The organism is Roseateles aquatilis, assembly GCF_002205645.1.
Lineage (GTDB): Bacteria > Pseudomonadota > Gammaproteobacteria > Burkholderiales > Burkholderiaceae_C > Roseateles > Roseateles aquatilis.
This window is the reverse complement of record NZ_NIOF01000016.1, coordinates 56194-112583: the sequence shown is the minus strand read 5'-3', so window position 1 is coordinate 112583 and position 56390 is coordinate 56194. Positions and strand designations below refer to the sequence as shown.

Here is a 56390-nt window from a genome sequence, read left to right as displayed (position 1 = left end):
GGCCTGGCTGCTTTCGGCGCGGCCTCCACGATGCCGCCGCGATCCCGGTCTCGACTTGCGGTCGCCGCGGCGCTGGCCGCCGCGCTGGCGCTGTCGGCCTGCGTCAGCGGACCTGAGGTCGGCTCGCGTGGCGGCGAGCCCGGGCCTGTCGGCAAGGGGCCGCAGTCCGCCTTCGAGGCCGCCCAGCTCCAGCGCGCCCAGGACCAGGCCAAGGACGGCGACCTGGCCGAGGCGGCGATGTCATGGGAAGTGCTGACCGTGCTTCGCCCCGACAACACCGGCTATCGCGACAGCCTGGCCGCGACGCGGCAACTGATCGACGGCGGCGTGGCCGAGCGCCTGCAGAAGGGCCAGCAGGCGCAAAAGCGCGGCGACCTGGACGGCGCCACCGCGCAGTACCTGCAGGCGCTCGCGCTGCAACCGGACAACGGCCCGGCCGCCGACGCCCTGCGATCGATCGAGAAGGATCGCAACCGCAAGAGCTACCTGGGCACGCCATCGCGGATCACCCTGCGCAAGGCGACGCCGGCAACGGTGCCGACGCCGAAGGCCGCGGCCGCCGCGAAGGCCCAGCCGGCGCCGGACCGCAACGAGCTCGAACACATCGCGATGCTCGCCGCGCAAGGCGAGGTCGATGAGCCGATCCGACTGCTGGAGAAACGCACGCCGCAGGATCGCGCCGATCCGTCCGCCAGGCGCCTGCTGGCCGACCTGTATGTCCGCAAGGCCGAGAAGGTCGCGGCGTCGGACAAGGCCGGCGCGATGGGCTGGCTGCAGAAGTGCCTCAAGGTCGATCCCAAACACGCGCGGGCGACGGCGTTGATGAGGCAGTGGATCGATGAGGCGGCGGGGAAGGGCGGTGGGGCAGGTACGGCGGCGCGTGACAAGCGCTGACGCGGTGACCAATCGACGTACCGCCGATTCGCGCCATGTCCAAGCGAGCCATGTCGGAACGGGCCGTGCCGATATGAGCCAATCGATCGGGCCCCGGGGACGATTCGGCGTCGGCCAAGACAGGCAGCGCAAACGGGGCATCCGTGCCGTCACCTCCCGCAGGAGATGAGGCGCCGACCCATCCCGTAGCATCACTCGGCGCCAAACAGGCGTGCTTCAGGGAGTGATGCATGACGATCGAGAAGACAGTTCAACGCTTCGCGCGCGCGGTCGCGTTGATGCCGCTGCTGGCGGCGACTGGTTCGGCGTGGGCCGATTGGGTGCCCCAGGTGCAGAACCGCTTTTACACGGCGACGGTCAGGGTGAACGGCGGTGCCGCCTCGTTCAACGAGCCGAGGTCCGCGTACGGCCCGTTGAGCACCATCAGCGGATATGCCCTCGGCGTCCCGGTGTATATCCAGTCGGGGATCAACGACGCCATCCGGCCGGAGCTGCAGAAGAACGGCGTGGAGTTGTTGAGCGGCACCGTCAGCGGCGATCTGCAAGTGGTGCTGACCCCGGTCTCGTCCGGCGTCGGGCGCGTCGAGATCGGCGGGCTCGACTACCGGGCGGTCAGTTCCTTTCGGGGGTCCTTCGGCGGCATCGTCCGTTACGACTGCCAGAACGTGCTGACGATGACCAACACCCGCATCGTGGGCCAGATCGGGAGCGTCGGGAGCGGGGTGACGCCGGGCTCCGTGGGCATGACCACGACGTCCAACTCCTCCACCTGGTGCGACAGCAACCTGTCCTGGCTGCTGCCGGTGGTGGGTGACCTGATCGCCGACAAGATCACCGGCAAGATCGACGCGAAGATCGAAGCCGGTATCGCCACCTCGGTGAGCAAGCTCGATTCCGCGCTGTTCGTGGTCGCCAGCGGCAACAACTTCCGATCGGGGCTGCACCAGCTGGTGCCTCGCGAATCGGTCGTGCGACTGCCCAACGGGCAGGATTTCCGCATCGGCGACTACGTCTGGAACAACTTCGACTACATCGTGGCCAACAGCCAGATGACCCTCAAGCTGGGCCAGGCCGCGCCGGTCGACGTCGTGCGCGGCATGCAATTGCCCTACGGCAATGTGGTGACCGGGATACCGCTGCGGATGGATGTCAACGTTCCGGGCTTGTCCTTCTCGATCGAGTTGAAGGACGAGGCCTGGGTCGATTGGCGGTGGGTGTGCAACGTGACGCGCCCGGGCGAGGGCTGCGAAGAGCCTTGAGAACGCGCGCGGCGGTCATGTCGCGAGGCATGGCCGTCTGCCGGTGATCGGAGAGGGGCCGCTGGGCCCCTCTCACCCCGTGGATCCGCTTGCCCTGGGCGGACTCGCCTCACCGACCGGAACGGAACCCTCGACGCGCCAGCCGCGCGAGGGCGGCCACGAGCACGAGCGCCACGCCGTCGAGGACCCACAGGAACACGCCCGAGTACGCCCGCCTGCCGGCATCGGCCGCCTGGCCGAAGTGCGTGGGTCCGATGCCGTGGGCGTCGACCAGGCTCATGGCCGTGATCCAGGTCGCGGTCGCGGCGATCGCGATGGCGAGCACCGTCGCGATGTTGGCCTTCAAGTAACTCTGCTTTGGATGGGGCGCGGTCAGCCCGGCGTTCTCGTCGACAGCCGCTTCAGGAGTCGTCTGCATGTTCAATCCTCCGCTTGCTCGATGCGGGGTTGTATGCGGACCTGCGGGCTGCACGTCGAGACGTGTCGTGAACTGCGGATCGGGCCGTTGAACGGGCCCCTGTCATGGGTGGACGGCGGGTGTGAAGCGGGCGCGATCGAGCCCCGCGCCGCCTCACTTCACAGCTGATCCGCCTTCTGTTTCAAGCTCACCGCCTTTTGCCGTTCCAGCTTGGCCAGCTCGTTGTTCGGATCGAGCTTCAGCACGTTGTCCCAGCCGCGGATCGCACCGGCCAGATCCTGCTTGGCGAACGCGGTGCGTGCCGCCAGCGTGAAGCGGTCGATCTGCTTCTTGCGCACGCCTTCGATCCTGGCGGTCGCGCCGCCCTGCTCGGCGGCCTCGGCCCGGCGGTACTCCTCCATCGCCTTGTCCAGACGGCCGGCGCGCTCGTGCGCCTCGCCGGCGCGCATCGCTTTCTCGCCGGGCGTCAGCTCGGGCGGCGGCGGCGGCGCGGTCGGCACCACCGGCGCGGGCGTCGCGGTCGCGGTCGCGGGCGTGGGGGGCGTGGCGGGAACCGCGGCTGGCGTCGTGCCCTTCGGATCGGGCTTGCCGCGCGCGGCCGGTGGGTACAGCGGACCCGCCGGCGGCTTGCCGGGGATGCGCAGTTGCTGGCCGCCGGACACCTGCTTGGGCACCTTGATGTCGTTATAGCGCGCCAGGATGTAGAAGGAATAGATGTCGCCCATGAAACGGCCGGCGATGCGCGACAGCGTGTCGTTGGACTGCACGGTGTAGGCGAAGGACTCCCGACCCAGCATCGCCACCGGATCGCCGGTGATCTGGCGCATCAGGTTGTTGGCCAGCTTGTTGGCGGGGTCCAGCGTCAGCGCTCGTTGCAGCTCGGCGCGGGCCTGGTCTTCCTGGCCGGCCTCGAGCAGGTCGATCGCCTGCACCGCGGTCTTCTGGGACAGCGCCTGCTCGGCCGCCGTGGGTGGGGGCGGCGGGGGCGGAGGAGGGGGCGGCGCCTCCGGGGCCGAGGCGGCGGGGGCGACCGGCTCGGGCGCGGGGCTCTTGGGCTGGTTGGCGCAGGCGGCGAGCACCAGGCTCAGCAGCAGCGCGGAGCCCACGGACACGCCCCGCCGGGGCAGGGCGGCCGGGGCCGGCGGGCATGGCGGGGGCGGTGTGATCGGCATGTCGGCGCGTTGAAGTTTTTTCGGCATCGGCATCGGCATCGCGTCAGGAATCGAGCGGGATGCAGTATGAAACAGGGACTTGCCAGCCACAGGTGACTTTCGTTCATTGAAGGGCGGCGGCAGACGCGGAAACATCCTGTGCCACTCTCTCGAGGTCCAAAGGCCGCCCCATGACCCTCACCCTGCGCGCGGTGTCGCTCAACGACCTGCCCTTGACGCAGCCCATCACGGCGCGTTTCGACGCCGAGGGCGGCACCATCGGGCGCGCGGATCACAACACCATGGCGCTGCCGGACCCGGAGCGCCACATCTCCCGCCAGCAGGCGGAAATCCGCGTCGAGGCGGCCGGCTTCGTGATCTGCAACGTCGGCAGCGCCAACCCCATCACCGTCGCCGGCCAGCCTGTCGGCCAGGGGCAGGCGGTGCCGCTGCGCCACCTCGACCAGGTCCGCATCGGCGGCTACCTGCTCGAAGTCCAGAACGAGCGCGACGAGGCCGACAGCGCGATGACCGTCGTGCGGCGCGCGCCGGACCTGCCGCGCGCCGCGCCCGGCGTGGGCGGACCGTCCGTGTCGGCCGGCGCGACCGCCGCCGCGCGCGGCTTCCCGGGTCAGCAGGCCGCGCCGCTGTCCAGCTCCAACCCCTTCGCCGACCTGCTGGGCACGCCCGCGCAGGCGCCGATGGGCTTCGATGCGCCGGCGCCCGCCGCTGCCAGCCCGTTCGCGACGGTGCCCGCGTCCATGCCGACTCCCGCGCCGCCGACGAGCCCGGCGCTGCTGCCCGACGACTTCGATCCGTTCGCCCCGCCGGCGCCCCGTCCCGCGCCGCCGCCCGCCATGTCGCAGGCATCGCAGGCATCGCAGGCCGCCTCCCCGTTCGACCCCTTCGGCGGCTTCGATACGCGGCTGCCCCCGGAGCCGCCATCCTCGGCGCCGGTCAACGATGTCGGCTTCGGCGGCGCCTTCGCCGACCTCGTGCCGGGCGAAGGCAATCGCTCCCTCGACGACCTCTTCGGCCTGCAGCCTTCCGGCAGCGACCCGCTCGCCGGATTCATGGCCGGGGCGACGCAGGGGGCCGGCGGTGGCGCCCGCGACACGATGCCGTCCGATCCACTGGCGCTGTTCGGATCGGCGCAGGCCGCGAGCGTGCCCGACGCCGAGCCGCACACGCCCGCCTTGCCGGATCACACCCCGGCATTGCATTCCTCGTTCCGCCCACCGGAGGTGCGGACGCCGCCTCCGCCCATTCCCGAGGCCGTGTCCACGCCGGTGGCCGCCTTCGCCAGTCCTGCGGTGACGGCCCCGGCGATCCCCACTCCCATCGCGCCGCAGATTCCCGCGCCGGTCATGCCGAGCGCTCCCCACGCGGCCCTGCCTGCGCAGTCGTCCCCCTTGCAGCTGCAGCCGCATGGTCAGCCGCAGTTCCCGGCTCCCCCCCATGCAGCGCCGATGCCGGCCATGCCCCATGCGCAGCCGATGGCCGCGATGCCCTCGGGCGTCGGCGCGGCGAGTGGCGCCAGCGATGCCGCCGCCCACGCCGCCGCCCTGTGGGCCGCGTTCTGCGAGGGCGCCGGCGTGCGCATGGCCGCGCCGCCCCAAGGCTTGAACGCCGACCTGATGCGCGTCATCGGCCAGTTGCTCCACGCGTCGGTCGACGGCGCGCTGCAGATGATGGCCGTGCGCGCCGCCACCAAGCACGAGCTGCGGGCGCAGGTCACCGTGATCCGCTCGCGCGAGAACAACCCGCTGAAGTTCTCCCCCGATCCGCAATCCGCGCTGGAGCAACTGCTGCAGCCGCCGGTGCGCGGTTTCCTGCCCGGCCCGGCGGCGATGCAGGACGCGATGCGCGACCTGGTCGGCCACACGATCGGCACGATGGCCGGGACGCGCGCGGCGTTGGAGGGCGTGCTGACGCGCTTCCAGCCGTCGGCGCTGGAGGCCAAGCTGACCGGCCGGTCGATGCTGGACAGCGTGCTTGCGATGAATCGCAAGGCCAAGCTGTGGGAGCTGTACCTGCAGCACTTCGAGTCCATCCGCGACGAGGCGCAGGAGGACTTCCACACGCTCTTCGGCAAGGCCTTCCTGGAGGCCTACGAGGATCAGCTCGAACGCCTGAACCAACGTCCGGGCGTCGCGCCGACCTCGACCGCGGCCTGACCGGTGCCCATGTCCTTCGCTTCCAATACCATGCTCAAGATCCGGGTCGCCGCCTGCAGTGAACAAGGCGCGCGCGCCAACAACGAGGACGCCGTCGCGGCCCATGAGAACGGCCCCGGCTGGTACGCCGTACTGGCCGACGGCGCCGGCGGTCACCGCAACGGCGCGGAGGCGGCGCGCCGCGCCGTGCACCGCATGCAGGTCAGCCTGGGCGACGCCACGCTGCCGTGGCGGCCCGAGTTGCTGACCGGTGCCGTGCTGGCCGCCCACGACGACGTGCGCCGCGGCGTCGAGGGCAGCGGCCGCGACCGCATGCACACGACGGTCGTCGCGCTGTGCGTCGACGCGCAGCGCGGCTTCGCGATGTGGACGCACGTCGGCGACTCGCGCCTGTACCGCATCCGCGGCGGCAACATCGACACCATCACGCAGGACGACAGCGTCGTGCAGATGCTGATCGAGGCCGGCCTGCTCACGCGCGAGCAGGCCGAGGATCACCCGCACAAGAACCACCTCGTCGCCGCGCTCGGCATCGAGGACGAGCTCAACCCGCACACCACCTCGCCGCAGCCGCTGCGCGAGGGCGATGTCTTCCTGCTGTGCAGCGACGGCTGGTGGGGCACGGCCGGCGATGCGCTGATCCCGCGCACGCTGAGCGCCTCGACGTCCCCCGAGGACTGGCTGGGCGCGATGCGCGTCGCCATCGAGGAACGCGGCCTGCCCGACCAGGACAACTTCAGCGCGATCGCGGTGTGGATCGGCGATCCCGCGCCGGACGCGTCGATGGCGCCCGCGCAGGCATCGACGGAGGAGCCGGGCACGGCGCCGGAGGCGGTCGAGGCCCTGGAAGCGGCCGACGAGGACGAGACGACACGACGCATGCCGCTTTAGCGCCCGGACGGGCGCACGGACGCGGGCGCCTCAGCATTCTGGAAGCCGTCTTTCGGATGCGCGCTGATACCGTCGCACGACGTCGCGCCCGATCATCGCCGTCATGGGAGAGCGATCGGCGGCCATCGAGCGGACCGCGCCGGACCGGGAGGCCGCGGCGCAGCGATCCGTGGCGCACGAGCGCCCGTCGGGCGGGGAGCCGACGCTTCAGGCCTGGGTCGACGGCAGCGCGCGCGTCGTCGCGCAGCGGCAGCACATCGCGGCGATGCGAGGGCCGGTCGTGCAGCGGGCGACGATCAAGGTCAAGGGGATGCAGCGGAAGATGCTGGCGTTCAAGGGGGGCCGGGCCGAGAGCTTTCAGACCTTTCTCCTCCACAAGGGCTACACGGTCGACGTCGGCGAAGTCGAGACCACGGTGGAGACCGGTGAAACGGGCGCGGCCACCCTCATCGCCTTTCTCCAGGAGTTCAACACCTTCGAGCGGGAGCAAGCCCAGATCGCCCGGGAGGTGGACCCGCACGACGCCATCGTGCCGGCCGCCCGCAAGGAGATCGAGCGCCTGCATGCCGGCAGCGACATCCGTCTGCTGGACAACGAAGGCAAGAACAACTGCGGCATCTACCTCGTGACGCCCGAGGCGGGGCGGCCGCTCATCATCAAGGTGCTGTCCAAGGGGCTGGGCGAGGCCCAGGCCACGCTCGAACGCGTGCCCGGCCTGCGCGATCGATACGGGCACCTGCCCGGCCAGGACAAGATCGCCATCGGCGCGCCGCTCGGCGTGCAGGCGCTGAACGCCAGCGGTTTTCCCTATGCGCTGATGACCTTCGCGGCCCACGGCGTGATGACGCTGGACCGTGCCTTGCGCGGGCAGACGCTCTCCGTGGAGGACCTGGCCGCGGCGGCGCAGGGGCTGGGGGCGCGCATCGCCGCCTTCCATGTCTCGCCCATGGAGAGGGGGGACGTGGAGGAAGGCGACGACCCCAGTTTCCTGGTCCATCTGGACTTGAACACGTCCAACATCATGCTGGCGGAGGACGGCGTCGCCGGGCTGGTCGACGTGGACGGCGTGAAGATCGGCACGCTGGAGATGGTGCGCTGGGATCTGAGTTCCCTGCTGGGCAGCCTGGGCATGGCGCTCGAACTCCGCTATCCGAAAGGGGAGCACGGGGAACTCGCGGCCAAGGTCTTCCAGGCGATGAAGGCCGGCTTCGCGCGCGGCTACCGCGACCGCATGGCGCGCGTGAAAGGGGGCGAGGCGATTCTGGAGAAGCTGGCCGATCGGCTGGATTGATGGGCGGCCGATCCGGACCCGGCCAGGCCAGGACCACGATCAGCGCCGGCTCCGGCTTCGGCTCCGGCTCCGGCTCCGCATCCGGATCCGGATCCGTCAGCCCGGCGCCGGCCTGGTCTGCTCCGCCTTCAGCATCGCCGCGAACCCGTCCACGGCCGGGAGCCCCGGCCCCCAGCGCAAGTTCACCTGCGCGGACGGTTCCGGATTCGGCGACCAGACGGTGCATCCCGCCAGGCGCTCCATCAGCTCCCCGGCCGCCAGCATCGGCACCGCCGCGGTGAGCAGGCTGGCCGGCGCGGTGTAGCGCGTCCAGCCGCCGGCGTCCTCGGGGGCCGGCAGCGTGGCCGCATGGCTGGCGGGCCAGGGCGGCGCGGCGGCCAGTGTCTGTTCCAGCGTGTCGACCGTGGCGGCGTCGTCCAGCGTCCGCATCGCCGCGTTGGCCAGCACCGTGTACCAGCGATCCAGGTGATCCAGGCCGGCCCGGTCCACCGGCGGCTGCGCGCGGGACTGCGCGATCACCAGCGGGAAATAGCGACCGACGTTGTCGCAGCTGGGCATCAGCACGCCGAACCACCATCGCATGTCGACCACGCCCGGCGCCCACGCGAAGCGCAGCACCGGGGCGGTCAGGTAGGTGTCCAGCCAGCGCGGCCCCAGCGCGGCCGGGAGCTCGTTCATCAGGCCCGACAGCCACGCATCGCAGTGCCGCACCCAGTGCGGCGGCACGCGGCGCTGCGCGAAGTCGCCCAGCGCGGCCACCTTGCCGTACCAGCCGGGCGTGGCGTCCGTCTGGGGATTGAGGGCGTCGGGCAGGGCGTTCATCGTCGGACGCTCCTCACAGGCCGGTGGGGCAGTGGAACTGGTTCAGCTCGGGCAACCGGAAGGGGTTGCGCACGCTGCTGGTGGTCACCTCGAAGACCGCCTTGCGGCCGTCGATGTCGAAGATGACGCGGAAGCGCTCCGGCGCGTTGGTCGGCTCGATCTTGAAGCGCTCGAAGAGGCGGAACAGCGCCCATGGCCCATCGTTGACCATGCCCGACGACCCGCTGGCGCTCGCCGGGCTGAACTGCACCCGCACCTGCGAGCTGCCGCGTGGCCCCGGCCACTGGATCGACATCGGGATCTGCGGCCCGTGGCTGTAGCGCACGATCTGTCCGTCGACGTCGAGGATGAACTGCTGGATCGTCGTGTCCATCTCCACCGGCTTGAAGTCCAGCCGCAGCGACGGCGTGCTGGTGCCGGGGAAGAAGGTCTCCTTGATCGCCGCGGCGCGCTGGAACTGCGGCAGCGTGCCGGCGTCGCCGCCCAGCGGCGTGCCCTCGACGGCGCGGAATTTCCACGGCCGCGTGGTGGTGTCCACATACGGCGCCAGCTTCTGCTGGAAGAGCTGGTCGATCTTGCCGCCCGGGCCGAACAGCATGGCGAAGTCCGCCTGCGTCGCGTCGCGCGTCGAGTTGCGGTCCAGCGGATAGCGGCCGGCGACGGCCTGCTGGCAGAACTCGCCCACCTGCGATCGCACCTCCATGCCCAGGTTCTGCCGCATCGCGCCCTGCGAGACGCGGGCGCTGCTGGTGCCCAGCTCGTCGAGCATCGCGCGCAGCGGCTGCGGCATGCGCGCGGCCTCGGCCTTGAGGCGGTTGGGCACCGGCGACGGCGGCGGCGCGCTGCCGCCCTTGAGGGCCGAGTCGGCGGCGGTCAGCATCAGGTTGGCCTCGGCGATCAGGCCGATGGTGTCGTCCAGCGGCGCCTTGCCGCCGCCGGGCGGCGCGGTCACCATCAGCCGCAGGCTGGCGAAGCGGTCGTCGACGATGTTTTCGATGCGCGGCGCGTTCGGGTCGGTCCCCGACAGGCCGGGCTGACCCGGCTGGCCGGGCTTGCCCGAAAACATGCCGGCGATCTTCTCGCGTGATTGCTGCACCAGGTCGGCGGCGCGGCGCTCGGCGTTCTCGATCGCGTTGCCGGGCTGGGTCAGCGTCGTTTCCCTGGACGCCGCACGCAGGAAAGGCACCAGCGGGTTGTCCGGGGCGGACAGCAGCCGCGAGCGTTCCACCGACTGCGGCACCGTCGCCATCGGTAGCAGGCGCACGTCGGCCAGGAAGGTCTCCCAGCTGGAGGCGTAGTCGTTCAGGTAGAGCCGCCGCACCTCGTCCACCAGCGGCGCGTTGGCGCGCACCATCGCGGCGGCGTCCTTGGGCGCGTCCGGCACGCCCAGCACCCAGGGCTGCTCGGCGGCCAGTTCGTCCGCCACCTGGCCGACCCGGGGCTGGAAGCCGCGCAGGTAGGCGTCGCGGGTGTAGAGCCCGGGCACGCCCTGCGTCAGCGGCGCGCCGTTCACGCGGGTGAAGACCAGCGCGGCGTTGTGGCCGGCGGCGCGCGCGACGGTGAAGTCGGGGAACTCGCGCCCCAGGCCCTGCGCCCGCAGCCGGTTGTAGACCCGCTGCGGCAGCGCCAGCGTGGCCAGCTGCGTGCGCGTGGCCTTCAGCAGCGAGGTGTCTTCCGGCAGCGGCGACGCGATGCCGCCCTGCGACAGCAGCGCGTCCAGGTGCGCGCCGAGCTGGGCGCGCTGGTCCGGCGTCAGCTCGCGGCGCGTCGTCAACCAGTCGGTCTCGATGTGCTGCTTCAGCGCCTGCGCGTCGAAGTGGGCCGTGTCGTGCAGCATCACGTAGGCCTTGAGCGCCTCGTACAGCGTCTCCGGCGTCGCGGCGCCCTGGCGCAACTGCTCCTCGATGCGCAGCGTCAGCCGCGGCAGCACCGCGTCGCCGAGCATGCGCTGGTACGCGGCGCGCGCGGCGCTGTCGAGCTTGTTGCCCTGGAACAGCCCCATCCGCCTGGACCACGGCACGTTGTCGTCCACCGCCGCCAGCGCGCGGGTGGCCTCCAGCGCCGGCAGGATGGGCAGCAGATCGGCGGTGGCGCGGTTGGGCGTGGCCTGCAGCAACTGGCGCACCTGGTCGGCGCGGGCCGAGACCTCGTCGACGTAGCGCCGGTTGTTGAGGTAGCTGATCGTCCACGCGCTGATCAGGCCGACGCCCGCGAGCGCCACCACCGCGTAACCTGTCAGCGCCATCGCGTTGCGACGCCGCTCCCAGCCGCGGTGCGTGCCGCCCAGGCCGGCCTCGGCGAAGACGACCTCGCCCAGCAGCCGGTTGAGGAAGTAGCTGCGTCCGCTGGCCTGGTTGGGCGCCTGCACCGCGTTCTCCAGCTGATAGCTGCGCGCGACCGAGCCCAGCACGCGGTCGATCGGCGTGCCCTCCTGTGTGCCGCTGACGAAGTAGACGCCGCGCAGCGGCGGTTGCGCCTCGTAGGGAGAGGGCGCGAAGACGCCCTCGGCGAACTCCGCCAGCAGGCCGCGCAGGCTGGCGAATTGCGCCGGGAAGCCGTAGATGCGGGCACGCCGCTGCGGGTCGCGCTCGGCTTGCAGCCGGTCGATCAGGCCGTCCTGCAGGCGCTGCTCCAGCGCGTCGAACTCCGCGCCGAAGCCCGCCAGCGGCGAGGCGCTCTGACGCGGGAAGGTGAAGCCCCACGGCGCCGCGCGCTGGTCCTTGTCCAGCGTCGCGAAGTAGTCCATGAAGCCGGCCAGCAGGTCGGCCTTGGTGACCAGCAGATAGATCGGGAAGCTGATGTCCAGGTCCTTCTGCAGCTCCTGCACGCGGGCGCGCACGGTGGCGGCGTGCTGCGCGCGCTCCGCCGGGCTGCGCGCCAGCAGGTCGGTGACCGACACCGTCACCAGCGCGCCGTTGATCGGCTGGCGCGGGCGCGAGCGGCGCAGCATCTGCAGGAAGCCGCTCCAGGTGGCCTTGTCGTTGTCCGGATCGCTGTCCTGCGTGGTGAACCGGCCGGCGGTGTCGATCAGCACGGCGCGATCGGTGAACCACCAGTCGCAATGACGCGTGCCGCCGACGCCGCGGATGGCGTGCTCGCCCATCTGCTCCGCGAGCGGGAAGTTCAGGCCGCTGTGCCGCAGCGCCGTCGTCTTGCCGGAGCCGGGCGCGCCGATGATCAGGTACCAGGGCAGCTCGTAGAGATAGCGCCCGCCGAAGCGCGAGCGCAGCCGCGCGCCGAAACCCGAGGAGCCCTCGGCGCCGAAGCGAGAGCGCTGCAGCGTCTGCAGCGCCTGCCGGAAGCGCTCGCGCACGGCGAGCATGTCGGGGCTGTCGCGCTCGGGCACGTCGGCCGCGGGCTGCTGGAGCAGCTGATTGACGACGGCGGTGTTGCCGCGTTTGGCGCGCCAGCGATTCCACGCGATCACGCCCGCCACCAGCAGGACGATGAGGCCGATCGTGAGCCAGCGCGAGCCTTCGCTCTCCAGCGGACGCAGCTCGCCGATCGCCACCAGCGGCCCGATGATCCAGATCACCAGCGCCACCGCCAGCAGCAGCACCGCCAGCAACACCCAGCGGTTGAAGATCCAGCCCAGGAAGCGTTTCATCGGGAAGCTCCGCGCGCCGGCGCCTCGGGGACGCGGCCGTTGATCATCAGACTGATTTCGACGCGCCGGTTCAGCGCGCGGTTGGCCGGCGAGTCGTTGGGCACCAGCGGCTCGGCGTCGGCGCGGCCCTCGGCGCGAATGCGCTCGGGCGCGACGCGATGCGCCACCAGCAGCTCGCGCACGGTGTTGGCGCGCTCCTCCGACAGGTGCCAGTTGGACGGGAATCGTGGCGTGCGCATCGGCGTGTTGTCGCTGTGGCCGGTCACCAGGATCGTGCCCTGGACCTGCGCCAGCGCGTCGGCGATGCGGGTCATCAGCGCCTCGCGCTCCGGCATCAGCGTGGCGCTGCCCAGCGGGAAGACGCCGTCGCCGCGGATCGTGACGACGCTGCGGTCGACCTCGTCACGCACCGCGACCAGGCCGCCCTTGATGTCGGACTGCAGGAACTGCGCCAGCCGCGGCTTGGCCGGCGGGGGCGGCGGCGCCACCACCGGCGGCGACAGCCGCAGCGACTGGATCTGGCCGAAGACCGGATCGGAGCGCTCCGCCAGCGACAGCGTGAAGAACAGGTAGGCGGCCACCAGCAGCAACGTCGTCAGCGCGGCGGCGGCGGCCAGCGGCAACCAGCCGATGTGGCGGCGCTGCGGCGTCGCCTCGACCTGCCAGTGCTGCGCCAGCGCGGCCGGATAGTCGCCGCGCTGCTGCTTGAGGATCTGCGCGAGGCGGTCGCGCACCGCCTCCAGCTGTGCGTGGCCGTTGTCGATGACGCGGTAGCGCCCGGCGAAACCCAGCGTCAGCGCGGCGTAGATCAACTCCAGCAGGTCGCGGTTGGCGTCCGGCTTCTCGGCCAGCCGGGCCATCAACTGGAAGACCTTCTCGCCGCCCCAGGTCTCGTTGTGGAACATCGACAGCAGGCTGTGCCGGGCCCACACGCCGGAGCCGCCCCAGGGCGTGTCGGCGGCGGCCTCGTCGATCATGGTGCAGAGCACGTAGCGCGTGGCCATCACGCGCTCGGGCGGAATGCCGGCGGCGGCCGCGCGCGCGGCGAAGTCGCGCACGCCCTGCGCCAGGTTGTTGCGCAGCGCGGCCACGTCGTCGACGCGGCGCGTGGCGCGCAGCTGCGGCACCAGCAGCAGCAGCGGATTGGCCAGCGACAGCAGCGGGTTCAGGCCGGGCGCGGGCTGGCCGGCCTCCGGCGGCAACGAGTCCGGCGACGGGGAGGCGCCGCGCGGCGCGGGTGCGCCGCCGGGACGGGGCTTGATGAAGGTGCGCTGATCGTCGAAGCCTGCGAACGGATCGTTGAGCGCCGAGGGGTCCATGCCGGCTCCCGGAGGTTACTGTCGTGAATCGAGGAAGGAAGCGGGGACGACACCGCGACGGCCGTGGGCGGCTATTGCCGGATCGCCCACAGTTCCAGCTCCAGTCCGGGGAAGTCGCCGGCCACGTGCAGCGCCAGGCTGCCGTTGCGCTCCAGTTGTTTCCAGAGCTCGCCGCCCCGGTCCAGCTCGAAGTAATGGAAGCCCGCGTGGAAGGGCAACTGGCGCGGCGCCACCGGCAGCGGGCGCAGGCTGATGCCGGGCAGCTGCAGGTTCACCAGGTCGCGGATGCGGTCCACCGGGCCGAGCTTGGACTGCGCCGGGAAGCGCTGCCGCAACTGGTCCGCCGCGACCTGCGCGTTGACCGCGATGACGAAGCTCGCGCTGCGCAGCAGGTCGCCGTCCGGCACGACGGCCGTGCGCACGCCGTGGCTGCGCTCGATCAGGTCGATCTGCAGCGCGTTGCGCTCCAGCACCACGGACAGCATGCGGCGCAGGTCGTCCAGCAAGGGCGCGAAGCTGCCGCGCAGGTCGTCGTGGCGATACAGCGGGTACTCGGTGGCCAGGCGGGTGTCGCTGACGAAGGTCGCCAGGTCGCCGGCCAGTTGCAGGCAGTCGCGGTGCAGCAGCTCCGGATGGATGTGCGGGGACGCGGCATGCTGGCGGAACAGCGGATCGGCGCGGTTCAGCGCCTGCAGCATCAGGAAGTCGGCCAGTTCGGACACGCCGTTGCCCAGTTGCCCCATGCGCGACGACAGCAGCTGCGCGCGTTGGCGCACCAGGCCGTGCAGCAGCGCGGCCATCGCGGACAGATGGCCGCTGGCGTCGATGCGGCTTTGCGGCGGGATGTAGCCGCGGTCCAGCACGACTTGCTGGTCGGCGCGGCGCTCGGCGACGCGCGCCACGCCCAGCGACGCGTAGGCATCGTTGAGCTCGCGCGCCGGCAGCAGGCGCAGCGTCAGGGCGCCGGTCTGCACGGGCTCGGGCTCGTCGCCGGCGCTGGTGAGGTCGCGCAGGTCCTGGTCGACGACGTGATAGCGGTGCAGCTCGCCGGCATCGTGGCCGTTGAACGCGACCTGGTCGGTGCCGGGGCGCGCGATCGGCGCGGCCAGCACGATCAGGTCGCCCTTGAGGTCGGCCGGCACTTCCAGCGGCGCGAGCGCGGCGTCGGCCTGCGGGATCTGGAAGGGCGTGCCGTCGGGCAGGATGCCGCTCGCGCGCACGATGCCGACGCGGCCGACGCTCAGCAGCGCCTCGTCCAGCACCAGCTCGGTGAAGCCCCAGCCGTGCGGCGCCAGCGCGCGGGCGCGGCTGTCGACGAGGTGCTCCAGGTAACGCGTCTCCTGCTGGAAATGGTGCGGCAGCAGGAACATGCCCTGCGTCCAGACGACCTTGCTGTGCCAGCTCACGGCTGCTTGACCGTCGCGCTGACCGAGAGCTCGTCGGCCTGGATGACGATCTCCTGCTTCTTGCCGACGTTGACCGGCACCACGGTGCGCCAGCGGGCGTTCTCCAGATCGCGGTAGGCGGCGAAGACGGCGATGAAGCGCGTCTCCGGCGCGAGCGTGCGACGCAGCGGGCGGGACTCGCCGGGCTGCAGCGTCATCTCCTCGCGGGCGACCATCTCGGCGCCGAGCTCGGCTTGGTCCTTCTGGTACAGGCTGATGAAGTCGGCCGAGTTGAAGGCGTTGGCCGACTTCAGCTCATAGACGCGCACCAGCAGCGGGGAGGGCCGCCTGGTGACGCTGGGGTTCACCTGCGCGGACGCGGTGACACTGCCGTTGACGACCGTCGGCTTGGGCGAGCTGGAGAACGGGTTGAGGCTGGAGACCGAGGAGCAGGCGCCCAGGGCCAGCAAGGCGGCGGCGCCGAGCACCGCCGCGGCGGCCCTCCTCGATGATCGAATGAATCCGGAACGCGGCGTGGGCATCTGGCTATCCTTCTTGACCGGAAGAAAGGATAGCCAGCGGGCGCCCCGGGACCTCGTGACTTAGGTAATCGAGGTCGGCCGGGGAGGGGCCCGTTCAGGCCCCGCGCAGGCGGAACTGGCTCACCAGTTGCGCCAGCTGCTGGGCCTGGCCGTTGAGGCTTTCGGCCGCGGCGGCGCTTTCCTCGACCAGCGCCGCGTTCTGCTGCGTCACCTGGTCGAGCTGCGTGACCGCGCTGCCGACCTGCTGGATGCCGCCGTTCTGCTCTTGCGTGGCGGCGGAGATCTCGCGGATCAGCGCGTCGACATGGCCGACCTGCTCGACCACGCGGCGCATCACCTCGCCGGCGCCCTGCGCCTGCTTGGCCCCGGTGTCCACGCGTTGCGCGCTGGCCTGGATCAGGCCCTTGATCTCCTTGGCCGCGCCGGCCGAGCGCTGCGCCAGCGCCCGCACCTCGGAGGCCACCACCGCGAAGCCGCGGCCCTGCTCGCCGGCCCGGGCCGCCTCGACGGCGGCGTTGAGCGCCAGGATGTTGGTCTGGAAGGCAATCGCGTCGATGACGCCGATGATGTCCTCGATGCGGCGCGAGGATTCGCTGATGCCGTGCATGGTCTGCACCAGCTCGCCGACGGCCTGGCCGCCTTCGCTGGCGGCGCCGGAGGCGTCCGCCGCCATGCGGCTGGCCTGGCCCGCCGAGGCGGCGTTCTGCGCCACCGAGCTGGTCAGTTGTTCCATCGACGCGGCCGTTTCCTGCAGGCTGCTGGCCTGGCTTTCCGTGCGCTGGCTGAGGTCGGCGTTGCCTTGGGCGATTTCCTTGGAGCCGGTGGCGATGCTCTCGCTGCTGTCGCGCACCTGACCGACCAGCGTGCCAAGCTGCGCGACCATGTGCGCCATCGAGCGCAGCAGCTCGGCCGGCTCGTCGCGGCCCTCGGCGCGGATGTCCAGCGTCAGATTCCCGCCGGCGACTTCCTCGCTGGCCGAGACGGCCTGCGCGATCGGCTCGGTGATGGAGCGCGTGACCTGCCAGGCCAGCACGATGCCGATGGCCAGGGCGATCGCGACGGCGGCCAGGCTGACGCGCAGGCCGTAGTTGTAGGCGTTGGCGGCGTCGTGCGCGGCCTGGTCGCCGCCGTCGCGGTTGAACTTGACGTCCTTGTCGATGGCGGCGGACATCGTGGTGAAGAGGTCGGAGGAGCGGCCCGTGGCCAGCTTGCGCGCGGCCTCGTGCTGCGCGTCGCCACCGCTGATGGCGCGCTGGAGCTCCGCGTCGGCGTCCGAGAAGTTCTTCCACGCGGACTGGATCGCGACGTAGAGACCGCGCTCGGTGTCGCTGGTGATGCTGGGCTCGTACTCCTTGGCGGCGCGGTCGAAGTCGCGCATCGCGGCGTCGTGCTGGGACGCCATGTTGGCGCGACCCGCGTCGTCGGCTTCGAGCGCGCCACGCAGCGAGGTGCGCCGCACGGTGTTGGCGGCGCTCTGCATCTCGGCCAGCTTGGCCACGCTGGGCAGCCAATTGCCGTTGAGATCCTGGACGTTGTCGTTGATCCGGGCCAACTGCACCACGCCGAACCAGGCGGTGAAGCAGAGCAGGGCGAGGACGGTGGCGAAGGCGAGCGCGAGACGCTTGCCGATACGGAAGTTGCGAAGCATGGACATGGCGCGGACCGTAGGGCTGGGGAGGTGCCCGCAGGATGCGCGTCCGGGCCTTCAGAAACCTTGCTTTTTTCACCCTGTCACAGCGCGAATGGCGAGGACGCGAAATGCGTCACGGTAGCGGTGTCATGCAGGTGACGCCCCAGGGCAGGAGTGCCCGGGATCTGTCGCCGGAATGTCGCTGATGTGTTGCTGATGTGTTGCTGAATGTGGCGCGGAAAGTGGGACGGAAAGTGGCGCGGCGCGGGACCTCGGGCGGCCTCTCATGCTCGCTTGTCCCGAGACGACAAGCGCGCCGCGATGCCCTATGCTCGCGGCCGTCGCGCCGGGCATTCCGTGCGCGGCCGGTTCCGCGCCGCGCCGTCGATCCTCTCGATCGATGGTCGGCACCGACAAGCGGGACGAGGCATCGGTTCTTCCACGTCACGCTCGGCGTGATTTAACGATAAATATGCGGCCCGCCAGGAGCCTTCCGATGAATGCTGATCTTTCAGGGACCGTCGTCGCCGACGGTCGGACGCCCGCGCGGTCGAAACGCCATCCGCTGACCTGGGTGCCGTCGCTGTACCTCGCGATGGGCCTGCCCAACGTGCTGATCGGGGCGGTGGCCGCGATCCTCTACAAGAACCTGGGCGTGTCCAACGGGGACATCGCGCTCTACACCTCGCAGATGTACCTGCCGTGGGTGCTCAAGCCGCTGTGGTCGCCGCTGCTGGAGCCCTACAAGACCAAGCGCTGGTGGGTCATCACGATGCAGTTCCTGATGATGGCGTCGCTGGGCGCGGTGGCCTTCTGCCTGCCGCTGGAGGGCTTCTTCCGCGCGTCGCTGGCGTTCTTCTGGATCACCGGCTTCGCGTCGGCGACGCAGGACATCGTGGCCGACGGCGTCTACATGACGACGGTGACGCCCACGGATCAAGCGCGCTACGCCGGCGTGCAGGGCATGTGCTGGAACCTCGGCGCGGTGATCGCGTCCGGGCTGCTGGTGTCGCTGACGGGGTGGATGCACGCCACGCTGCAGTGGGACTGGGTGCGCTGCTGGATGGCGGTAATGCTCGGCGCGGGGCTCATGATGGGCGCCTTCGGGCTGTGGCACCTGCGCGTGCTGCCGACCGGCGCGCCGTCGTCGGTGCGCGGGCGCGACCTGGGCAGCTCGATGGTGGCGCTGCGCGCGTCGTGGGTGACGCTGTTCCAGAAGCCGCGCATCTGGACGATGCTGGCCGTCGTCTTCTTCTATCGCTTCGGCGAGGGCTTCATCGAGAAGTTCGGGCCCTTGTTCCTGCTCGACCCGCGCAGCGCGGGCGGCCTCGGCCTGGACAACGCGGCGCTGGGGCACATCTACGGCACGGCTGGCACGATCGCGTTCATCGCCGGGGCCTTCCTCGGCGGCTTCCTGGTGGCGCGGATGACGCTGACGCGCTCGTTCCTGCTGCTGGCCGTCGCGCTCAACCTGCCGCACCTGACCTACTACTACCTGAGCCACGCGTTGCCGGACAACCTGCTGCTGATCGGCGCGGTGGTCGCGGTGGAGAAATTCGGCTTCGGCATGGGCTCCGTCGGCCACATGCTGTACATGATGCAGCAGGTCGCGCCGGGGCCCTTCAAGATGACGCACTACGCGATGGCCACCGGTGTGATGGCGCTGACCAAGTGGGCCACGGGCAGCGTCAGCGGCTGGCTCTATGCGGGTGTCGGCCAGCATTACGCGAGCTTCTTCGGCTGGGTGCTGGTGTTCTCGATCCCGCCGATCGTGCTGGCGTGGCGGGCGCCGTTTCCGGTGAAGGTCGACGCGGCGGAACCCGGCGGCGCGCACGCCGGGCATTGAACGCCGACGCGGCGAAGCGGCCGTCCCCGACGCGGCGCCAGATGACCGGAATGTCATCCCGCCGCGGGCGTGCCGTCGAGGCTCGATTCCTAAAGTCCGTTCCGTGATGTGCATCGAAGCAGCCCCGCCGGGGCGCCGGGCACGTCCGCAAGACTGCAGGAGATCCTCATGACCCGTTCCTTCGCCGCCCCCTCCGTCATCGCCGCGCTGCTGCTGTCCGTCGGCGCCGTGTCGGCCCAGGCCGCGCCGACCGCCGAGCCGCGCCTGGCCAACGGCAAGTCGGTGCACGGCGCGCCGGCTGAATCCGCGCGGCCCGACCGCGTGATCGACCTCGCCCAGGTGAAGGGCGGAGAGCTCAACATCGTCTGCGGCGAGACCGTCCAGTTCCGCAGCGGCGACAAGGCCTTCAACTGGCGCTTCGACTCGGTGGGCCATCGCGCCGTCGACGTGAAGGACATCGCGCCGGCCGGCTTCACCGACCGCTCGACCTGGGTCTTCGTCGAGCGCAACGACGGCGAGCGCAACTGAACAAGCGGCGCGGAGCTTCCTAAAATCCGCGGGTCGGCGCCGCCGGAAGGCGCGCGCCGCGGGCATGATCCCGATACGAATCGACAAGGGCGCCGCACGCGTCCATGCCCGGTGGGCATGGCGAAGCGGCGCCGACGCGCTGGAGGGCGCCGAACGACATGAGAGTGCTGGTCGTGGAAGACGAGCTCAAGCTCGCGGCCTATCTGCGCAAGGGGCTGGGCGAGGAAGGCCATGTGGTGGACCTGGCGCATGACGGCGTCGACGGCCTGCACCTGGCGTCGACGGGCGAGTACGACCTGGTCGTGCTCGACGCGATGCTGCCCGGCATCGACGGCTTCGCGGTGCTGGCCGCGCTGCGGCAATCGAGCGCGGTGCCCGTCATCATGCTGACCGCGCGCGGCCAGGTGGAGGACCGCGTGCGCGGCCTGCAGGGCGGCGCCGACGACTACATGGTCAAGCCGTTCGCGTTTTCCGAGCTGGTGGCGCGCATGCAGGTGCTGCAGCGCCGTCACGGCGCGCGCACCGTGGCCGAGGCGACGCGGTTCCAGGTCGCGGACCTGGAGCTGGACCTGCTGCGCCGCAAGGCCTTGCGCGCCGGGCAGCGGCTGGAGCTGACCGCCAAGGAGTTCAGCCTGCTCAGCCTGCTGGTGCGACGCCAGGGCGAGGTGCTGTCCCGCACGGAGATCGCCGCGCAGGTCTGGGACATGAACTTCGACAGCGAGACCAACGTCGTCGAAGTCGCCGTGCGGCGGCTGCGCGGCAAGCTCGACGCGCCGTTCGATCGGCCGCTGCTGCACACGGTGCGCGGCATGGGCTATGTGCTGGAGGCCCGCGATGGGCCGGCTGCGCACGCGGACGAGGGCGGCGCCGGCGGAGCACCCGACCGATGAGCGCGAGCCTGCGCGGGCGCCTGTCGCGGTGGCTCGCGCTGCAGACGATGCTGGGCCTGGGGCTGGTCTGCACCGTCGTCTACCTGGTGATCGCGCTGACCCTGTCGCAGCGGCAGGACGAGATCCTGGCGCAGAAGCGCATGGCCGTTCAGGGCCTGCTGACCGAGGCCCGCGGCGCGCACGAAGAGGCCGACGTGCAGCACCTGCTCAACGACTTCCTGGCCGGGCACGACGATCTGTCGCTGATCGTCTCCACGCAGCAAGGGCGCATCGTCTATCAGACGACGCGGCCGCTGCCGCCGTCGGCGCGCGCCAGGCGCGTCGACTTCGATCTGCGCTTGCCCGATGCGCTGGGGTCGGCGGGCTCGGCGGTGCTCGCCTTCGATCGCGGCAGCGATCAGGCGCTGCTGCGCCGGCTGGCCTGGACGCTGCTGCTGACGGCCGTCGGCGGCGCGCTGGCGGTCTCCGCCGGCGCCTGGGTGCTGGTGCGGATCGGACTGGCGCCGCTACGGGACCTGGTCGACCAGACGGCGCGCGTGAACGCGCTGCGGCTCGATCGGCGCCTGGACGGCCAGGCGCAGGCCCACGAGCTGCAGCCGCTGATCGGCCAGTTCAACGCGCTGCTGGACCGGCTGGCGGTCTCCTACGGCCAGATGGAAGCGTTCAACGCCGATGTCGCGCATGAGCTCAACACCCCGCTGTCCACGCTGATCGGCAGTTGCGAAATCGCGCTGCGCCGATCCCGCCCGGTCGAGGAATTGCGCGAGGTGCTGGCCTCCAACCTGGAGGATCTGCGGCGCATGGCCGGCATTGTGGCGGACATGCTGTTCCTGTCCAACGCCGAGCGCGGCCACGCGGCGCGCCGGGCAGGGCCGGTGCCGTTGGCGACGCTGGCGGAGGACGTGATCGACTTCCACGAGGCCGCCTTGCAGGAGGCCGGCCTGCGCGCCGAGGTCCGCGGCGACGCGTTCGCCGCCGTCGACGCGGGGCTGGTGCGGCGCGCGCTGTCCAATCTGCTCGGCAACGCGACGCGGTATGCGCGGCCGGCATCGACCGTGCTGATCCACATCGAGGAGCTGGGCGACGGGCAGGTGCGCTTGTCGGTGCGCAACGAGGGGGCGACGATTCCCGCCGAGCATCTGCCGCGGCTGTTCGACCGCTTCTACCGGGTCGATCCGGCGCGCTCGGCGGCCGAGCGCAACCACGGCCTGGGGCTGTCCATCGTCGCCGCCGTGGCGCGCATGCATGGCGGCGTGGCCTCGGCCGAATCGGCCGGCGGCGTGACGCGCATCGGGCTGACCGTCAGCGACCGTTGAAGCCGGCCTCGCTGGCGGCGTCACCCTTGCCGCCGCCCAGCGGCGTGGCTGCCGGCGACGCCCTGGTCGCCGGGGTTCTCGCGGTCGACGTTCTTGTCGCCGTCAGTTGTCGCTGTCAGCTGTCGCTGGAATCGCCACCGCCGCCTCGCCCGCCGAGCACGTTCAGCGGAATCTTCAGGTAGCTGACCCCGTCGTCCTCCGGCGGCGGCAGGCGGCCCGCGCGGATGTTGACCTGGATCGACGGCAGGATCAGCGTCGGCATGTCGAGCTTCGCGTCGCGGCCGTCGCGCAGGGCGACGAACTGGGCCTCGGTGACGCCGTCGTGGACGTGGATGTTGCGCTGGCGCTGGGCGGCGACGCTCGTCTCCCAGGCCGGGGCGCGGCCGTCGGGCGGGTAGTCGTGGCAGACGAAGAGCCGCGTCGCGGGCGGCAGCGCCAGCAGGCGGTGGATGGAGCGATACAGCGTCGCCGCGTCGCCACCGGGGAAATCGGCGCGGGCCGTGCCGACGTCGGGCATGAACATCGTGTCGCCGACGAAGACCGCGTCCCCGATCAGGTAGGCCAGGCACGCGGGCGTGTGGCCGGGCACGAGCAGCGCGCGCGCCTCGATGGCACCGATGTGGAAGACCTCGTCGTCGCGGAACAGGTGATCGAACTGGCGGCCGTCGGGCAGGAACTCGCGCTCCAGGTTGTAGAGCTTGCGGAAGACCGCCTGTACCTCGCGGATGTGCTCGCCGATGGCGATGCGGCCGCCGACGCGCTCCTGCAGGTATCGCGCGGCGGACAGGTGGTCCGCGTGGGCGTGCGTCTCCAGGATCCACTGCACGGTCAGGCCGGCCTCGGCCAGGTGGGCCAGCACGCGGTCGGCCTGCGCGGTCGAGGTCCGGCCCGACTTGAAGTCGAAGTTCAGCACCGGATCGACGATCGCGGCCTGGCGCGTCGTGGGATCGGCCAGCACGTAGGTGACGGTGCCGGTCCGGTCGTCGAAGAACGCCCGGACGGCGAGGGGAGAAACGGGGGCGCTCATGGCATCGGCCCGGGGAAGCTGTCGGTGCCGGGCACTATATCGAGGGAATCCGGGGAAGGAGGGCGTCCCGGATCAAGGCCGCGTCGGCGCGGGCGCGCCATGCAGCCCCCTGCCGGCAGCCAGCGCGCCCCCACGTCAGACCAGTTCGAGCCCCACATCGATGTTGCCGCGCGTGGCCTTCGAGTAGGGGCAGGTCTCGTGCGCGCGCTTGATCAGCGTGTAGGCCGTGTGGCGCGGCAGGCCGGGCAGGCTGACCTTCAGCCGCGCGCCGAGGAAGTAGGCGTCGCCGTCCTTGCCGAGCTCGACTTGCGCGTCGACGGCGGCGTCCGCCGGCAGCGTCACGCCCAGCGCTTGCGCCGCCAGGCCCATCGCGCCGATGAAGCAGGCGGACCAGCCGACCGCGAACAGCTGCTCGGGGTTGGTGCCGGCGCGCGGCGACCCGGGCGGGCTCAGCGGGACGTCCAGCCGGCCGTCATCGGACTGGCCGCGGCCGTCGCGTCCGCCGGTGGTGCGGGTCCGGGCGGTGTACAGGATCCGCGGCAGGGCCAAGGGGGGGCTCGGCATGGCGGTCGAGGCCGAGGTCGTGGCGGAGGACGAAATCATGGCGGCGGACGAGGTCATGGTGGGCTCCGGTGAAGCAGCGTGGGGCTGCGTGGGCCGCATTTCATGGCGACGATGTATCGCCGATGTGTGAGCTCGACGGTCGATTCGCCGCCGCGCGTGTCGACGTGGGCGCCAGACACACTGCCATACAAATGCGCTGGCCGATGGTCGATGGCGACGGGGCTCGGCAGTCAGTTGCCGGCTGCGGGTTCGCCGCGGATCGGTCACTCGATCCGCAGCGACGCCGCGCGGGGTGGAGACAGCGTGGCGCCGTCCACCAGTTCCGTCGGCAGCACCAGCGTCGTGACATTCGGCGCCGGGCCCTCGCCGAGCTTGGCGTCGACGCACGCCACCAGCAGCCGCGCGGCGCGCTGGCCCAGTTCCCGCAGCGGCTGACGCACCGTGGTCAGCCGCGCGGAGCGCGCCAGCACCGTGTCGTCGAAGCCCACCACCGAGACCTGCTGCGGCACGCCGATGCCGCGCGCCGTCAGCACGTCCAGGCAGCCCATCGCGATCGCGTCGTTGCCGGCGAAGATCGCCTGCGGCATCTCCTGGCCGCGATGCGTCTCCAGCCACCGGCTCAGCAGCCGCCGACCGGACTCCGCGCTGAAGTCGCCCGCGACGACGCCGTCCGCCGGCGGCGTCAGGCCGGCCTCGCGGTAGGCGCGGTGGTAGCCGTCCACGCGCCGTCGCGCGCCCAGCACGTGCGGCGGTCCGGCCACGTGCAGGATGTGCCGGTGGCCGAGCGCCAGCAGCCGGGCCACCATCGCGTGCGCCCCGGCTTCCTCCTCGGCCTCCAGGTTGATGACGCCGGGCAGCTCGCAATTGCCGTGGATGCTGACCAGGGGCGTGTGGTCGGGCAACCGGTGGGCGTCGTCCGCGGCGAGTTGCGGCGCCAGCAGGATCAGGCCGTCGATGCGGCCGTCGCAGAAGGCCGGGATGCGGCGCGCGCCGTCGCTCCAGTCGGCCAGGGCGAAGACAGTCGTGTTCTGGCCCAGCTCGGCGGCGGCCTCGATCACGCCGTTGAAGACTTCCAGGAAGTACTGGTTCAGCTCTGTGCGCGACAGCGTCGTGGCGAAGCCGATCGTGTTCATGCGTCCCGCGGCCAGCGCCCGGGCCGTCGCGTTGGGGCGGTAGTTCAGGCGCCGCGCCGCTTCCAGGATCCGGTCGCGCGTCTCGTCGGCGATGCGCGACGACGTCTTGGCGCCGTTCAGTACCGCCGAGGCCGCCATCGCCGACACGCCGGCCTCGCGGCCGACGTCGGCCAGCGTCGCGGCATGGCGGGTGCTTCGGGGTTTGACGGGGGCGGTCACGAGGCTGGAACGGAGGGGCGAGGGGTGGGCAGGGGCCGGTGTCCGGGCGAGGCGGATCGGGAATCGCCGCGAGGCGTGGCGGCGTAGTGTCCCGTATTCGCCGGGGGGCGGGTCCGGCGTCCTGGCAGGACAGCGTCGTGGGGCGATCGAGGACGGCCGCGCCGGCCCGATGTGAAGCGTCGGTACAGGCGACGTTTCCGCCGGGTAATTGATCGTGCGATCAGCGCCAGGTCGTGCGCATCGACACCGCCGCGGGCCGCTGCTTAAGCTGCGGTTAACTTGGCGGTGCCACCTTACGTCCAGGGCAACACGTTGTTTGACGGCATCGTCGAACGTCATCGACCACCGAGGTTCCCGCAGCCCACGGCGACGCGATCAGGCGCCACCGGTGCGGGTCCGGACGGGTCGAAGGAGATGTGAATGAGCAAGTCCACCCCGATCTTCGCCATCGTTGCCGCGTTCGCCGCGGCGTCCGCGCAGGCCGCGACCGATCCCGACGAGTCGGCGCGCCGCACGGAGCGCCGGGCGATGGTCAACGAGCAGTTGCGGGCCGTGCAGGTCGAGCTCTATTGCGACCACCAGGACAACGCGATCCACCTGATCCGCGATGCCCGTCGCATGCTGATGGCCCATCGCGACGCCGACAGCGTCCGCGATCTGCGCCAGCTCGACAAGGTCAGCTGGCAGGTGCGCCACGGCGACACCGTCCAGGCCATCGCGACGCTGGAGTCGACGCGCCGCGAGGCGTGATCCCTCGGGCCGGCGGCTGGCCGCCGGCCTTGGCGCGGCGACGGGCCGCGTCGGTCCACCAGCGATCGCCGCCGGCGGACCGTGCCCGCGGCCAGGGACCGTGCCGGTCCAGGCGCACGGACCACGCCTGGAGGACGCGCCGCGAGGCTGGCGCCGCGGCGATCACGCCGCGTGGGTCAGTCGATAGAGTCCGACATCGACCCGGCCGCTGAGGAAGCCCGCCTCGCAATAGCAGAGGTAGTACTCCCACAGGCGCTTGAACGGCAGGTCGAATCCCAGCGCCTCGATCGCGGGCCATTCGGCGATGAAACGTCGGCGCCACTCGACCAGCGTGCGCGCATAGCTGCCGCCGAAACGGTCGGACACGGTCAGCGCCAGCCCCGCGCGCGCGGCCTGCTCGGCCAGCCGCTCCGGCGTCGGCAGCATGCCGCCGGGGAAGATGCAGCGCTGGATGAAGTCCGGGCAGGCGCGGTAGCGCTCGAAGAAGGGCTCGGCGATCGTGATCGCCTGCAGCAGCGCGGTGCCGCCCGGCGCGAGCCGGTCTCGCAGCGTCGCGAAGTAGGTCGGCCAATAGGCCTCGCCGACGGCCTCGATCATCTCGATCGACACGATGCGGTCGTAGCGACCCTCGCGATCGTCGAGATCGCGGTAGTCCTGCAGCCGCAGGTCGACCCGATCCGCGACACCCCAGGCCGCCGCGCGCTCGCGCGCGAACGCGAGCTGCTCGGTGGACAGCGTCACGCCGGTGACCTGCGCCTCGAAGCGGCGCGCCAGCGTCGCCGCCAGCGTGCCCCAGCCGCAGCCGATCTCCAGCACCCGCGCGCCGGGCCGCATGTCCATCAGGTCGAGGATGCGGTCCAGCCGGCGCGCCTGCGCCGATTCGAGCGTCTCGCCGTTGGCATGCCAGCGCGCGCGCGATTCGGCATCGGTGTCGCCGCGGCTTCTGTCACTGGGCGCCGCCGCTGCGCCCGCGCCGGCGTGGATGTCGGCGCCGGCCTGCGTGCCTGCCTGGAAGCCGGCATCCGCCGCGTCGCTCCCGGCGTACAACGCGCTCGAATAGAGCATGCTGTCGTCCAGCCAACGCGCGTAGAACGCGTTGCCCAGGTCGTAGTGGAAGGAGATATTGTCTCGGCTGCCGCGCCGCGTGTTGGCGCGCGCCCGGTGCAGCAACTTCGCCAGCCAGCGCGCCGGACCACGAGCCTCGGCCACGCCGCCCAGCGCCGACTCGTTGGCCAGGCCGAAGGACAGCAGCGCGGTCAGGTCGGAGGTGCTCCAGTCCCCGTCGCGGTAGGAGAACGCCAGGCCCAGGTCGCCCTGCAGCAGCAGCCGCAGCGCGGGGCGCCAGCGATGCAGCCGCAGGTCCGCCCGGGGGCCGGGCAGCGCGCCGGTGGCATCGACGCGGGTGCCGTCGGGCAAGGTCAGCGACAGGTGCCCGTGCCGGATGCGGGACAGCAGCCGGCGCACCGGCGCGCGGCGCGCGGAATGCACGTCGCCGGCGAGCGTCGCGGCGAAGGACAGGGGATCGGTCGTGGAGTTCATGGTCGTGGGCATGTCGGATCGCTCGGTCGGACGACGGTGAGCGGCGCGCTCGGGGCGGCCGGGCGGCGGTTCAGCCGCGCGCCCTTGAGCCACAGCCGCAGGGCTTCCCAATGGATGCCGCCGACGACCTTCAGCGTCAGCAGCGGATGGGTGATGAAGACGCGCAGCAGCGCGGCATCGGTGATCGGCGACCGGGCGGCCTCCAGGCGCGCGTGGAGCACCGGGCCTTCGCCGCACCCGTCGTCGCCGCGCCCGTCTGCGCCGTGGCCGACGCCGCAGCCGGGATGCACGCTGATGCCGATGGACAGGCGATCCTGGGGCGGCTCGATACGGAAGCGGTAATGCAGGTCCATGCCGAGGAACGGCGAGACGAACAGCTGCTTGTCGCAACGTTGCTCGACGAGGCGGGTGCGGCCGCGATCCTCGCGCGGCTCGTCGACCGGGATCAGATAGCTGTGCCGGTCGCCGAAGGTGTTGTTGACCTCGTAGACGATCGCCTGCAGGCGGCCGTCGCCGCCCGGCGCGTCGCAGAACCACACGCTCAACGGATTGAAGGCGTAGCCGAGGATCCGCGGCATCGCGAGCAAGCGGATCGTGCCGCCGCCCGGCAGCCCGGCCTCGCGCAGTCGAGCTTCCAGTTGCGACCGCAGGCCGGCGCCGTCGGACGCGCTGCCGTCGCCATGGTCGCCGGGGCGGAAGCTGAAGAGGTTGAACTGCCCCACCGAGAACCACCGCAAGCGCCGGTCCAGCGCCGCCAGCTCGTCGACGTCGAGCAACATCGAGAACACGCGGTAGGCGAGGCGATGCCGCATCGGCCGCAAACGCTGATGCATCACGCGGCCGACGTAGAGCGCCGAGCGCGCGATCGGTGGCGGCCGGTCCGGGCTCACGTCGCCACCGCCATGGGCAGGTGGATGCGGCCGGACTCGTCGGCGACCGACCAGGGGCGGCGCACGCCGCCCAGGGCTTCCGCCACCGCAAGACCCGCCTGCAGGCCGTCCTCGTGGAAGCCGGCGCCGAAGTAGGCGCCGCAGAACCAGGTCCGCTGCCGGCCCTGCAGCGACCACAGCTCGCGCTGCGCGGCGATCGCGGCGGCATCGAAGCGGGGATGGTCGTAGACCTCGGTGCGGATCAGGTGCTCGGGGCGCGGCGGCGTCGGCGGATTGAGCGTCACGAACAGCGGCGGCGCGCCGCGGCCTTGCGGCAGGTGCGGCTGCAGCCGGTTCATCCAGTAGGTCACCGTCGGCGGCGCGTCGGCCTGCCGATCGGCGAGGTAGTTCCAGCTGCACCACACCGCGCGTCGCCGCGGCATCAGCGCCGGGTCGCTGTGCAGCACGGCGAGGTTGCGGCTGTAGCTGAAGGTGCCGAGCAGGTGCGCTTCGGTGTCGCTGGGCGACGGCAGCAGGCGCAGCGCCTCGTCCGCATGGGTCGCCAGCACGACATGATCGAAGCGCTCCGTCCACGCGCCGCGCCGGGTGCGCAGTTGCACGCCCGCGGCGTCGCGCCTCAGGGCGATGACCGGCTCGTCGCGGTGGAGGCGGTCCGAGAAGCCGCGGGTGAGGCGACGCACGTACTCGCGGCTGCCGCCGTCGACGGTGCGCCAGACCGGCCGGTCGCTGACCTGCAGCAGCCCGTGGTTCTCGCAGAAGCGGACGAAGGCGGCGAACGGGTAGTCCCCGATCCGCGCCGCCGTGGACGACCAGATCGCGGCGCCCATCGGATAGAGGTGATCGTCGCGGAAGGCGCGGCCGTAGCCGCGGCTGTCCAGGTAGCCATCCAGCGTGAGGTCGCCGCAGGTCGCCACGTCGCGCGGCGCCTCGCGGTAGAAGCGCAGCAGCTCGGTGAGCATGGACCAGAAGCGCGGTCGCAGCAGGTTGGAGCGCTGCGCGAAAAGGCCGTTCAGGTCGGTGCCGGCGTACTCCAGGCTGCCGCGGTTCAGGCTGACGGCGAAGGACATGTCCGAGGCCCGCGTCGGCACGTCCAGGTGGCGGAACAGGGCTGTCAGGTTGGGGTAGGCCGGCTCGTTGTAGACGATGAAGCCGGTGTCCACCGGCACGTCGGTCGCGCCGCACGGGGCGTCGACGGTGTGGCTGTGGCCGCCGACGCGCGCGTCGGCCTCGAAGACTTCCACATGATGCCGACCGGACAGCAGCCAGGCGCAGGACAGGCCCGAGATGCCGGCGCCGACGACGGCGATGCGCAGGCGCGGCTGGTCCGAGGCCGTCGGCATGGCGGGCGTGGGGGGCTCTGGCTGGGGATCGCGGGCGGCGGACTCGGGCATCGGGGCGCTCCTCGGGGTTTTGGGTTCTTGTGAGGCTCTTGGCGCTTTCTACGCAGGCTCGTGCCATTTGGATTCATCGGCGGCGGAGCGGCCGCCGGATCGCCGGGCGCCTATCGCCCCTGGCGCGGGCTGAGCGATGATCCGGATCGCCGTCCAGCGCGTAGAAGCGACATGGGCACTCCGCGACGCGACGATCCGGCGACCGCCCCGGCCAACGGTCCGGGCGGTGCCACGCCGCCCGCCAGCCTCGGAAAACGCCACTTGACGATCGTTCCCTTCGACCCCGACCGCAGCGCCGCGCCGCCCCCCGAGGATTGGTCGGCGGCGCTGTGCCTGGTGGCGGAGCGGAGCGACCGCGAGGCATTCGGGCGTCTGTTCTCGCATTTCGCGCCGCGGGTGAAGAGCTACCTGATGCGCACCGGCAGCAGCGATGCCCTGGCCGAGGAGCTGGCGCAGGAAGCGCTGGTGACGGTGTGGCGCAAGGCGGCGCTGTTCGATCCGGCGCAGGCGGCCGTGTCGACCTGGATCTTCACCATCGCCCGGCACCTGCGTGTCGACGCGGCGCGCCGCCATCGGCTGGACGGCGCCGGCGACGAGTGCTTCGAATTCGACGACCTGGCGGCCGACCAACCCGACGCGGCGCAGCGGATCGACGCGACCCGGCTGGCCCAGCGGGTGCGCGAGGCGCTGCGCCGCCTGCCGCCGGAGCAGGCGCAGGTGCTGCGGCTGTCCTTCTACGACGACGAGCCGCATGCGCGCATCGCCGCCGAGCTCGACCTGCCGCTGGGCACGGTCAAGTCGCGGATCCGGCTCGCGATGGCGCATCTGCGCCGTCTGCTGGATCCTTGACCGCCGGCCGACGTCCGGCACCGACACAGACCGACATCGACACCGCCTTGCCCTCATTCCTTCGACCACGAGCCGACCGCACGCCCCGACCGATCATGTTGCCCCTGGACATCCGCCATCACCCCGCCGACGAGCAATGGCTGTCGCTCGTCGCGGGCTCGCTGCCGACCGGCCTGCGCCTGGTGCTGGAGACCCATCTCGAGCTGTGCCCCGCCTGCCGCGAGCAGGTCGCCGCGCTGCGCGCGCTGGGCGGTGTCGTGCTGGAAGAGCAGGCGCCGGCGCCGATGCGCGACGACGCGCTGGCGCGTGCCCTGGACCGCGTCGATGCGCTGGAGAACGACCGCTCGGCCGCGACCCCGTCGCCGGCCGCGCCGCGCAAGGTGCCCGCGCCGCCCCCCTTGCCGGACGGTGCCGTCTGGCCGCGCGCGCTGGCCGACTGCGCCGCGACGCGCTGGCGCTGGATCGGCCCCGGCATGCGCTGGAGCCGCGTCAGCGTGCCGGGCGCGCCCGAGGCCAACGTCTTCCTGCTGCGCATCGGCGCCGGCAAGTACCTGCCGCAGCACACCCACCGCGGCACCGAGCTGACGCAGGTGCTCTATGGCCGCTTCCATGACGGGCGCGCGCTGTTCGGGCCGGGGGACTTCGATCTCGCCGACGGCGAGGTGCATCACCAGCCGGTGGTGCAGGACGGCAGCGAGTGCATCTGCCTGGCCGCCGTCGAGGGACGGCTGCACTTCGACGGGCTCATCGCCCGCTGGTTCGGCGCGGCGGTCGGGATGTAGCCAGGGCGAGGGCGGCGGCGACACCGCTGGACACGCCGCTGACGACGGCGCCCCAGGCCAGGTCGATGATCGTCAGAGGCCAGGGCCAGTCGCGCAGCGTGGCCTGGTTGGTGAAGTCGTAGGCACCGTAGGCCAGCAGGCCGATGAAGGCACCGCGCGCCAGCGCGAGCACCGGCCGCCGCGCGGCCAGCGCCGGGCTCACCGCGAAGTACACCAGGCCGGCGAAGTACAGCGCGTAGAACAGTCCCGCCGCGGTCCAGTCCACGGTTGGCGACATCAGGTGACCGATCGCCGGGCGGTAGAGCCGCTCGTTGGTCGACGTCAGCCAGACGGCGTCCATCGCCAGGAAGACCAGCGCCGTCAGCGCGTAGGCGACCACGCCCTGTCGCGCGCGCGAGGCCACGTCGGCAGGGGCGACGGTGGCATGGCCGGCGATCTGGCCGGATGCAGGAGGCGCCGGGTCTGTGGGGCCGGACGTGTGGGCAGGGTCGGAAAGCGGGCGCATGGGTGCTCCTGAGGGGGGGCGTGCCGGCCCCGGTCACGGCGTGGCGGGTGCGGCGGGCAGGCGATAGGTGAGTTGCCGATCGCCCTTCACAAGGGCGTCGAGGGCAATCCACGAGCCGTCGGCGCGGTCGTACCAGACGGTGAGGTCCTGCTTGGCCGTCGACAGGCGCCAACGGATGGCGGCGCGCTCGCGGCCGTTCACCGGCACCGAGGCGTCGGGCAGGCGCTCGAAGCGCACGTCCTCGACCTGGCCGGTCTGCGGGTTGAGCAGACGGGTCTGCTCATGCAGCCTCGGGTGCCAGTAGGCGAAGCTCATCACGCAGGGCGCGGTAGCGCCGGAAGGACTCGACGAGCCCGACGAGCTTGATGCGCCTGATGCGCCTGATGCGCCTGATGCGCCGCCTGGCGCCTCACTGGCGCCACCGCCACCGACCGGCAGCCGCTGGTCCACCTGGACCGGCTTGCCGTCGTCGTCGGTGCGGGCGTGCAGCTCGCGCAGGCAGTCGCCCTGCCAGCGCTCGCGCGCCTCGTGGCGATAGCGGTAGACGGGGATGCCGAGCAGGGTGACGTCGAAGCGGGCGCGGCTGTCCACCTCGCGGGCCGAGGCCGGGCCGCTGACGACGAATCGATGCGTGCCGATGGGACGGCCGTCGAGGCGCGCCTCGAAGTTCCATTCCTGCGCGTGGGAGGCGGTGCAGACGACCGCGGCCAGCATCGCCGCCGTCGGCGGTGCCCACCGCCGCCCCGATGGACGGGCGGGCCGCGAGGCGGGCGCGGCCGGCTTGGCGCGCGGCGCCACGGATGGGCGAGCGGGCGGGCATGTCATCGGGGCGTGTCCCGCTTCGGCGGCCACGGGATGAAGGCGCTGGTGCGGGCGATGTAGTCGCGGTAGGCCGGCCGGCGCCCGCCGATGTCCTTTTCCAGCAGCGTGACGCCGGACACGCGCAGCAGCAGGATCGTCATCAGCACCGGCGATGCCAGGCACCAGGCCCGCGCCCAGCCGCCGCCCGCCAGGCCCATCACGGCGATGCCCCACCACAGGCAGGTTTCGCCGAAGTAGTTGGGGTGGCGGGAATAGCGCCACAGGCCGCGATCCATCACGCGGTCGCCGCTGGACGGCGAGCGGCGGAAGCGCGCCAATTGCGCGTCGGCCAGGGTCTCGACGGCGAGCCCACCCGCGGCGATCGACGCGCCGAGGGTGTCCCAACCCGTCCACGCGCCGCCGCCCGATGCGGCCAGCACCGGCAGGCTGACGATCCAGGCCAGCACCGCCTGCAACAGGAAGACCAGCCACAGGCTCTTCAGCGCGAAACCCGGCTGGCTGCGGTCGCGGATCGCGCGGTAGCGCCGGTCCTCGCCGTGGCCCCAGTTGCGCGCGGTGACGTAGACGCCGAGCCTCAGCGCCCAGGCCCCGATCAACGCCGTCATGACGACCAGCCGGGGATCCGCGCCCAGACGCCAGGCATAGAAGCAGGCCGGCACGGCGATGAAGGCGGACCAGACACGATCCGCCAGGCTGGCGTCGCGCAGCGGCACGCTGGCCGCCCAGGTGGGCAGCGCGATCGCCACGGCGATCAGCAGGCCGAGGCCGGCGGTGGTCGCGAGAGGGGGCATGGCCGTCGATCCTTCGTTTCCTGGCGGATTGGCTTCCGGGCCTACTGGCCCGGCTGATCGCCGCGCGGCGAGAAAAGGTAGTGGCTGACCCACCATTGCTGCCCACGGTCGTAGCCGAACAGCTCCTCGACCGACAGCAGGAACAGCCGCCAGCGCTGCCACCACATCGATGCGTCCCGCGCGCCGTAGACCGACACGAACATCGGCATCAGCGCCTGCCGCCGCGCGTCCAGCCGCTGCAGCCACGCCGCGGCGGTGCGCTGGTAGTGGCGGCCGTCCCAGCGCCAGCGCTGCTCCAGCGCGAGCTCGTCCTGGCACAGCAGCGCCAGGTCGTCGCTGGGCATCATCCCGCCGGAGAAGAAATGGCGGCTCATCCAGTCGCTGGCGTCGCGGGCCTCGAAGGCGTAGGGCGCCTCCCGGTGCGCGAAGACATGCAGGAAGAAACGGCCGCCGGGGCGCAGCCAGCCGGCCACTTGCGCGAAGGCGCGCGGCCAGTTGCGCAGGTGCTCGAACATCTCGACCGAGACGACGCGATCGAAGCGCCGATCGGTCTGGAAGGCGTTGAAGTCGCAGGTCACGACCTCCAGGTTGCGCAGCCCGCGGGCGGCGGCCTCGCCCTCGATGAAGCATCGCTGCGGCGCGGAGTTGGACACGGCCAGGATGCGCGACCGCGGATGACGCGCCGCCATCCACAGGCTCAGCGAACCCCAGCCGCAGCCGAGCTCCAGCACGTCCTGACCGTCCTCCAGGCCGGCACGGGCGGCGGTCTCGGCCAGCGCGGCTTCCTCGGCCGCCTCCAGCGTGTCGACGCCATCGGGCCACCAGCAGCAGCTGTACTTGCGCTGCGGACCCAGCATCGCGCCGAAGAGCTCGGGCGGCAGCTCGTAATGCTGCTCGTTGGCCTTGTCCGGCAGCAACGCCAGCGGCGCGTCGCGCAGTCCGGCCAGGAATCGCTGCGTCAGCGCGGCGCCCGACTCGATGTCGCCGTGGCGCAGCTCGTGCAGCCGCTGCCGCAGCAGGTGACGGATGCCGAGGCGCACGGCGCCGTCGGGCACCAGGCCGCGCTCGACCCAGCGGATGGTGGTGGAACTCTCGTCTCGTGACATGGGCGTCCTGCGCGGTTGGCCTTGACCGGGACCTGTACGCAGGATCCGCCGCCGTGGATCACTCCGGCCGCCGGTCCGATCGGTCCGATCGGTCAGCCCGTCAGCCCGTCGGCCCAGCAGCCCAGCGAGCCGGGCGGTCCGTCCTACATCAGGCAGCAGTCCACCGGCTCCAGCGGCGGCGGCACGTCGGTCTCGCCGAGCGACTGCAGCAGGTCGATCTCCAGCGTGCGGCAGATCGCGTCCAGCGGCAGGTCGTTGGCGCGCAGGCCGAAGGGCTCCTCGATCTCGTCGCCGACGGCGTCCAGCCCGAAGAAGGTGTAGGCCACGATGGCCACGACCACCGGCGTCAGCGCGCCCATCGAGTCGACCAGCCCGAACGGCAGCAGGAAGCAATACAGGTGGGCCGTGCGGTGCAGCAGCAGCGTGTAGGGGAAGGGCAGCGGCGAATTCTTGATGCGCTCGCAGGAGGCGGCCGCGGCGGTCAGGCCGGACAGCGTCGCGTCGATGGACGCCGCGAGCATGCTGTCCACGCGGCCCTGGCGCCGGCAGGACGCCAGGTCCTGCGCCATGCGCAGCATCAGGCCGGCCGGCTTGTTGGAGACCGACGCCAACGCATCGCCCTCGCCGCGGTCCAGCCAGCGCGCGACCTGGCCGTCGACGTCGGGCGTGCCGCGCAACTGGTGCTTGAGCGCGTGCGCGAAGGCGGCCATGCGCCGCACCATGCGGCGGCGCTCGTCGAGGGCGGCCTCGGCGGTGGCGTCGGTGGGCGCGTCGATCAGCGTCAGCACCTGGCGCGCGAGGCTGCGGCCGCGCAGCAGGATGTCGCCCCACAGCTTGCGGGCTTCCCAATAGCGGTCGTAGCAGGCGTTGTTGCGGAAGCCCAGGAAGATGGCCAGCGGCAGGCCGATCAGCGAGAACGGCAGCGCGGAGACCTGCAGCTTGTACTCGAACAGGCGCCCGTGGCTGAGCGTCACCAGCAGCGCCAACGCGACGTTGGCGGCCAGCGTCCATTTGATCTGGCCGAGGATGGATCCTCGCATCGCGAAGAAGAGGCGGATGCCGGACGGGCGCTCGCGGACGATCATGGCGGGGGGCTGTGGGCGCGGAGGCCGGCAGCTTAGCCCAGCCGCCGCGCCGGGGCGAGCCGGGAGTGCGCTGGCCGTTTGCCTCGATCGATCGCCAGGCGCCGAGGGGCCCGCCGCGCCGGTGGCGGGCGCGGGCGCGGGTGCTGGTGCTGGTGCGACGGCATCGGGGCGGCGCCGCGACGCCGTCGTTCCTGCGCCGATGCGGGGAAGCCCGCATGTGGAAAGGCACTACGGGACACCGTACGCCCCTGCGCTAGCATCGCGCGCCATGCGCATCCTGCTTGTCGAAGACGAAAAGCCGCTGGCCGACTGGCTGGTGAAGGCGCTCGGCCAGAACGACTTCGTCGTGGACTGGGTGGACGACGGCCGGCTGGTGCTGCGCCAGCTCGACGCCACGCGCTACGACGCGATGATCCTGGATCTGGGCCTGCCCGGCCTCGGCGGCCACGAGGTGCTGGCGCGGCTGCGCGAGGCCGACTCGCGCGTGCCGGTGCTGGTGCTGACCGCGCGTGATTCGCTGATGGAGCGGGTCAGCACGCTGCACGAGGGGGCCGACGACTTCCTGGCCAAACCCTTCGAGCTGCAGGAGCTGGAGGCCCGCCTGATCGCGCTGATCCGCCGCTCGCGTGGGCGCGACCAGCCGCGTTTCTCCTGCGGCCCGCTGGTCTACGACGCCGCCGCCAAGCAGTTCAGCCTGGAGCGCGAGCCGCTGGCGTTGTCCCCGCGCGAGCACGCGGTGCTGCGCACCTTGATCCAGCACAGCGGCGAGCCCATGTCCAAGCAGGAGATCCTGGAGCGCCTGTTCTCCGACGAGCAGGACGTGCGCCCCGAGGCGGTCGAGGTGCTGGTGCACCGGCTGCGGCGCCGGCTGGAGTCCGGCAAGGTCCGCATCACGACGCTGCGCGGCCTGGGCTACGTGCTGGAAGCGGTGTGAGCCGCCTGGGTTGGCCGGGCCTGCCGGCCGGCTGGCACCGGCTGAGCGTGCGGCGGATGCTGCTGACGCTGGTGCTGCCGGTGATGCTGGGGGCCGTCGGCATCGAGCTGGCGCTGACCTGGGGCAATGCGCTGCAGGCAGCCAACTCCGCCTACGACCGCTCGTTGCTGGGCGCCATCAAGGCCATCGACGGCAACGTGTCGACGGAGACCGGCGGCCTGTCGGTCGAGCTGCCGTACCGGATGCTGGAGTTCTTCGAGCTGACCGCCAGCGGGCAGGTGTTCTTCCGCGTCAGCACCGAGGACGGCCTGGTCGAGGTCGGCAACGCCGGCCTGCCGCTGCCGACGCAGCCGCTGCCCACCGGCGTGCCGCGTTTCATCGACGCCACCTACTTCGGCGCGCCGGTGCGCGTCGGCGCCTGGGCGCGCGAGGTCGATCCGGAGCGGCCCGGCCGCCGGATGATCATCCAGGTGGCGGAGAGCACCACGTCCCGCAACGCGTTCTCGCGCGCGCTGCTGATGCAGGCGGTCTGGCGCGACCTGCTGACGGTGGTGATCGTCACCGGGACGCTGGCGCTGGTGATCGGCTGGGCGCTGCGTCCGCTGGACCGGCTGCGGCGCGAGGTCGAGGCGCGCGCCGACGACGACCTCTCGCCCGTCGACGAGACGCAGGTGCCCGCCGACGCGGCGCCGCTGGTGCGCGCGATCAACCACCACCTGGCGCGGCAGCGCGAGCTGATCGATGGGCGGCGGCGCTTCGTCGACGACGCGTCCCATCAACTGCGCACGCCGCTGGCGACGCTCGCGACGCTGGTCGGCTATGCGCGGCGCGAGCGCGATCCGGCGCGGGTGTCGGAGGCGCTGACCGCGCTCAAGCGCGAGATCGACGACACGGTGCGCCGCACCAACCAGATGCTGGCGCTGGCCCGCGCCGACCTGGCCGAGCTGTCGCTGGCGCCCATCGACCTCAACCGGCTCGCCGATCGCTGCGCCCGCGAATGCTGGCCCCAGGCCCGCGAGCACGGCGTCGATCTGGGCTTCGAGCGCGCCCCGGACGAGGTGATGGTGCTGGGCCATGAAGGGCAATTGCGCGAGGCGCTGCTCAACCTGCTGCACAACGCGCTGCGCTACACGCCGCCGGGCGGGCAGGTGACGGTGCAGGTCGGAAGCGACACGGGCGACGCGGGCGGCACGAGCGGCACGGGCAACGTGAGCGGCGCGAGCAGCGGACAGGGCGCCAGCCTGCGCGTGGTCGACGACGGGCCCGGCATCCCCGCCGACGAGCGCCCCCGCGCGGGCGAGCGCTTCTTCCGCGGCAGCAACGTGGATCTGCCGGGCTCCGGGCTGGGGCTGGCGATCGTGCGGGCCATCGTGCGCCGCCACCAGGGCGACATGGAGGTGGCCCCGGCACGCATCGACGGCGACGGGCGCGAGCGCGGCACCGCGGTCACCTTGCGCCTGCCGCCACATGGGTCATCGTTCTCCGCGCCGACGCCGACGCCGACGCCGCGAGCCATGTCGGCCGGATCGACGACAGCGGCGATACCGGCGACATCCACGACAGCGGCGACATCGCCCACATCGCCTGAATCAACGCCTTCGACCGCATCCGGCGCGCCGGTCGAAGACGGTGAAGCAGGTCCATCGTCCGCGGCCCACGGGCCGGCCTGATGCAAGCTGCGGTTTTCCCGTCGGTGCTGAAAGGCGGCTGAAAGCCCTCGATTCCTAGAGTCCGGCGCAAGCAGGTGGCGAGCGACCGCCCGGCGACGTCGATCTTCGACGGCGACCGGACGGCGAGACAGATCACCGCGAGGAGACAAGATGAGAACGATCCCGACATGGCCGGCGATCCGACGCCGCGTGGCCGCGCCGCTGTTGGCGACGGTGCCCGCGATGGCGTTGGCCGCGATGCTGGCCGCGCCGATCCCGGCCTGGGCGCAGCCCGGCCGGGTGGCGCCCGCCGTGTCCGCCGCGGGCGCGACGCCGTTGCCCGTCGGCGACGCGGCGCCCGAGTGCATCGCCCCGGCCAAGCCCGGCGGCGGCTTCGACCAGACCTGCAAGCTGACGCAGGCCGCCTTCCAGCAGGCCGGCCTGACGCGCCAGCCGATGCGCATCACCTACATGCCGGGCGGCGTCGGCGCCATCGCCTTCGACCAGATCGTGACGCGGCGCCCCGCGGAACCGCAGACGCTGGTGGCGTTCTCCAGCGGCTCGCTGCTGAACCTGTCGCACGGCCGTTTCGGCAAGCGCAGCGTCGACGACGTGCGCTGGGTCGCCGCCATCGGCATGGACTACGGCGTCGTGCTGGTGGGCCGTCAGTCGCCATGGCGGACGCTGCCCGACCTGCTCGCGGCGCTGAAGGCCGATCCCGGCAAGATCAGCTTCGCCGCGGGCGGCACCATCGGCAGCCAGGACTGGGTCAAGTCGGCGCTGGTCGCCGCGGCGGCCGGCGTCGACCACAAGTCGATGCGGTTCGTCGCCTTCGAGGGCGGCGGCGAGGCCATCTCGGCGCTCAAGGGCGGCCATGTGCAGGTCTACACCGGCGACGCGTCCGAGGTCTTCGACAAGCTGCAGCCGGGCGGACCGTTTCGCGTCCTGGCCGTGCTCGCCGAGCAGCGCCTGCCGGGACCGCTGGCCGGTGTGCAGACCGCGCGCGAGCAGGGCGTGGACATCGTCTGGCCCGCGATCCGCGGCTTCTACGTCGGGCCCAAGGTGTCCGACGCCGTGTTCGACGCCTGGGGCGCGAGCTTCCGGCACCTGATGGCCACGCCCGCGTTCGACACCCTGCGCGCGAGCCACGGCCTGTTCCCCCTCGCGCTGACCGGCGCGCCGCTGCGTCAGCTCATCGACGCGCAAAACCGCCAGTACGTCGAGCTGGCCACCCGCTTCGGGTTGCGACGCTGACGCGGGCGATCCCCGCTGAGCCGAGCCTTCCCGCCCCACGCTCCAAGGAGCGACCACCGACCTTCGCATGCGCGCCACGGCGTGCAGGGGCCCGCGCGCCCCTGACCGGGCACCTCGCCCGTTTCACCGTTCCCGTTTCACCCGTTCCGTTTCATTCACGACAACACCAGGAGACTCTCCGATGAAGACCTTCCGCCTCCCCATGACCCGCCTGGCCGCCGCCGCCGGCGCGCTGGCGCTGTGCGCCGCGCCGTCCGCCTTCGCGCAGAGCAGCGTCACCGTCTACGGCATCGCCGACGTGCTGATGGAGTACCGCAACAAGCTGAACGCGGCCGGCGACAGCCGCCTGTCCGTGACCTCCGGCGGCATGAACACGTCGCGCTGGGGCCTGCGCGGCGCCGAGGACCTGGGCGGCGGCCTGAAGGCGGTGTTCCAGCTCGAGGCCGAGGTCGGCTTCGACACCGGCGCCGCCGGCTCGTCGTTCTGGGGCCGTCAGGCCAACGTCGGCCTGGAGGGCGACTTCGGCCGCGTGATCGCGGGCCGCTCGTACTCGACGACCTACGACTTCATGCTGCCCTTCGATCCGATGGGTTATGCGCCGTTCTATTCCTGGGCCACGTCCGGCGGCCAGATCGCGACGCAGCCGCGCAAGGACGGCATGGTCACGGGCGTGTCCAACCTGATCAAGTACCAGGGCACCTTCGGCCCGGTGAAGGTCGGCGCGACCTACGCGCTGGGCGAGGTCCTGGGCTCCGACGCCGCCGGCCGCTTCCTGTCGGTGGCCGGCGCCTACACGGCCGGCCCGTTCTCGGTGGCATTGGTGGTCGATCAGCGCAACGGCACCACCATCACCAGCGGCAGCTACGACAAGGAGAAGGCGCTGCACCTGGGCGTGTCCTATGACTGGAAGCCGGTCAAGCTGTTCGCGGCGCAGCGTCGCTACACGAAGTCGTTCGCCGTCGGCGGCACCGACCTGAAGAGCACGATGAGCTGGATCGGCGCGACCTGGTCCGCCACCGGCGCGCTGAGCATCACGCCGGTCGTCTACTTCCAGAACATCGACAGCGGCGCTTCCGGCACCAACGACCCGCGCCTCTTCGCGCTGCGCGCCAAGTACGAGCTGTCCAAGCGCACCAGCCTCTACGCCGTCGCCTCCAACGCCAAGTCCAAGAACGGCGGCGTGGTCAGCGTCTCGCGCGACGACAACGGCTTCGCCGACACGCAGTCCAGCTTTGGCCTGGGCATCCAGCACCGCTTCTGATCCTCCCTCCGCGGGGGCGGGCCAGGGCCGCTGCGCGGGAGCGCAGCGGCCCTTTTTCATTTCTCCAATCGCACACGGATCGGCGGGCGAATCGCCATCGCCGCGAAATCCTCACCGGCACGGTGAGCGACTTCAAGGAAGAGCTGTCGCAGTGGATGCGCCCGGCAGGCCATGCTTCCCTCAGCCGATCGGCGCGACCTGGCCGGGCAGCAGGTACTCCTGACGCAGCCGGGTCAGCACGTCGAAGAGCAGGTCGCTCTTGACGCCGTAGGCGGCGCGCGGCGAGTTGACGAAGCCGGTGGCGTTGATCACCAGGTTGGCGCCGTCGACCCCGTCCACCTGGACGTTGGGCCCCGGCGCGGTCAGCACGCCCGGATGGGCGGCGAACGCCGCGAGCACCAGCCCCTTGACGCGGTCGATGTCCGTGGCGATCGGCAGCGGCAGCTTGAACTGCACCATGCCGAGCGACTCGCCGTAGGTGACGTTGCGGACGATCTTGGTGATGAACTCCGAGTTCGGGACGATCACCGTGGACCGGTCGCCCATCTGGATCTCGGTGGCGCGCACGTTGATGCGGCGGATGTCGCCCTCGACGCCGGACAGCGAGACCCAGTCGCCGACCTTCACCGGCCGCTCGGCCAGCAGGATCAGGCCCGACACGAAGTTCTGCACCACCGCCTGCAGGCCGAAGCCGATGCCCACCGACAGCGCGCTCGCCACCCACGCGACCCGCTCCAGTCCGACGCCGACGGCGGACATCGTCGCCGCCACCACCGCCACCATGCCGACGTAGCCGAACAGCGTCGTGGCCGAGGTGCGCATGCCCGCGTCCATCCGGGTCGTGGGCATGTAGCGCTTGGCGAGCCAGGCCTTGAGCAGCCGCACCGCGGCGAAACCCAGCAGCATGACCATCAGGCCCTGCAGCAGCATCACGGGCCGCAGGCTGAGCTCGCCGATGGACAGGCCCTCCTGGAAGCGGCCGGCGCGGCGGAACAGGTCCAGCGGTCCTTCGCCGTAGGGCGCCAGCAGCAGCATCAGCGCGAGAAAGCCGATCAGCACGCGGCACAGGCCGGACAGCAGCACGGCGGCCTGCTCGCGGGCGCTGGCCACGCCGCTGGCGGCGGCATCCGCCGCGCGGTCGGACGCCTTCTGCTCCGCCCCCTGCGCCGCCGGCGCCGGGGCCAGCAGCGACATGAAGAGGTCGTCCACCAGCAGGGTCAGCAGGTAGGCGGCGCTGAGCAGGATCAGGCCCCAGACCACCTGGTTCATGGCGAACATCGCCAGCGGGATGAAGCCCACCAGCATCGCCAGGCCCGCGCCGCCCAGCGTCAGCCAGCCGGCCGCGCGAACGATGGACAGCCACACCGGGCGCACCGCCGTCGTGTCCGTGTCGCCGACTGCACCGGTTGCGCTGGCATGGCCGCTGGCGTCGGCGACGTGCGCAGCGCCCGGGGCCTTGGCGTCGGCGGGCGGGCGGCGTCCTCGCAGCCGCGACAGGGCCGTGCCGAGCACCGCCATGAAGGTCAGCGTCGCCAGCACGTCGATCAGCCAGATCGAAGGCGTGCTCGCGTCCAGCGCCGCGGCGGACCGCGACGATATCCAGCCCAGCACCACGACCGCCGCCAGGGTGCGCGGCAGCCAGGCCAGCCGCGTGGCCGTCGCGTCCGGCACCGGCGGCAGCCGCCATGACGGCTTGGACGGCATCAGCAGCGCGGCCCCGAGGCCGGCCACGAAACCGCCGAACCAGACGATCGCCTCCACCGTGTCCAGCCAGGCGGCGAGCGGCGGGGCGGGCGTGGCGCCCGAGGTCAGCGTCAGCAGCAGCGCGTGCGCGGCCAGGCCGGGTCGAAGCGTGCGGACGGAGAGCTCGCCCATCGCGTACAGCGATCGCCGCAGGCGGCCGGCGGGCACACGCGTGACGCTGACATGCGCCAGCGCGCGCCGCAGCCCGGCGCAGACCAGCAGCAGCGCGGCGATCGCCACCGCCAGCGTGACCCAGGCGCCGGGCGACACGGCCAGCCACAAGGCGCGCAGGCCGTCGCCGAACTCGCCCGCGCGCTGCAGGTCGTGCGTGCTGGCGGCGGCCAGCGCCTGCCAGAACGACGGTTGCAGGACGGAGGGCGCGCGCTCGCCCAAGCGGGCGCCGAGTTGCTGGCGACGGTTCTCCGACGCGGTGGTGATGGCCTGCTCGGCCTCCACGGCCAGCAGCCGCGCAAGCTTGATCTGCGAGTCGAGCGTCGACACCGAGCGCATCAACTGGGCGCGCTGCGCCGCCACGTCCGGCGATTCCTTGACGCCGGCCGCGGGCTGGCCGAGCTGGGCCAGCCGCGCCTGCACGTCGGTCAGCTCCGGCGTGAGCGCGGACGCCGCCTCCTGGGCCCGCGTCTGCGCCGACAGGGCGCGCTTGCGCAGGGCCTGCAGCGCGGCGTCGTCCAGCATGTCGTCCTGCGTCGCGCGGATCGCCTCCATGTCCTTGCGGGCGGATTCCAGCAGCTTGGCGGGGTCGACCTGGTCCGCGGGCGGGTCCTGCGCGAAGGCGGGGCCGGCCATCGTGGCGATGCACAGGATCAGCAGCGCGATCAGGCGCCACGGCAGGATCAGCCAGGCTGGCCAGATGGTCGGCAAGGCGGTCGTGGATGCGGTCGGCGAGGAGGTCGGCGAGGCGACGCGGTCGCGACGGGAACGGAAGGAGCGGGCGGTCATCCGGTATCGGTCGGCCGAGGGCGCGAGGCTCGGGCAGGGCGTCGCTGGCGACGGGCCCCGGCAGTGGCAATCGGCGCTCCCGTCGGTCTCCGGTCGCTGCAGGTCAGCGTGCATTCGATCCTCCTTCCAAGCCCGCCCGGCCCGGCGCCGCGCGGGCCACGCCGGCCTCCAGGGCCGCCTGCGACAGCTCGCCCACGCGCCGGCCGGTGAGCCGGCCCGAGGCGTCGAAGAACAGCGTCGTCGGATAGGCGCGCTGCTGGAACGCCGCGCCCGCGCGGCGGGGCTCGTCCAGCGCCACGTTGCGCAGGGACAGTCGTTGCCCCCGCAGCCAGGCGGCGACGCGCTCCGGGCTCTCGCCCTGGTTGATGAACACGAAGTGGACGTCGGCTCGCCGCTGCTGCGCGGCCTGCAGCGCCGGCATCTCGCGGATGCACGGGCCGCACCAGGTGGCCCACAGGTTCACGACGACCGGCTTGCCGCGCAGGGCGTCCAGGCGCACGGGGTCGCCGTCCAGCGTCTCGAAGGACAAGGCCGGCAGTTCGCCTTCGATCGAGCGCATGCCCATCGAAACCTGCGCGACGACGAACAGCAAGGTCCCCGCCAGCAGCGGCCCTCCGACCGGCCGCGCGAGCGCCGGCAGCTTGCGCAGCCGATAGGTCGCGTACAGCCACATCGCGATGAGGCCGACGTCGGGCGACCAGCCGCCGTCGCGGATGTTGATCAGGCCCAGCGGATCGGCGGCGTAGAGCTCCTTGTATTGGTAGATGAAACCCAGCCGCGAGAAGAGCACGGCGACGAGCAGGCAGCGCCACAGCAAGGGCGTGTTGTCCTGACCGCCGCGGCGGGCGAGCCAGGCCGCGAGGGCGAGGGAGACGGCGACGGCGGCGCACAGGTGCAGGAAGGCCCAGGGCAGGACGAGGGGGCCGAGCGCGAAGACTTCGCTCATGGGGCTGGCGGCTCGGCGATCGGGGCGATCGGGGCGATGGCGATCCGACCGTGGCGGAGGCGGTGGCGGGCCCTGGCCAATGGGATCGGGTGGGTGAACTCTTGCATGGGGCGGGGGTGGGCGGCGGTGGGGCGATTCTCACCGCCCGGTGTGACGCACGAGCATCGCGCGGCGGTCCCTGCCGATCGCGAATCCGGGCGCAGGGCGCTCAATGCGCCACCGCCGCGTGGGGGCAGTCCCCGCCTCGCCGGCCTCGCCCCGGCAAGCGGGTAGAGTCATCCCCCAAGTTCCACAACCGCCGATCGCGCGCGTCCCCGCAACGCGCGCCGAGGACACGCCATGACGACTTCCTCCTACCCCGATACCCGTCTGCTGATCGCCAACGAATGGGTCGACGCCGCCAGCGGCAAGACCATCGACGTGCGCAATCCCGCCACCGGCCAGACCATCGGCAAGGTCGCCCATGCCAGCACCGCCGATCTGGATCGCGCGCTGGCCGCCGCGCAGAAGGGCTTCGAAACCTGGCGCGATGTCTCCGCCCACGAACGCGCCGCCACGATGCGGCGCGCCGCCGCGCTGCTGCGGGAACGGGCGCCGGAGATCGCCCGGCTGTTGACCCAGGAGCAGGGCAAACCCCTCGCGGAAGCCAAGGTCGAAGTCTTGGCCGGCGCCGACATCATCGACTGGTTCGCCGACGAGGGCCGCCGCGTCTACGGCCGCATCGTGCCGTCCCGCAACCTCGCCGCGCAGCAACTGGTCCTCAAGGAACCCGTCGGACCGGTCGCGGCCTTCACGCCGTGGAACTTCCCGATCAACCAGATCGTGCGCAAGCTCGGCGCGGCGCTCGCCACCGGATGCTCCTTCCTCGTCAAGGCGCCCGAGGAAACGCCCGCGTCGCCGGCGGCGTTGCTTCAGACCTTCGTCGACGCGGGCGTGCCTCCCGGCACCGTCGGCCTCGTCTTCGGAGACCCAGCCGAGATCTCCAGCTATCTGATCCCCCATCCCATCATCCGCAAGGTCACGTTCACCGGCTCCACGCCGGTCGGCAAGCAACTGGCCGCGCTGGCCGGGGCGCACATGAAGCGCGTCACCATGGAGCTCGGCGGCCACGCCCCCGTCATCGTGGCGGAAGACGCCGACGTGGCCCTCGCCGTCAAGGCAGCAGGCGCGGCGAAGTTCCGCAACGCAGGGCAGGTGTGCATCTCGCCGACGCGGTTCCTCGTCCACAACAGCCTCAAGGAAGAATTCACCGCGGCGCTCGTCAAGCACGCCCAGAGCCTCAAACTCGGCGACGGCCTCGCCGACGGCACCACCCTCGGACCCCTCGCCAACGAGCGGCGCGTCGTGGCCATGACCAAGGTCGTCGCACAGGCGCGTGAGCGCGGCGCCAAGATCGCCACAGGCGGCGAACGCGTCGGGACGGCTGGGAATTTCTTCGCGCCCACCGTGCTGGCCGATGTGCCGCTCGACGCCTCCGTCTTCAACGACGAACCCTTCGGGCCAGTGGCCGCTGTGCGCGGCTTCGATACGCTGCCAGAAGCAATCGCAGAAGCCAATCGCCTTCCGTTCGGGCTCGCCGGTTATGCGTTCACGCGCTCCATCAAGAACGCCCATCTGCTTTCTCAACGCGTCGAGGTCGGCATGCTCTGGATCAACCAGCCCGCCACCCCCTCCGCGGAAATGCCCTTCGGCGGCATCAAGGACTCCGGCTATGGCTCCGAAGGAGGGCCCGAAGCCCTCGAGGCCTACCTCAATACCAAGGCCGTCTCCATCCTCGGGGTTTGAGCGCTCCTTCCCACAGCCCGCCGGGATTTCGCCCCGGCGGGCGACTCCCTTTTCTGGTCGCGCCCAGAAAAGGAAGCAAAAGAAGCGCTGACTCCCGGCGAGCTTGCTCGCTGACATCCGGTCCGTCGCTCGTCACTGCGCTCCGAGACTCGTCCAGCACTGCTACTGGAACCCCCACCACTCGCTGACGTCCCATCCCCTCGCTGCGAAGGCTTGCCCGCATCCGCGGGACGCGCCCACCGAGACAACGAGCTGCTTTCAAGAGCAGCGTCCGTTCGTCGTGTGTCATGCGTCATGCGTCATGCCGCGACGCGCCTTCCGCCAGCACGGCTGTACCGCCTGCCATGCGATCCCGGGCGTGGTCGGGCGGACATTCGCGTCGGGCCGCCGCTCGCGGGCCCGGCCGGCCGTGATCGCATCGGCGGCAAGGCGACCGACACGGAGGACGGCTTGACCGCCTGGGTCCGCGAGCCCCTGGCGCTCGACGCCCACGACGCGATGCCCACGCTGGGCATCAGCGAGACGCAGACGCCTGATGGCGCCGTACCTGTTGGCGAATCGAGCGCGACGGGCCCGGGTGGGATCGAGGTCATCGGGCCCGGCGGCGAATGCGGCTTCGACACGATCCCAAGAAGGTCGGCGGTCTCGCCGGCCCACAGGCACGGCCTGCCGCGTTCAGGGAATTTTCAGGATGCCTCCTCTAATCTGCGCCCGTTCCGCTTCATGGCGGGACCTTTTCTCACCCCGACCGCCCGGAGTTCCCATGGATCCCGACCCCAGTAGTTGGCGCTGCCCGCCAGCGCGAACCGACCGCTTCCGTTCCGTCCCGCCACAGCGGGCGGCGCACGCCGGGATCCTGTCCGTCTGACGCGAGAGGACCTTCCCTTGCGGCGCGCTGCCCGCAGGAGTGTCCTCATGCTGCGTTTCTTCCCCGTTCCCTTCCTCTTCCGCCGCGCGCGGCACGATGCCCTGCGCGCCGCCCTCTGCGACGCCGTCGCGTCGCGCCGGATCGGCCACATCGATCGGCTCCTTGACCGGCACGGCCCCTCGGCCTTCGCCCAGGCACTGTCCGGGATGTCCTGCCGCATCGCCGCCGACATCCTGTCGGTGCTGCCCGAGCCCCGTCGCCAGGACCTGCTGTCGCGGCTGCCCCGCCGGCTGCGCGGCCGCGTGCCCCTGGCCGCCGCGCGCGACGTCGTCCCCATGCCGCGCCACGTCCCGCTGCAGGGCTTGCTGGTGCGGCCGCCCGAGGCCCTGGGCCCGTCGCTCTTCGGCCGCTGAATCCCGGGCCGCCCGATGTCCATCGGCGCGACCCCCGAGACCTTCCTTCCCATCCCTGGACTTTCCCTGGAGATCCGCATGAGGACATCCGCAAGGCGTCGCCACGCCTGGCCCTGCCTGCTCATCCCCTGTCTGCTCGCGCTCGGCGCCTGCGACGGCACCGACGCGGGGGCGGGCGCCAATCCCGCCGCGGCCGCGGCGGCCGCCACCACGCTCGGGCATGACGGCGCCGTCGTGATCGTGCCGGAGCGCTCGCCGCTGCGGGACCGCGTCATCGTGGCCGCGGTGCCCAGCCGCAAGGTCGAGCAACCGATCACCGCGCCCGGCACCGTGGAGGCGCTGCCCGATCACCTGGCCCGCATCACGCCGCCGGTCAGCGGACGCGTCGAGCGCCTGCAGCGCGCGCTCGGCGACGAGGTCCGCGCGGGCGACGCGTTGTTCACGCTCGATTCCGCCGACGTCAGCGCGGCCCAGGGCGACGCCGCCAAGGCGCGTGCCGCCGCGCTGCAATCGCGTCGCGACCTCGATCGCCAGCGGCTGCTCTTCGACGCCGACATCACGCCGCGCAAGGACCTGGAGGCCGCCCAGCTGGCGCAGGCCCAGTCGGACAGCGATCTGCGCACCGCGCAGGCCAAGCTGGCGCAGCTCGGCGCCAGCGACGCCACCGGCCGTCGGCTCGTCGTGCGGGCGCCGGTGAGCGGGCGCCTCATCGAGATGAGCGTCGCCCAGGGCGGCTACTGGAACGACATCAACGCGCCGCTGATGACGATCGCGGACCTGCGCAGCGTCTCCATCACCGCCGCGGTGCCGGAGAAGGACCTGGCGCAGGTCTTCGTCGGCCAGAAGGCCCGCGTGCTGCTCAACGCCTATCCCGACGCGCCTCGCGAGGGCACCGTCCGCTATATCGGCGAGGTGCTCGACCCCGAGACCCGCACCGTCAAGGTCCGCCTCATCCTGGAGAACGCCGACGGCCGGCTGCGGCCGGGCATGTTCGCGAAGGTCCTGTTCTCCGGGCCGTCGCACGAGGCGCCCGTCGTGCCGGCCACCGCGCTGCTGCAGAGCGGCCTGTTCACACGCGTCTTCGTCGAGGTCGGGCCGCACCGCTATCAGCCGCGGCAGGTGACGGTGGGCGCGTCGCTGGGCGACGGCGTCGAGGTCCTGACCGGCCTGCGCGCCGGCGAGCGCGTCGTCATCCGCGAAGGAGTGCTCCTCAATGATTGAGCGCATCGTCGCCACCTGCTTCGACCGGCGCGGCATCGTCTGGCTGGTGTTCGTCTTCGCCGCGCTGTACGGCGTGCACAGCTTCCGCCAACTGCCGATCGAGGCCTATCCCGACATCGCCGACGTCACTTCGCAGATCGTGACGCAGGTCAACGGCCTGGCGGCCGAGGAGGTCGAGCAGCAGATCACCATCCCCATCGAGCGCGCGCTGCTGGGCACGCCCGGCATGCAGGTGCTGCGCACGCGCAGCCTCTTCGGCCTGTCGCTGGTGACTGTCGTCTTCCAGGACGGCGTCGAGGGCTACTGGTCCCGCGAGCGCCTGCAGGAGCGCCTGGCCGAGGTGTCGCTGCCCTACGGCGCGACGCCCGGCCTGGACCCCTACACCTCGCCCACCGGCGAGATCTACCGTTACACGCTGCAGGGCCCCGGCCGCAGCCTGCGCGAGCTGTCCGAGCTGCAGTTCTGGACCGTCATCCCGCGGCTCAAGAAGGCCACGGGCGTCGTCGACGTGACCAACTTCGGCGGCCTGACCACGCAGTTCATGCTGGAGCTCGATCCCGCGCGGCTGACCCAGTACAAGCTGACGCTGAGCCAGGTCGTCGAGGCGATCAACGCCAACAACAACAGCGGCGGCGGCAGCGTCGTCGACCGCGGCGAGCAGTCCTACGTCGTGCGCGGCGTGGGCCTGCTGCGCTCGCTGGACGACATGGGCAATGTCGTGGTGAAGACCTCCGGCGGCGTGCCGGTGCTGGTCAAGGACCTCGGCCGGCTGACCTACGGCAACGTCGAGCGCCGCGGCATCCTGGGCAAGGACGGCGACAGCGACACCGTCGAGGGCATCGTGCTGCTGCTCAAGGAGACCAACCCGTCGCGCGCGCTCGACGGCATCCACGCCGCGGTGAACGAGCTCAACACCAAGCTGCTGCCGGGCGACGTCAAGCTCGTGCCCTACCTGGACCGCTCGACGTTGATCGAGAAGACCGCCCGCACCGTCAGCCACACGATGGTCGAGGGCATGGTGGTGGTGACGCTGGTGCTGCTGCTGTTCCTGGGCAGCCCGCGCGCGGCGCTGGTGGTGGCCGCGACCATCCCGCTGGCGCTGCTGTTCGCGTTCGTGTTCATGCACCATGCCAAGGTGCCGGCGAACCTGCTGTCGCTGGGCGCGATCGACTTCGGCATCCTGGTCGACGGCGCCGTCGTGGTGGTGGAGAACATCCTGCGTCGTCGCGAGCAGGAGGCCCGGCGGCTGCTGACGCCGCGCGACGCGATCGTGGCCACGCTGCAGGTGGCGCGGCCGATCTTCTTCGGCATGGGCGTCATCGCCGCCGCCTACCTGCCGCTGTTCGCGTTCGAGCGCATCGAGTACAAGCTGTTCAGCCCGATGGCCTACGCGGTCGGCGCCGCGCTGGTCGGCGCGTTGCTGGTGGCGCTGACGCTGACGCCGGCGCTGGCCTGGCTGGCCTTCCGCCGGCCGCGCAGGATCTTCCACAACCGCGTGCTGGAGGCGATGCAGCGGCGCTACGCGGCCTTCCTCGGGCGCGCCGTCGGGCCGCGGCGCTGGCTGGTCGCCACGGTGGGCGGCGCGGTGATCGCGCTGGCGGCGCTGGCCGGGACCATCGGCCGCGACTTCCTGCCCTACCTGGACGAGGGCTCGATCTGGCTGCAGGTGCAGATGCCGCCCGGCATCACGCTGGACAAGGCCGGCCGCATGGCCGACGAGTTGCGCCGCGTCACGCTGGGCTTTCCGGAGGTGTCCTACATGGTCACGCAGACCGGGCGCAACGACGACGGCACCGACTACTGGACCCCGTCGCACATCGAGGCCAGCATCGGCCTCAAGCCCTACGACACCTGGACCACGCCCGGTGGCAAGCAGGCCCTGATCAGGCGGCTGAGCGAGCGCTACGCGCGCATGCCGGGCTACGACGTGTCCTTCATGCAGCCGATGATCGACGGCGTGCAGGACAAGCTGTCCGGCGCGCACAGCGACCTGGTGGTCAAGATCTTCGGTGACGACCTGGACGAGGGCCGCCGCATCGCGGCGCAGGCCGCGGAGGTGCTGCGCGGCATTCCCGGCGCGGCCGACGTGGCGGTGGACGTCGAGCCGCCGCTGCCCAACCTGCGCATCGACCTGGACCGCGCCGCCGCGGCGCGGCTGGGCGTCAACGCGGCGGACGTGGCCAACCTGATCTCCACCGGCATCGGCGGCGCGTCGATCGGGCAGGTCTACGTCGGCGAGAAGCACTACGACATGACGGTGCGCTTCACGCCCGAGTCGCGCGCCAGCCCGCAGGCCATCGCGGATCTGCGGCTCACCGGCGCGGGCGGCGCGCAGGTCCCGCTGTCGGACGTGGCACGCATCCGCACCACGGTGGGGGAGAGCGTCATCGTGCGCGAGATGGGCGAGCGCCACGTCATCGTGCGCCTCAACACCCGCGGGCGCGATCTGTCGAGCTTCCTGGCCCAGGCCGAACCCGCGCTGGCGCAGCGGCTGCGCTACGACCATCAGCGCTTCCACGTCGAGTGGGGCGGTCAGTTCGAGAACCTGCAACGCGCGCAGCAGCGCCTGGCGGTGATCCTGCCGCTGACGCTGGGCGTGATGCTGCTGTTGTTGTTCGCGGAGTTCCGCAACCTGCGCCAGCCGCTGCTGGTGCTGGGCGTGGTGCCGCTGGCCATGATCGGCGGCTTCGCGGCGCTGCATCTGCGCGGCATGACGCTGAACGTGTCGAGCGCGGTCGGCTTCATCGCGCTGTTCGGGGTCGCCGTGCTGGGCGGCGTGCTGATGGTGGCGCAGATCAACCGGCTGCGCGCCGAGGACGGCCGGCCGCTGCGCGACGCGGTGCTGGAAGGCGCGGCCAGCCGCATGCGGCCGGTGCTGATGACCGCCACGGTCGCGGCGCTGGGCCTGACGCCCGCGATGCTGGCCACCGGCCTGGGCAGCGACGTGCAACGCCCGCTGGCGACGGTGGTCGTCGGCGGACTGGTCACCGCCACGCTGCTGACGCTGCTGCTGGTGCCGGCCCTCTATCACTGGATCGAGGCCCGCGCGGAACGGGTCTCCGCCGAACGCGCGGTCCGCCGCGACCTCGACGACAACGCCACGGAGCAACTCGCATGAGCCGTCCGGTCTTCCTTCCTCGCCGCCTGTGGCTCGTCGCGCGCCGCGCGGCGGTCCTGCGCGGCGCCGTGCTGCGCGGCGCCCTCCCGCGGGGCGGCGTCCTGGGCGATCCATTCCTGCGGGACGCGGCGATGCTGCTCGGCCGCGTCGGCCTGTCGCTCTGCCTGGTGTCGGCATGGGCCACCTTGCCGACCGACGCGCAGGCGGCGACGTCAAGGTCGGCACCGACACCGACACCGACACCGGCACCGGCACCGGCATCGACACCGGCATCGACATCGACATCGACATCGACATCGACATCGACATCGGCGATGGCGGCGGCGCCTTCACCCGCCTCGACGCCGTCCGGCGCGGCCGCGCCGGAGGTCGACTTCGGGCGCTACCTGGACGCGGTCTCGCGCTCCAGCAATGACGTCGCCGCGCAGCGCGAGGCGGTCGTGGCCGCGCGCGCGGGCGTCGGCATCGCCGGCCTGCGGCCGGATCCGTCGCTGTCGCTGAGCGCCGGCCCGGTCGAGTTCAGCCGCGAGGTGCAGCCCAAGCCGCGCCTCGCGCAGAGCATCGGCCTGAGCTACACCATCGAGACCGGCGGCAAGCGCGCCCGCCGCGTCCAGGTGGCCGAGAGCCAGGTGCGGCTGGGCGAAGCGACGCTGCTGGGCGTGACGCGCCAGGCCTACGCGGACGCCGCGGATGCCTTCATCGAGGTCTGCCGCACGCGGGAGGCGCTCGCCCGCCAGGAGGAGTCGCTGCGCGCGATGTCCGAGATCGTGCGGCTGAACGAGGTGCGGCACGGCGCCGGCGATCTCGGCGGCCTGGAGCTGCTGCAATCGCGCAACGAGCGCGACCAGTTCCTGGCCACCGTCGTGAAGGCCCGCGCCGACGCGCGCGGTGCGATGGAGCGCCTGGCGGCGCCGCTGGGCCGGCGTTGGTCGGAGGAGTTCGGCGCTCAGTTGCCGCGCTGCGAGTTCCAGGAGACCGGCGCGCTGGCCGACGTGGAGGCGCTGGAAGTCCAGGCGCTGCGCGAGCGCGACGACGTGCTGATCGCCCGCGCCGCGCTGGACAGCGCGCGCGCCGCCGCCGACCTGGTGCGCGCCAATCGCCAGGTCGACCCCAGCGTCGGCGTCAGCTACGGCTACACGCCGCAGGGGCGGCGGAGCCTGGGCGCGGACGGATCGCCGGTGGACCCGTCGCCGCGCTCCAACACCCTGTCGTTCTCGGTCTCGGTGCCGATCCCGCTGTCGCGCCTGAACCGGGGCGACCTGGTGCAGGCGGAGTCGGCGGTGACGCAGGCGCTGCTGGCGCTGCGCCAGACCGAGCTCAAGGCGCAGGCGGACGTCCGGGTCACCCACGCGCAGTACCTGGCCTCGCGGGAAAACCTGACACGTTACCGAGATATGACGCTGGGAGACTCGCAGCGCGTCCTCGAAGGCATGAGGACGTCCTACCGTCACGGCGCCGCCTCGCTGCTGGAACTGCTGTCCGCGCAACGCGCGGCGGACGACACCTACCTGGCCTATCTGCAGGCCCGCAGCGATCTGGCGTCCGCGACGGTGCAACTGCAATTGAGCGTCGGCGGCAAGCCGACCTTGTGAGGGGCGGGGCCCGTCGGCCCGCCCCGGGGAGAACCGGATGAGCTTCGATTCCTTCGCCGCGACCAACGTGCTGGCCAGCCTGCACGCCGTGACCGTCGCCTTCCTGCTGGGCGGCCTGATCGGCTTCGAGCGGCAGGTGCGGCAGCGCACGGCCGGGCTGCGGACCAATGCGCTGGTGGCGGTCGGCGCCGCGGTCTTCGTGGACCTCGCCGTGCAGTTCAACGCGCTGCATGGCGGGTCGCCGGGGCCGATGCAGGTGATCGCGTACGTGATCTCCGGCATCGGCTTCCTGGGGGCCGGCGCGATCATGAAGGAGGGCGCCAATGTCAGCGGCCTCAACACGGCCGCGACACTGTGGGGATCGGCGGCGGTGGGGGCGTGCGCCGGCGCCGGCCTGCACGCGCAGGCGATGCTGGCCGCCTTCTACGTGCTGGCGGCCAACACGCTGCTGCGCCCGGTGGTGAACCGCATCAACCGGCGCCCGCTGAGCGAGGAGTCGTCCGAGGCGACCTACTCGGTCTACGTGATCTGCGAGCGCAGCCGCCGCGCCGAGGTCCTGGAGGCGGTGTCGGAGCGGCTGGAGTCGGCGCGGTATCCGGCGCGGGACATCCAGCAGCACCCGTTCGGGCAGACCGACTCGGAGATCGAGGCGACGCTCTTCGCCACCGCCGTCGTGCCGGAGCAGATGGAGGCGGTGATGCGCGAGCTGGAGCAACTGCCCGGCGTGTCGCAGGCGTTCTGGAACGCGTCGAGCGAGGACTGACGCGCCAAGATCGAGCCGTCGTCGACATGCGAGACTGCGCGATCGTGGCGACACGAGGGCGCGCGACCGCGTCGCGATGCGCGAGGACAGGGGAGGGACAGGCGAATGAGGATTCTGTTGGTCGATGACGACCGCAAGGCGGCCCGGCTGCTGGCGCGTGGCCTGCAGGAGGAAGGGTTTGTCGTCGACACGGCGGCCAGCGTCGCCGAGGCGGACGAGGCCTCGTTCGTCTCGACGCACGACCTCGTCGTGCTCGACTGGATGCTGCCCGACGGCGAGGGCCTGGCGCTGTGCCGCACGCTGCGGGCGCGCGGGCAGCAGGTGCCCATCCTGATGCTCACCGCGCGCGACGCGCTGTCGGACCGCGTCGCGGGCCTCAATGCCGGCGCCGACGACTACCTGACCAAGCCCTTCGAGTTCGAGGAGCTGCTGGCCCGCGTGCGGGCGCTGCTGCGACGCTCGGACATGACGCGTCCGCCGGTGCTGGCCGTGTCCGGCCTGACGCTGGATCCCGCGACGCAGCGCGTCGAGCGCGACGGCCGGGCCATCGAACTGACGCCCAGGGAGTTCGCCGTGCTGCAGGCGCTGATGCGGCAACCCGGCGTCGTGATCAGCCGCCAGCGGCTGGCCGAGCAGATCTGGCACGACGAGCTGCCCGGCATCGACAACCTGATCGACGCCTACATGAGCAAGCTGCGCCGCAAGATCGACGCGCCCGGCCGGGCGCCGCTGATCGAGACGGTGCGCGGCAGCGGCTTCCGCCTGCGCGGGACCGGCGGTGCCTGAGGACGATCAACATCCCCGACGGCCACCGCGACGAGTCATGCCCACCTTCCTCAGCTTCCGCCGCCGCCTGGCGCTGGTCCACGTCGTCGTCATCGCGGCGGTGCTGGCCGTGGCCGCGTCGCTGACCTACCTGAGCCTGGTCACCGCGTTGCGCGGCCAACTGGACGGCGCGCTGCTGGCCCTGGCCGAGCAGGAAGCGAGCACGCTGGCGGACCATCCCGACCTGCCCGTCACCGTGCACGAGCGCGCCGACGGCGCGGCGCCGCCGTCGTATGCGCGGCTGGACCGGCTGGTGCAGATCATCGACGCGCGCGGCGGGGTGCTGGCGCGCAGCGCCAACCTCGGCGCGTCGACCCTGCCGACGGACGCGGCGCTGCTGGCGCGGCTGGCCGGCGGCGAGGCCGTCTTCGAGAACCTGTCCTACGGCGAGGAGCCCACGCGCCGCGTCTCGGTGCCGGTGCGGGCGCCGGGTCGCGCCTTCGCGGTGCAGGTGGCGGGCTCGCTGGACGATGTCGACCATGCGGTCGACTCGGCCGGGCTGATGTTCCTGTCCATGGGCATCGTGCTGGTCGTGGTGATCACGCTGGCGGGCGCGCTGCTGACCGGACGGGTCTTCGGCGCCATCGACGACGTGGTCCGGCAGGCCCAGCGGATCGGCGATCACAACCTGTCGGACCGCCTGCCCCATCCCGGCAGCCGCGACGAGATCGGCCGGCTGGTCGACACCCTGAACGACATGCTCGCGCGGCTGGAGCGGGCCTTCGAGGCGCAACGCCGCTTCACCGCGGACGCGTCGCACGAGCTGCGATCGCCGCTGTCGCGATTGCGCGCGGAACTGGAGATCACCTTGCGCCGCCCGCGCGACGGCGTCGAGTACGTCGGCGCGCTGCAATCCTGCCTGGACGAGGTCGAGCGGCTGACGATGCTGGTCGAGGAGTTGCTGACGCTCGCCCGGCTGGACTCCGGCCAGGAATCCGGGCAGCAGGCCCCGGTGGCGCTGGTCCAGCTGGTGGAGGAGGTCGTGCGGCGCGCGCAGGGGACGGCGCAGCGGCATGGCGTGCGGGTGCGCCTGGACGTGGTCGAGACGGCCATGGCGCCGACGGCGGGCCTGCGCGCCGTGCCGCCGATGCTGGCGCTGGTGGTGTCCAACCTGGTGGACAACGCGATCAAGTACAACGCGGCGGGCGGCATGGTGCTCGTGTCGTTGGGCGCCGACGACGACGGCGCGCGCATCACCGTCGAGGACGACGGCCCCGGCGTGCCCGACCATGAACGGCCGCATCTGTTCGAGCGCTTCTACCGGGGCGCCTCCGCGCGCGGCGACGAGGTGCCGGGCACCGGCCTGGGCCTGGCGCTGTGCCAGTCGATCGCGCGGGTGCTGGGCGGGTGCATCGAGGTCGAGCCGTCGCCGCTCGGCGGCGAACGCTTCACGGTGCGGCTGCCGACGGAGCGCGCGTCCGCGCCCGAAAGGCCGGCAACATGACGGCGCTGTCATGTTCCCGTTCGGTCACTGACGGATGGCCGTGCCTACAGTGGCCCGGTCCCTGGTCCCTCCCTGGACCTGCCCTGGTGCGTGCCGTCGCCGGCCGCGACATTGAACCTCCCTTCTCAAGGAATCGCTCATGAACCGTCATTCCCTCTTTGTCGCGGCCCTGCTCGCGGTCGGCGCCGGCGCCGC

Annotated in this window: 47 protein-coding genes (2 of these 47 only partly in view); 26 read left to right on the top strand and 21 right to left on the bottom strand. The window is 71.8% G+C overall.

The genetic code is table 11. From position 1 onward, the window contains the following. Both CDN99_RS24500 and CDN99_RS24495 read left to right on the top strand, forming a co-directional pair. On the top strand, nucleotides 1–894 hold the 3' portion of the coding sequence (locus CDN99_RS24500; RefSeq protein WP_088387738.1) for a tetratricopeptide repeat protein. It extends 36 nt beyond the left edge of the window; 894 of the gene's 930 nt are visible here — the last part of the coding sequence; its start codon lies off the left edge, out of view; it ends in the stop codon at nucleotides 892–894. A gap of 230 nt (nucleotides 895–1124) precedes the next feature. Further along, nucleotides 1125–2153: a hypothetical protein gene (locus tag CDN99_RS24495; RefSeq protein ID WP_088387736.1), complete on the top strand. Its 1029-nt coding sequence runs from the start codon at nucleotides 1125–1127 to the stop codon at nucleotides 2151–2153. A gap of 109 nt (nucleotides 2154–2262) precedes the next feature. Here CDN99_RS24495 and CDN99_RS24490 read toward each other — a convergent pair whose 3' ends face one another. Continuing rightward, nucleotides 2263–2571: a hypothetical protein gene (locus CDN99_RS24490; protein WP_141100969.1), complete on the bottom strand. Its 309-nt coding sequence runs from the start codon at nucleotides 2569–2571 to the stop codon at nucleotides 2263–2265. A gap of 158 nt (nucleotides 2572–2729) precedes the next feature. After that, entirely contained in the window at nucleotides 2730–3683 is a 954-nt protein-coding gene (locus tag CDN99_RS24485; RefSeq protein ID WP_141100968.1) for a LysM peptidoglycan-binding domain-containing protein, read from the bottom strand. Between the two features lie 230 nt (nucleotides 3684–3913). Between CDN99_RS24485 and tagH the strand changes: the two genes are divergently transcribed. From tagH to CDN99_RS24470, 3 genes are all read left to right on the top strand, one after another. After that, a complete protein-coding gene (gene tagH, locus CDN99_RS24480; RefSeq protein WP_088387730.1) occupies nucleotides 3914–5899 on the top strand; it encodes a type VI secretion system-associated FHA domain protein TagH in 1986 nt (661 codons plus the stop codon). A gap of 9 nt (nucleotides 5900–5908) precedes the next feature. Continuing rightward, nucleotides 5909–6790 (top strand): PP2C family protein-serine/threonine phosphatase, encoded by an 882-nt coding sequence (locus CDN99_RS24475; protein WP_088387728.1) that lies wholly within the window; start codon nucleotides 5909–5911, stop codon nucleotides 6788–6790. A gap of 103 nt (nucleotides 6791–6893) precedes the next feature. After that, entirely contained in the window at nucleotides 6894–8081 is a 1188-nt protein-coding gene (locus CDN99_RS24470) for a BUD32 family EKC/KEOPS complex subunit (protein ID WP_088387726.1), read from the top strand. Nucleotides 8082–8177: 96 nt separating this feature from the next. On the opposite strand, the gene tagF is transcribed toward CDN99_RS24470, so the two are convergent. The 6 genes from tagF to CDN99_RS24440 all read right to left on the bottom strand — a co-directional run bounded on the left by tagF (nucleotide 8178) and on the right by CDN99_RS24440 (nucleotide 17410). Continuing rightward, nucleotides 8178–8903: a type VI secretion system-associated protein TagF gene (tagF, locus tag CDN99_RS28795; protein ID WP_088387724.1), complete on the bottom strand. Its 726-nt coding sequence runs from the start codon at nucleotides 8901–8903 to the stop codon at nucleotides 8178–8180. A gap of 13 nt (nucleotides 8904–8916) precedes the next feature. Next, on the bottom strand, nucleotides 8917–12510 hold the full coding sequence (tssM, locus tag CDN99_RS24460; RefSeq protein WP_088387722.1) for a type VI secretion system membrane subunit TssM: 3594 nt from the start codon (nucleotides 12508–12510) through the stop codon (nucleotides 8917–8919). Beyond that, nucleotides 12507–13829, bottom strand: a complete 1323-nt coding sequence (locus tag CDN99_RS24455) for a DotU family type VI secretion system protein (RefSeq protein WP_088387720.1) — start codon at nucleotides 13827–13829, stop codon at nucleotides 12507–12509. The genes tssM and CDN99_RS24455 overlap by 4 nt, the downstream gene beginning before the upstream one ends. A gap of 71 nt (nucleotides 13830–13900) precedes the next feature. Next, on the bottom strand, nucleotides 13901–15235 hold the full coding sequence (tssK, locus tag CDN99_RS24450; RefSeq protein ID WP_088387718.1) for a type VI secretion system baseplate subunit TssK: 1335 nt from the start codon (nucleotides 15233–15235) through the stop codon (nucleotides 13901–13903). After that, nucleotides 15232–15756 (bottom strand): type VI secretion system lipoprotein TssJ, encoded by a 525-nt coding sequence (tssJ, locus tag CDN99_RS24445; RefSeq protein WP_088387716.1) that lies wholly within the window; start codon nucleotides 15754–15756, stop codon nucleotides 15232–15234. The genes tssK and tssJ overlap by 4 nt, the downstream gene beginning before the upstream one ends. A 94-nt stretch (nucleotides 15757–15850) precedes the next feature. After that, complete coding sequence (locus CDN99_RS24440; protein ID WP_088387714.1) at nucleotides 15851–17410, bottom strand: methyl-accepting chemotaxis protein; 1560 nt, start codon at nucleotides 17408–17410, stop codon at nucleotides 15851–15853. 472 nt (nucleotides 17411–17882) lie between these two features. On the opposite strand from CDN99_RS24440, the gene CDN99_RS24435 reads away from it, so the two are divergent. From CDN99_RS24435 to CDN99_RS24420, 4 genes are all read left to right on the top strand, one after another. After that, the gene (locus tag CDN99_RS24435; RefSeq protein WP_158218953.1) at nucleotides 17883–19232 is read left to right on the top strand and encodes an MFS transporter; all 1350 of its coding nucleotides are present in this window, start codon (nucleotides 17883–17885) and stop codon (nucleotides 19230–19232) included. A gap of 168 nt (nucleotides 19233–19400) precedes the next feature. Beyond that, on the top strand, nucleotides 19401–19760 hold the full coding sequence (locus CDN99_RS24430; protein ID WP_088387710.1) for a CzcE family metal-binding protein: 360 nt from the start codon (nucleotides 19401–19403) through the stop codon (nucleotides 19758–19760). A gap of 158 nt (nucleotides 19761–19918) precedes the next feature. Continuing rightward, on the top strand, nucleotides 19919–20650 hold the full coding sequence (locus CDN99_RS24425) for a heavy metal response regulator transcription factor (RefSeq protein WP_088387708.1): 732 nt from the start codon (nucleotides 19919–19921) through the stop codon (nucleotides 20648–20650). Further along, entirely contained in the window at nucleotides 20647–21966 is a 1320-nt protein-coding gene (locus CDN99_RS24420; protein WP_088387706.1) for a heavy metal sensor histidine kinase, read from the top strand. The genes CDN99_RS24425 and CDN99_RS24420 overlap by 4 nt, the downstream gene beginning before the upstream one ends. Nucleotides 21967–22081: 115 nt before the next feature. On the opposite strand, the gene CDN99_RS24415 is transcribed toward CDN99_RS24420, so the two are convergent. The 3 genes from CDN99_RS24415 to CDN99_RS24405 form a co-directional block, all read right to left on the bottom strand. Then, nucleotides 22082–22993, bottom strand: a complete 912-nt coding sequence (locus CDN99_RS24415; protein ID WP_088387704.1) for an MBL fold metallo-hydrolase — start codon at nucleotides 22991–22993, stop codon at nucleotides 22082–22084. A 135-nt stretch (nucleotides 22994–23128) separates the two neighbouring features. Next, nucleotides 23129–23557: an organic hydroperoxide resistance protein gene (locus CDN99_RS24410; RefSeq protein WP_088387796.1), complete on the bottom strand. Its 429-nt coding sequence runs from the start codon at nucleotides 23555–23557 to the stop codon at nucleotides 23129–23131. Nucleotides 23558–23820: 263 nt separating this feature from the next. Next, complete coding sequence (locus CDN99_RS24405) at nucleotides 23821–24909, bottom strand: LacI family DNA-binding transcriptional regulator (RefSeq protein ID WP_158218952.1); 1089 nt, start codon at nucleotides 24907–24909, stop codon at nucleotides 23821–23823. Nucleotides 24910–25329: 420 nt separating this feature from the next. Here CDN99_RS24405 and CDN99_RS24400 point away from each other — a divergent pair, with 420 nt between their 5' ends. Further along, nucleotides 25330–25659: a hypothetical protein gene (locus CDN99_RS24400; protein WP_088387700.1), complete on the top strand. Its 330-nt coding sequence runs from the start codon at nucleotides 25330–25332 to the stop codon at nucleotides 25657–25659. A 162-nt stretch (nucleotides 25660–25821) separates the two neighbouring features. Here the strand turns inward: CDN99_RS24400 and CDN99_RS24395 are convergent, their stop codons facing one another. Genes CDN99_RS24395 through CDN99_RS24385 form a run of 3 tightly spaced genes read right to left on the bottom strand, consistent with a single transcriptional unit; the run spans nucleotide 25822 to nucleotide 29428 of the window. Next, nucleotides 25822–27210, bottom strand: coding sequence for an SAM-dependent methyltransferase (locus tag CDN99_RS24395; RefSeq protein WP_238139692.1), 1389 nt, complete (start codon nucleotides 27208–27210; stop codon nucleotides 25822–25824). After that, complete coding sequence (locus tag CDN99_RS24390) at nucleotides 27195–28088, bottom strand: DUF1365 domain-containing protein (RefSeq protein WP_238139691.1); 894 nt, start codon at nucleotides 28086–28088, stop codon at nucleotides 27195–27197. Before CDN99_RS24390 ends, CDN99_RS24395 begins: the two co-directional genes overlap by 16 nt. Beyond that, nucleotides 28085–29428: an NAD(P)/FAD-dependent oxidoreductase gene (locus CDN99_RS24385; RefSeq protein WP_088387698.1), complete on the bottom strand. Its 1344-nt coding sequence runs from the start codon at nucleotides 29426–29428 to the stop codon at nucleotides 28085–28087. Before CDN99_RS24385 ends, CDN99_RS24390 begins: the two co-directional genes overlap by 4 nt. Before the next feature lie 222 nt (nucleotides 29429–29650). On the opposite strand from CDN99_RS24385, the gene CDN99_RS24380 reads away from it, so the two are divergent. Then, entirely contained in the window at nucleotides 29651–30328 is a 678-nt protein-coding gene (locus CDN99_RS24380) for a sigma-70 family RNA polymerase sigma factor (protein ID WP_088387696.1), read from the top strand. A 95-nt stretch (nucleotides 30329–30423) separates the two neighbouring features. Beyond that, the gene (locus CDN99_RS24375; protein WP_238139690.1) at nucleotides 30424–31110 is read left to right on the top strand and encodes a ChrR family anti-sigma-E factor; all 687 of its coding nucleotides are present in this window, start codon (nucleotides 30424–30426) and stop codon (nucleotides 31108–31110) included. Here CDN99_RS24375 and CDN99_RS24370 read toward each other — a convergent pair. From CDN99_RS24370 to CDN99_RS24350, 5 genes are all read right to left on the bottom strand, one after another. Next, on the bottom strand, nucleotides 31073–31615 hold the full coding sequence (locus tag CDN99_RS24370; protein WP_088387694.1) for a DUF2177 family protein: 543 nt from the start codon (nucleotides 31613–31615) through the stop codon (nucleotides 31073–31075). The genes CDN99_RS24375 and CDN99_RS24370 overlap by 38 nt on opposite strands. A gap of 33 nt (nucleotides 31616–31648) precedes the next feature. Continuing rightward, nucleotides 31649–32329: a DUF6134 family protein gene (locus tag CDN99_RS24365; RefSeq protein WP_088387692.1), complete on the bottom strand. Its 681-nt coding sequence runs from the start codon at nucleotides 32327–32329 to the stop codon at nucleotides 31649–31651. Between the two features lie 107 nt (nucleotides 32330–32436). Then, nucleotides 32437–33228, bottom strand: coding sequence for a DUF1295 domain-containing protein (locus CDN99_RS24360; protein ID WP_088387690.1), 792 nt, complete (start codon nucleotides 33226–33228; stop codon nucleotides 32437–32439). A gap of 41 nt (nucleotides 33229–33269) precedes the next feature. Then, nucleotides 33270–34334, bottom strand: a complete 1065-nt coding sequence (locus CDN99_RS24355) for an SAM-dependent methyltransferase (RefSeq protein WP_088387688.1) — start codon at nucleotides 34332–34334, stop codon at nucleotides 33270–33272. Nucleotides 34335–34477: 143 nt separating this feature from the next. Beyond that, a complete protein-coding gene (locus tag CDN99_RS24350) occupies nucleotides 34478–35419 on the bottom strand; it encodes a bestrophin family protein (RefSeq protein ID WP_088387686.1) in 942 nt (313 codons plus the stop codon). A gap of 268 nt (nucleotides 35420–35687) precedes the next feature. Between CDN99_RS24350 and CDN99_RS24345 the strand changes: the two genes are divergently transcribed. The 4 genes from CDN99_RS24345 to CDN99_RS24330 all read left to right on the top strand — a co-directional run bounded on the left by CDN99_RS24345 (nucleotide 35688) and on the right by CDN99_RS24330 (nucleotide 40517). Next, nucleotides 35688–36353, top strand: a complete 666-nt coding sequence (locus CDN99_RS24345; RefSeq protein ID WP_088387684.1) for a response regulator — start codon at nucleotides 35688–35690, stop codon at nucleotides 36351–36353. After that, nucleotides 36350–38023, top strand: coding sequence for a sensor histidine kinase (locus CDN99_RS24340; RefSeq protein WP_238139689.1), 1674 nt, complete (start codon nucleotides 36350–36352; stop codon nucleotides 38021–38023). Before CDN99_RS24345 ends, CDN99_RS24340 begins: the two co-directional genes overlap by 4 nt. A gap of 237 nt (nucleotides 38024–38260) precedes the next feature. Further along, nucleotides 38261–39256 (top strand): Bug family tripartite tricarboxylate transporter substrate binding protein, encoded by a 996-nt coding sequence (locus CDN99_RS24335; protein ID WP_088387788.1) that lies wholly within the window; start codon nucleotides 38261–38263, stop codon nucleotides 39254–39256. A gap of 181 nt (nucleotides 39257–39437) precedes the next feature. Next, on the top strand, nucleotides 39438–40517 hold the full coding sequence (locus tag CDN99_RS24330; protein WP_088387681.1) for a porin: 1080 nt from the start codon (nucleotides 39438–39440) through the stop codon (nucleotides 40515–40517). Between the two features lie 180 nt (nucleotides 40518–40697). Here CDN99_RS24330 and CDN99_RS24325 read toward each other — a convergent pair whose 3' ends face one another. Continuing rightward, on the bottom strand, nucleotides 40698–43220 hold the full coding sequence (locus tag CDN99_RS24325; RefSeq protein ID WP_158218951.1) for a DUF3772 domain-containing protein: 2523 nt from the start codon (nucleotides 43218–43220) through the stop codon (nucleotides 40698–40700). Nucleotides 43221–43323: 103 nt separating this feature from the next. Next, nucleotides 43324–44166: a TlpA disulfide reductase family protein gene (locus CDN99_RS24320; RefSeq protein ID WP_088387677.1), complete on the bottom strand. Its 843-nt coding sequence runs from the start codon at nucleotides 44164–44166 to the stop codon at nucleotides 43324–43326. A 339-nt stretch (nucleotides 44167–44505) separates the two neighbouring features. Between CDN99_RS24320 and CDN99_RS24315 the strand changes: the two genes are divergently transcribed. From CDN99_RS24315 to CDN99_RS24270, 10 genes are all read left to right on the top strand, one after another. Then, nucleotides 44506–45951, top strand: coding sequence for an NAD-dependent succinate-semialdehyde dehydrogenase (locus tag CDN99_RS24315; RefSeq protein WP_088387675.1), 1446 nt, complete (start codon nucleotides 44506–44508; stop codon nucleotides 45949–45951). 450 nt (nucleotides 45952–46401) lie between these two features. Next, complete coding sequence (locus CDN99_RS28465) at nucleotides 46402–46734, top strand: hypothetical protein (RefSeq protein WP_141100967.1); 333 nt, start codon at nucleotides 46402–46404, stop codon at nucleotides 46732–46734. A 132-nt stretch (nucleotides 46735–46866) separates the two neighbouring features. Then, complete coding sequence (locus CDN99_RS24310) at nucleotides 46867–47232, top strand: hypothetical protein (protein WP_088387673.1); 366 nt, start codon at nucleotides 46867–46869, stop codon at nucleotides 47230–47232. 78 nt (nucleotides 47233–47310) lie between these two features. Then, on the top strand, nucleotides 47311–48453 hold the full coding sequence (locus CDN99_RS24305) for an efflux RND transporter periplasmic adaptor subunit (RefSeq protein WP_088387671.1): 1143 nt from the start codon (nucleotides 47311–47313) through the stop codon (nucleotides 48451–48453). Continuing rightward, on the top strand, nucleotides 48446–51571 hold the full coding sequence (locus CDN99_RS24300; RefSeq protein ID WP_088387669.1) for an efflux RND transporter permease subunit: 3126 nt from the start codon (nucleotides 48446–48448) through the stop codon (nucleotides 51569–51571). The genes CDN99_RS24305 and CDN99_RS24300 overlap by 8 nt, the downstream gene beginning before the upstream one ends. Continuing rightward, nucleotides 51568–53163 carry a TolC family protein gene (locus tag CDN99_RS24290; RefSeq protein WP_141100965.1) on the top strand — a complete coding sequence of 532 codons (1596 nt, stop codon included), beginning with the start codon at nucleotides 51568–51570 and terminating at the stop codon, nucleotides 53161–53163. Before CDN99_RS24300 ends, CDN99_RS24290 begins: the two co-directional genes overlap by 4 nt. A gap of 37 nt (nucleotides 53164–53200) precedes the next feature. Continuing rightward, nucleotides 53201–53926: an MgtC/SapB family protein gene (locus CDN99_RS24285; protein ID WP_088387665.1), complete on the top strand. Its 726-nt coding sequence runs from the start codon at nucleotides 53201–53203 to the stop codon at nucleotides 53924–53926. A gap of 105 nt (nucleotides 53927–54031) precedes the next feature. After that, nucleotides 54032–54712 carry a response regulator transcription factor gene (locus tag CDN99_RS24280; RefSeq protein WP_088387663.1) on the top strand — a complete coding sequence of 227 codons (681 nt, stop codon included), beginning with the start codon at nucleotides 54032–54034 and terminating at the stop codon, nucleotides 54710–54712. A 37-nt stretch (nucleotides 54713–54749) separates the two neighbouring features. Then, the gene (locus CDN99_RS24275; RefSeq protein ID WP_088387661.1) at nucleotides 54750–56195 is read left to right on the top strand and encodes a sensor histidine kinase; all 1446 of its coding nucleotides are present in this window, start codon (nucleotides 54750–54752) and stop codon (nucleotides 56193–56195) included. A gap of 139 nt (nucleotides 56196–56334) precedes the next feature. Then, nucleotides 56335–56390: the start of a cupredoxin domain-containing protein gene (locus CDN99_RS24270; RefSeq protein ID WP_088387659.1), read on the top strand. 499 nt of this gene lie beyond the right edge of the window; the window shows 56 of its 555 coding nt (coding positions 1–56); the start codon lies at nucleotides 56335–56337; its stop codon lies off the right edge, out of view.

Bases quoted from the DNA above. Each gene is read 5' to 3' on its own strand.
- CDN99_RS24495 (WP_088387736.1), top strand. From the start codon at position 1,125: ATGACGATCGAGAAGACAGTTCAACGCTTCGCGCGCGCGGTCGCGTTG.
- CDN99_RS24490 (WP_141100969.1), bottom strand. From the start codon at position 2,571: ATGCAGACGACTCCTGAAGCGGCTGTCGACGAGAACGCCGGGCTGACC.
- tagH (WP_088387730.1), top strand. From the start codon at position 3,914: ATGACCCTCACCCTGCGCGCGGTGTCGCTCAACGACCTGCCCTTGACG.
- CDN99_RS24475 (WP_088387728.1), top strand. From the start codon at position 5,909: ATGTCCTTCGCTTCCAATACCATGCTCAAGATCCGGGTCGCCGCCTGC.
- CDN99_RS24470 (WP_088387726.1), top strand. From the start codon at position 6,894: ATGGGAGAGCGATCGGCGGCCATCGAGCGGACCGCGCCGGACCGGGAG.
- tagF (WP_088387724.1), bottom strand. From the start codon at position 8,903: ATGAACGCCCTGCCCGACGCCCTCAATCCCCAGACGGACGCCACGCCC.
- tssM (WP_088387722.1), bottom strand. From the start codon at position 12,510: ATGAAACGCTTCCTGGGCTGGATCTTCAACCGCTGGGTGTTGCTGGCG.
- CDN99_RS24455 (WP_088387720.1), bottom strand. From the start codon at position 13,829: ATGGACCCCTCGGCGCTCAACGATCCGTTCGCAGGCTTCGACGATCAG.
- tssJ (WP_088387716.1), bottom strand. From the start codon at position 15,756: ATGCCCACGCCGCGTTCCGGATTCATTCGATCATCGAGGAGGGCCGCC.
- CDN99_RS24440 (WP_088387714.1), bottom strand. From the start codon at position 17,410: ATGTCCATGCTTCGCAACTTCCGTATCGGCAAGCGTCTCGCGCTCGCC.
- CDN99_RS24435 (WP_158218953.1), top strand. From the start codon at position 17,883: ATGAATGCTGATCTTTCAGGGACCGTCGTCGCCGACGGTCGGACGCCC.
- CDN99_RS24430 (WP_088387710.1), top strand. From the start codon at position 19,401: ATGACCCGTTCCTTCGCCGCCCCCTCCGTCATCGCCGCGCTGCTGCTG.
- CDN99_RS24425 (WP_088387708.1), top strand. From the start codon at position 19,919: ATGAGAGTGCTGGTCGTGGAAGACGAGCTCAAGCTCGCGGCCTATCTG.
- CDN99_RS24420 (WP_088387706.1), top strand. From the start codon at position 20,647: ATGAGCGCGAGCCTGCGCGGGCGCCTGTCGCGGTGGCTCGCGCTGCAG.
- CDN99_RS24415 (WP_088387704.1), bottom strand. From the start codon at position 22,993: ATGAGCGCCCCCGTTTCTCCCCTCGCCGTCCGGGCGTTCTTCGACGAC.
- CDN99_RS24410 (WP_088387796.1), bottom strand. From the start codon at position 23,557: ATGCCGAGCCCCCCCTTGGCCCTGCCGCGGATCCTGTACACCGCCCGG.
- CDN99_RS24400 (WP_088387700.1), top strand. From the start codon at position 25,330: ATGAGCAAGTCCACCCCGATCTTCGCCATCGTTGCCGCGTTCGCCGCG.
- CDN99_RS24395 (WP_238139692.1), bottom strand. From the start codon at position 27,210: ATGCCCACGACCATGAACTCCACGACCGATCCCCTGTCCTTCGCCGCG.
- CDN99_RS24385 (WP_088387698.1), bottom strand. From the start codon at position 29,428: ATGCCGACGGCCTCGGACCAGCCGCGCCTGCGCATCGCCGTCGTCGGC.
- CDN99_RS24380 (WP_088387696.1), top strand. From the start codon at position 29,651: ATGGGCACTCCGCGACGCGACGATCCGGCGACCGCCCCGGCCAACGGT.
- CDN99_RS24375 (WP_238139690.1), top strand. From the start codon at position 30,424: ATGTTGCCCCTGGACATCCGCCATCACCCCGCCGACGAGCAATGGCTG.
- CDN99_RS24370 (WP_088387694.1), bottom strand. From the start codon at position 31,615: ATGCGCCCGCTTTCCGACCCTGCCCACACGTCCGGCCCCACAGACCCG.
- CDN99_RS24365 (WP_088387692.1), bottom strand. From the start codon at position 32,329: ATGCTGGCCGCGGTCGTCTGCACCGCCTCCCACGCGCAGGAATGGAAC.
- CDN99_RS24360 (WP_088387690.1), bottom strand. From the start codon at position 33,228: ATGCCCCCTCTCGCGACCACCGCCGGCCTCGGCCTGCTGATCGCCGTG.
- CDN99_RS24355 (WP_088387688.1), bottom strand. From the start codon at position 34,334: ATGTCACGAGACGAGAGTTCCACCACCATCCGCTGGGTCGAGCGCGGC.
- CDN99_RS24350 (WP_088387686.1), bottom strand. From the start codon at position 35,419: ATGATCGTCCGCGAGCGCCCGTCCGGCATCCGCCTCTTCTTCGCGATG.
- CDN99_RS24345 (WP_088387684.1), top strand. From the start codon at position 35,688: ATGCGCATCCTGCTTGTCGAAGACGAAAAGCCGCTGGCCGACTGGCTG.
- CDN99_RS24335 (WP_088387788.1), top strand. From the start codon at position 38,261: ATGCTGGCCGCGCCGATCCCGGCCTGGGCGCAGCCCGGCCGGGTGGCG.
- CDN99_RS24330 (WP_088387681.1), top strand. From the start codon at position 39,438: ATGAAGACCTTCCGCCTCCCCATGACCCGCCTGGCCGCCGCCGCCGGC.
- CDN99_RS24325 (WP_158218951.1), bottom strand. From the start codon at position 43,220: ATGACCGCCCGCTCCTTCCGTTCCCGTCGCGACCGCGTCGCCTCGCCG.
- CDN99_RS24320 (WP_088387677.1), bottom strand. From the start codon at position 44,166: ATGAGCGAAGTCTTCGCGCTCGGCCCCCTCGTCCTGCCCTGGGCCTTC.
- CDN99_RS24315 (WP_088387675.1), top strand. From the start codon at position 44,506: ATGACGACTTCCTCCTACCCCGATACCCGTCTGCTGATCGCCAACGAA.
- CDN99_RS24310 (WP_088387673.1), top strand. From the start codon at position 46,867: ATGCTGCGTTTCTTCCCCGTTCCCTTCCTCTTCCGCCGCGCGCGGCAC.
- CDN99_RS24305 (WP_088387671.1), top strand. From the start codon at position 47,311: ATGAGGACATCCGCAAGGCGTCGCCACGCCTGGCCCTGCCTGCTCATC.
- CDN99_RS24300 (WP_088387669.1), top strand. From the start codon at position 48,446: ATGATTGAGCGCATCGTCGCCACCTGCTTCGACCGGCGCGGCATCGTC.
- CDN99_RS24290 (WP_141100965.1), top strand. From the start codon at position 51,568: ATGAGCCGTCCGGTCTTCCTTCCTCGCCGCCTGTGGCTCGTCGCGCGC.
- CDN99_RS24285 (WP_088387665.1), top strand. From the start codon at position 53,201: ATGAGCTTCGATTCCTTCGCCGCGACCAACGTGCTGGCCAGCCTGCAC.
- CDN99_RS24280 (WP_088387663.1), top strand. From the start codon at position 54,032: ATGAGGATTCTGTTGGTCGATGACGACCGCAAGGCGGCCCGGCTGCTG.
- CDN99_RS24275 (WP_088387661.1), top strand. From the start codon at position 54,750: ATGCCCACCTTCCTCAGCTTCCGCCGCCGCCTGGCGCTGGTCCACGTC.